This window comes from Rhodobacter calidifons, from assembly GCF_011174775.1.
Lineage (GTDB): Bacteria > Pseudomonadota > Alphaproteobacteria > Rhodobacterales > Rhodobacteraceae > Tabrizicola > Tabrizicola calidifons.
Genome location: NZ_JAANHS010000019.1, coordinates 1 through 47,894 on the forward strand (window position 1 = coordinate 1; position 47,894 = coordinate 47,894).

Below are 47,894 nucleotides of genomic sequence, written 5' to 3' on the forward strand. Positions count from 1 at the left end.
GCCCGCCGTGGCTGCATGATCAGGCCCTGACCTCTCCGAGGGTCGGCGCTCCTACACCACGTCGTGGGACACTATCGTAGCTTTCTGCTTCAAGCAGTGATGTGCGACTCTTCACCCGACGGTTTCACCTGTCCGGCAGGGTTGCGGAGAAACCGATACTTCGGCACATTCGCCGCAAGGTTGAGATCACAAGAAGGGCGGCAATCCTGATGGCGAGCAGCGTGAAGAAGGCCGTCAAGACGCTCAAGCTGCTGGGCAGACGCAAGCGCTGCCTGGGTCCGATCCACCGTTTCGACCGCCGGTCGGATGCGACGGGAAACGTGCAGCGCAGCGGGATCCGGGGCGGGATGCTGAAGACGAGCATCGACAGCTTTCTTGACGCGCCGGGCCTGAAGGACCGGATGATCGCCTCGGAACTGCGGGTGCGCCCGGACGAGGCGAAGCGCATCTATTTCAACTGGAACCTGCCCGCCTTCCTTTGGGAGGCGATCCTGACCTCGAAGACGCTTCAGGCGGCGATGACCGATTATCTGGGGCCAAGGGTCCGGCTGGACGACCTTTACGTCAAGTCGGTGATGGACGGGCTGAACGCCACGGCGGAAGGCTGGCACGACGACAATGTCGGCTACCGGGTCAAGGTGTTCATGGTCTTCGACACCGAGGGCAATCCGTCCGGCACGGTGGTTGTCCCGACCGAGCGTCCGCATCTTTATGACATCCGGATCAAGGACGAAATCTCGCGGTTCCTGTTCAAGCCGAAGACGGATGAGCGTGAAGGAGCGGTGCGGGTGGCCTATCAGCCGGGGGACTGCCTGGTCTTCGATACCAACATCCCGCACCGGGGGGATTATCACAGCGGCCAGGGCATCCGCTATTGCGTGGTGGCCGAGTTCATCCACCGCGACAAGGCCAACGCGCTGCGGGGACTTGCGCCCTGCGGGCCGGGGCAATCGCTGCACCGCATCCGGATTCCGGCGCTGTCGGGCGTGGATGTCCGCAATCACCCGCTGATCGACCCTGACATTCTTGAGGCCGACGGCGACGGGTGGCTTTGCGGCTACAGGTAGCTCCCGGAAGGGTCAGATTCCGATCGGCTCCAGCACCTGCGGCTCGATCACCTCGATCCCCGGCGGCAGGCCCGCCTTCAGCGCGCTGGCGTCCTGGGCGAGGATGCCGAAGGTCCGGTAGTGGCAGGGGATCACCCAGCGGAAGTTGAACCATTTCCGCGCGGCCCAGGCGGCGCGTTCCATGTCCATCGTGTAATGCCCGCCGCAGGACAGGATGCCGATGTCGGGCTGGTGGTATTCGGCCATCCAGGCCATGTCGGCCATGATGTCGGTATCGCCCGAGAGATAGATCGTGTGGCCTTCGCCGGCGATCATGAATCCTGCGGCAGACCCGGCGGGCAGAAGGCCCTTGCCGCCAAAGTCGATGCTGGCCGAATGCGAGGCGTTGACCATGGTGACCTTCGCTCCGCCAAGGGTCAGCGTGCCGCCCTTGCCGAAGCCCAGGGCGTCGCAGAGGTCGTTCGCGTTCATCCATTCCGAGAGTTCATGGATGCAATGCACCTTGATTCCCAGTTGCTTCGCCAGCCGCGCGGCGTCCGAGGCATGGTCGCCGTGGGCATGGGTCAGCAGGATGTGCGTGGCGCCCTGAACCGCCCGATCCTCCTGCCCGGCGGGGAACATCGGGTTGCCGGTCAGCCAGGGGTCCACAAGCAGCACTGCCTCTTCGATTTCGATGCGAAAGCCGGAATGGCCAAGCCAGGTGATCTGCATGGATGTGTCCTTCGTCTTGTCTGAATGGCCCGCTACCATCCCCGACTGACAGAAGGATGACAACATGTTCCAGCCCATCGACGCCTATTGCGAGCGGACCTCCGCGGCCTACTGGGCCGAGCCGGTGAATGCGCTGACCAATGCGGCCTTCCTGATCGCGGCCTTTGTCATGTGGCGGCGGACGCATGGGCTGCCCATGGCGCGGGCGATGTGCGTGGTGCTGGCGGTGATCGGGGTGGGGTCGTATCTGTTCCACACCCATGCCAACGGGCTGACGGCGGCCCTGGACGTGGGGCCGATCCTGATCTTCATCCTGGTCTACATCTTTGCCGCGACAAGGGATCTGATGGCCTTCGGGCCGTGGTGGGCGGCGGCGGCGGTGGTGGCCTTCTTCCCTTATGCCGCGCTCATGGTGCCGGTCCTTTCGAGCCTCATGCCCTTCCTTGGCTCATCCGCCGGCTATGCCCCGATCCCGGTCCTGATCCTCGCCTATGCGGCGGGGCTGCGGCGCCGCGCGCCCGCCACGGCGCGGGGCATGGCGCTGGGGGCGGCGATTCTGGTCGTCAGCCTGACCTTCCGCACGCTGGACGGGCCGCTGTGCGAGGCCTTGCCGCTGGGCACGCATTTCCTGTGGCATCTCCTGAACGGTCTGATGCTGGGCTGGATGATCGAGGTCTACCGCCGCCACATGCTTGCGAAGGCCCTGCCCCCCGGCTAAACGGAGCGAAACCGCAAGGGGGGCCCCATGGCCATTGACATCGACACCGCGCGCAAGGTGGCAAGGCTGGCGCGCATCCGGGTTGAGGACGCCGACCTGCCGAAGCTGGCAGAGCAGCTGTCCGGCATCCTGGGCTTCATGGAGCAGCTGAACGAGGTGGACGTGACCGGGGTGGAGCCGATGGTCAGCGTCACGCCGATGCGGCTGAAGCGGCGGGCGGATGTGGTGACGGATGGCAACATCCAGGCCCAGGTGCTGAAGAACGCGCCCGATGCGCGCGAGGGGTTCTTTGCCGTGCCGAAGGTGGTGGAATGAGCGCGAAAGTGACCGGTGCAAATTCGTGGACCATCGCGGCGGCGCGAGATGCCTTGCGCAAGGGCGAGATCAGCGCGGTCGATCTGACCATGTCCTGCCTCGCGGCGATCGACGCGGGCGACGCACTAAACGCCTTCGTCCACAAGACCCCCGAGATCGCGCTGGAGCAGGCGCGCGCGGCGGATGCCCGGCTGAAGGGGGGCGATGCCCCGGCGATGTGCGGGATTCCGCTGGGGATCAAGGACCTGTTCTGCACCAGGGGGGTGCCCAGCCAGGCCGCCTCGAACATCCTGCGGGGGTTCAGGCCGGAGTATGAGTCCACCGTGACCGCCAAGCTGTTCGAGGCGGGCGCGGTGATGCTGGGCAAGCTGAACATGGACGAATTCGCCATGGGCTCGTCGAACGAGACCTCGTGCTATGGCAACGCGGTGAACCCCTGGAAGGTGGACGACCGGCTGCTGACGCCGGGCGGATCCTCGGGTGGGTCGGCGGCGGCGGTGGCGGCAGACCTCTGCCTTGGCGCGACGGGGACGGATACCGGCGGGTCGATCCGGCAGCCTGCGGCCTTTACCGGCATTGTGGGGATCAAGCCGACCTATGGCCGCGTCAGCCGGTGGGGGATCGTGGCCTTCGCCTCCTCGCTGGATCAGGCGGGGCCGATGACCAAGACGGTCCGCGATGCGGCGATCATGCTGGGTGCGATGGCGGGCCACGACCCGAAGGATTCCACCAGCGCAGACATTCCGGTGCCGGATTTCGAGGCCGCGCTGACCGGCGACATCCGGGGCAAGGTGATCGGCATCCCCAAGGAATACCGGATGGACGGGATGCCGGGGGAGATCGAGGCTCTCTGGGCGCGCGGGATCGAGATGATGCGCGATGCCGGGGCGGAGGTGCGGGACATAAGCCTGCCGCACACGAAATACGCGCTGCCCGCCTACTATGTGATTGCCCCGGCCGAGGCGTCCTCGAACCTCGCCCGCTATGACGGGGTGCGCTATGGCCACCGGGCGAAGCTGGCGGCAGGCGACGGCATCACCGAGATGTACGAGAAGACCCGGGCCGAAGGCTTCGGCCCCGAGGTGCAGCGGCGGATCATGGTGGGGACCTATGTGCTGTCGGCGGGGTTCTACGACGCCTATTACAACCGCGCGCGCAAGGTCAGGGCGCTGATCAAGCGCGACTTCGAGACGGTGTTCGCGCAGGGCGTGGATGCGATCCTGACTCCGGCCACCCCGAGCGCGGCCTTCGGGCTGGGAGAGATGGCCGACGCCGACCCGGTGAAGATGTATCTCAACGACGTCTTCACGGTGACGGTGAACCTGGCCGGGTTGCCGGGGATCTCGGTTCCGGTCGGGCTGGACGGGCAGGGGTTGCCTTTGGGGTTGCAACTGATCGGGCGGCCCTGGGAGGAAGCAGACTTGCTGAATTACGCACATGTGTTGGAAAGCCGGGCCGGCTTTGTGGCCAAAGCCGGGAAATGGTGGTAAGGGGCGGCGAAAGACACCCATCGAGGCACTGATGAGCCGAACCTTCCGTCCTGCCGCTGGCGCCACATTTGCTGCACTGATCCTGTCGGCCTGCACACCGACGACCACCGATACGGGGTCGGGCGTCGGCTTTCAGGACTATAACAGCTATATCCGCGGTGCGTCCGCCGGTCCGGTCGGCGCGCCGGTCGTCGTTCCTCCGCCGGGGGGCGGGTTCGATCCGGCCGCCGCCGCCGCCGCCATCGACCGCGCGCAAGGGATCAGCCCGGTGACGCCGGTCGCACCCGTGGCGCCCGTCGCGTCGGCCCCGGTGGCACCGGTGGCCCAGGCGGCCCCGGTTGTCGCGTCTTCGACCGCAACGAACAGTTCGGCCCGCCCGCGCGGTGGACCGCCGGCCGGGATCAAGGTGGAATCGGGCGAGGTTGCCAGCCACACCGGGATTTCGGACGAACAGGATTTCAGCGCGGTGGCGTCGCGCGAGACCATCGAAAGCGACGCCGAACGGATCGCGCGGAACCGGGCCGAATATGTGGTCGTGCAGCCGAAGGACCTGCCGACCCGCCCGGGCGACACCGGCCCGAACATCGTGGAATTCGCCCTGGCCACCAAACATGCCCCGGGCGTGCAGATGTACCGGCGGTCGGGCCTTGGGGTCCGCGACAGCAATGCGGCCTGCGCCAAATATGCCTCTTCGGACAAGGCGCAGCAGGATTTCCTGGCCAAGGGCGGGCCGGAACGGGACCGGATGGGCCTTGATCCCGATGGCGACGGTTTCGCCTGCGCCTGGGATCCGCGCCCCTTCCGCACCGCCTTGCAGTGATCCTGACGCATCCGTCGCCGAATTTCGGGGACCGGCGGGGCAGGCGGGTCGAACTGGTGGTGCTGCACTACACCGCGATGTCCAGCTGTGCCGCGGCGCTGGAGCGGCTGTGCGATCCTGAGGCCGAGGTTTCCGCGCATTACCTGATCGACACGGACGGCACGGTGCTGTCGCTGGTCGATGAGGCGCATCGTGCCTGGCATGCCGGGGCGGGGGCCTGGGCCGGCGCAGAGGATGTGAACGCGCGCTCGATCGGGATCGAACTGGCCAATCCGGGCGACCGGCCCTTTCCCGAGCCGCAGATGCAGGCGCTTGAAGCACTTCTGGCCGATGTTCTGGCGCGGCACCGCCTGTCGCCGCAGGCGGTGATCGCGCACAGCGACATGGCGCCCGAGCGCAAGGGCGATCCCGGCCCGCGGTTCGACTGGCGGCGGCTGGCCTTGCAGGGTCTGTCGGTCTGGCCCGATCTGCCGGCGGCCCCCCCACCCCCTCCCTCCCCCACGCGGGGGGAGGAAGGCGCCCTGCCGGACATGGCGGGCTTTCTGGCCGACCTTGCCGCTTTCGGCTATCCGCAGGCGGCGCCGGAGGTGCTGCTGACGGCCTTTCGCCTGCGCTTTCGGCCCTGGGGCCGGGGGCCGCTGGCCGCATCGGATTGCGCCGTTGCAGCGAGCCTTGCGCGGATTGCGGTTGACGCAGGGCGCGACGGTGCCTAACTCGACCTTGCGCGGAGGGCTGGATGGCCGCGGCCCCGGATCATGTCCGGGGTCGAGGAAAGTCCGGACTCCCGTTGGCAAGGGTGCCGGGTAACGCCCGGCGGGGGCAACCCCAGGGAAAGCGCCACAGAGAAGAGACTGCTCTGCATGCAGGGCGATGGTGAAACGGTGGGGCAAGAGCCCACCGCGGGACTGGCAACAGGACCGGCACGGCAAGCCCCACCCGGAGCAATGCCAAATAGGGGCCTCGCGCGGGGGCTGGTCCCGGGTCAGGCCCGGGATACCGCCCGCAGGGATGCCAACGCCCGAGAGGCCCGGGTTGGCAGCTTGACCGCCGCGGTAACGCGGTTGGCAGAGGAATGGTCATCCACGGGTTTCGGCCCGGGACAGAATCCGGCTTACAGGCTCTCCGCGCAATTCGGCCACGGCGGCCGGTTTCGCGGTTGACTCTGCCGTCTGCTTGGCTAAAAGGCGGGCTTCAAGGATTTGACCGGGGGCCGCTGGATTCCCCGATGCAGAGGAAACAACCATGGCAAAGCCCGCCACCATCAAGATCCGCCTGAACTCGACCGCGGGCACGGGTCACTTCTATGTGACCAAGAAGAATGCCAAGACGATGACCGAGAAGATGGTCGTCAGGAAATATGACCCCGTGAAGCGGGAGCATGTCGAGTACAAGGAAGGCAAGATCAAGTAGGATCGCGCCGGACCGAAGGTTCGGGGGCCGTGTCCGCAGGGACGCGGCCCTTTTCTTTTGCGCAGACGCCCCCATGTCATGCGGCATGGCCCTCGACACCCTCAGCCTGCGCCGCGCCGTGCCCGCCGATCTGGCCGGGATCGATCGGCTTCTGGGCCGCAGCTACCCGCGGCTGCTGGCGCCGGACTATCCGCCTTCGACCCTGGTGCTGGCCGTGCCGCGCTTTGCCCGGGCGCAGCCGGCGCTTCTGGCCTCGGGCCGCTATTTCGTCGCCGAGGATCCGCAGGGCCGGATCCTCGCGGCAGGCGGCTGGTCGCGTCGCGATCCGGGCGGGGGGGCGCTGTCCGAGACGACCGGCCATGTGCGCCATGTCGCGACCGATCCCCAGGCGGTGCGACAGGGCCTCGGGCGAATGGTGATGGCGCGGGTGTTCGAGGATGCGAAGGCTGCTGGGGTGACCCGGCTGAACTGTCTTTCGACGCGGACGGCGGTGCCGTTCTACCGGGCGTTGGGCTTCCGGGCGGTGCAGCCGCTGGACCTGGTCTTGGGGCCGGGGATCACGTTCCCTCTGCTGCGGATGCTGCTGGACCTGCGGCAGAAATGAAAAGGGCCGGTCCTGCGACCGGCCCCTTCCGCACCTGGTGCCCGCGTTATTCCCGATTGCCCAGGAATTGCAGCAGGAACATGAACAGGTTGATGAAGTCCAGATACAGGGTCAGCGCGCCCATGATCGCGGACTTGCCCAGCCATTCCTGGTCCATCGCCACCGCATGCTGGATGTAGTCGTTCTTGATCCGCTGCGTGTCGAAGGCGGTCAGACCCGCAAAGATCAGCACGCCGATCACCGAGATCGCGAAGGCCAGCGCCGAAGAGGCGAGGAACAGGTTCACGATCATCGCGACGATCAGGCCGATCAGACCCATCATCAGGAAGGTGCCCATTCCGCTGAGGTCGCGCTTGGTGGTGTAGCCGTACAGCGACAGGCCCGCGAAGGAGATCGCGGTGATCAGGAAGGTCTGCGCGATCGAGACGCCGGTGAAGACCTGGAAGATCCAGGCCAGCGACAGACCCATCGCCGCCGCGAAGGCGTAGAAGAACAGCTGTGCCGCCGCCGCCGACATCCGGTTGACCAGCGCGCCGAAGGCAAAGACCATGATCAGCGGCAGGAACATCGCGATCCAGCCGAGAATGGTCATCGACCCGGTCGCGGGGTTGCGCAGGATCGAGAACAGCTGGTCCGACGAACCGACCGCCCAGGCCACGCCGGCCGTAACCAGCATGGCCACGGACATCAGCCCGTAAACCTTGTTCATGTGGGCGCGAAGCCCTTCGTCGATCTGCGCGCGGGCGCCGACGCCTACGCTGCGGATCGTGTCAACTTGAGCCATGTGAAGCCTCCGATGTTGTCCCTAAGGGCAACGCCGGGGGAACCGGCGCGACCTCGTGCGTCGAATATCGGTATCGCACCGGCGCATTTCAAGGATTTCCGGCCCGGTTCGGGCCGAAAACCGTCAACCTTTCAATCGCGCCAATGCAATGGCGCATCCCAGGCTGCGCGGCTTGCCTCGGCCTGGGCCTTGCTGCGGCTGAGACCGATGTCGCGCAGGAGATGGTCGTCCAGATGCGCCAGGGCGCGGCGCGAGCGCGCCAGCGCCAGGGCGCCGAACAGACGGCGCAGGAACGACTGGCGCCTTGTCGGCGCGGGGGCGGCGGGGCGGGTCAGGGCGGCAGAGCGCATGGCGGGGCCTTTCATCGTTGTTTGTGATGCACTGCGGCGATTGGATCAGGATGCTTGAACCATGCCAGATCCTGGGGCATCATGGAAACGAATGATCGTGACGCCTTTCATCAGGAACTGTGATATGCCGCGCAATCTCGACCTTGCTGCCCTGCGGTCCTTCGTCACCGTCGCCGATGTGGGCGGGGTGACGCGGGCGGCGGGCTATCTGAACCTGACGCAGTCGGCCGTCTCGATGCAGATCAAGCGGCTGGAGGAGTCGCTTGGGATGCAGCTGTTCCTGCGCGCGGCGCGCAAGCTGGCGCTGTCTCCCGAGGGCGAGCAGCTTCTGTCCTACGGGCGCCGGATGCTGGCGCTGAACGACGAGGCGCTGTCGCGTTTCAACGCCACGGCCTGCTGCGGCACGATCCGGCTGGGCGTGCCGCATGACATCGTCTATCCGGCGATTCCGGGCATCCTGAAGCGGATGGCTCAGACCTATCCGCGGGTGCAGGTGAATCTGGTGTCCTCCTTCACCCTGGCGATGAAGGAAGAGTTCGGCCGCGGCGGGTTCGACGTGATCGTGACCACCGAGGATGCGCCCGATCCGGTCGCCGAGGTGCTGGGTGCGCGGCCGCTGGTCTGGATCGGCGCGCCCCAGGGGTCGGCCTGGCAGCGGCGACCGCTGCGGCTGGGGTTCAAGGACGGATGCATCTTCCGCCCTACCGCCCAGGCGGCGCTGGACCGGGCGGGCATCTCCTGGGACCTGGCGACGGGGGGCGAAAGCGAACAGGCGGTCGAGGCGATGGTGGCCGCCGATCTGGCGATCTCGGCCCGGATGGTCGGCAACATTCCGGCCGACACCGAGGTGATCGAAGCCCAGAACCAGCTGCCGGCGCTGGGCGAGATGAAGCTGGCGCTGTACCGTTCGCCCGCTGCGACGGGCGAGGCGGTGGACATGCTGATGGCAGAGCTGCGGCTGGCCTACTGCTGCTGACCGACGCGGATCACGACCTTGCCGGTCGCCCGGCGTGTCCGCAACAGGTCGAGACCCTCGGGGAAGGCCGCGAAGGGCAGGACATGGCTGACATGCGGCCGCAGCAGCCCCTCGGCCCGCCAGCGCAGAAGCTCGGCCATGCTGGCGGCGGCGACGGCCGGGACATGAGCCTCCATCCCGCCATACCAGAAGCCCGAGACGGTAAGGTTCCTGACGAGAAGCAGGTTCGCCGGGATCTGCGGCACCTCGCCCGAGGCGAAGCCGATCGCGAGAAGCCGCCCCTCGGGCCGGCAGGCGCGCAGGGCCGCGTCGAAGGCGGGCCCGCCGACGGCATCATAGACCACATCTACGCCGCCCGCGGCCCGCAGCGCCTCTTTCAGCCCGGGCGCCTCGCTGTCGATCAGCAGATCCGCCCCGGCGGCGCGTGCGACCTCCAGCCGGTCCGCCCCGCGCGCCGAGGCGATCACCCGCGCGCCCAGCCGCTTGCCGATCTCGACCGCCGTCAGGCCCACGCCACCGGCCGCGCCGGTCACGAACAGGGTTTCGCCCGGGCGCAGCCGGGCGGTGTGGGTCAGGGCCAGATGCGAGGTGCCATAGGCGATGGGAAAGCCGGCGGCCTCTTCGAATCCCATCGCATCGGGCAGCGCAAAAAGCCGCGCCGCGGGCAGGGCGACGCGTTCGGCCAGCGCGCCCGCGGGGCAGGTGGACAGGACGCGGGTGCCGGGCGCAGGCGCCTCGGTGTCCGGACCCAGTGCCTCGACCACGCCCGAGAGTTCCATGCCCGGAATGTAGGGGAACGGATGGCGGACCTGGTACTTCCCCTGAATCGAGAGCATATCCGCAAAGTTGAGCCCGACTGCTTCGACGCGGACAACGACTTCGCCTTTAACGGGAACAGGGCTGGCAATCGACACAAGCTCTGGTGCGGCGCCGAGTTCGCTGACCTGCCACGCCTGCATGATTGGCTCCAATTCTAACGGTTGTTTCCACTACTTGCAGTGGACAGCTTTTAGCCCGGATACCGTTTCTTGCAATGCGATGATTGCGGGATTCGCATTTTGCGAGGAGATTTCAGGCTTCTTTGCGAAATGCAAAGCATTATGCGATACCACTTTAGGGCGAGTGATGATTCGGTCAAGCCGGCCCTGCGGGTCGGTAAGGACAACCGCACCGTGTGTTATACGCGTGTAGAATTGCACTTGTCCAAAAGGACAGGTTTTCGGGCGCCAGACGATTTTTTTCATCCAAGCAGCCGATGCGCCAAGTTTGGCACGAAAATTGCTTACAGTACTGCGAGGGGAATACACACTCGTTTTTTGGAGTACAGAATGAAGCATCCCGTAGACGCACATGTCGGCAAGCGCATCCGTCACCGCCGCTGGATGGTGGGCATGACGCAGCAGCAACTGGCTGACAAGGTCGGCATCAAATTTCAGCAGATCCAGAAGTATGAGACCGGCATGAACCGGGTCAGCGCCTCCCGGCTCTGGGACATTGCCGATGCGCTGGGCGTTTCGATCTCGTTCTTCTTCGAGGGACTCGCCGAGGGACAGGTCTCCGCGACCTATGCCCATGGCGACATGATGTCGGACAAGGAGGCGCTGGAACTGGTGCGTTCCTACTATGCCATCCCCGAGGCGCAGCGCCGCCGGCTGTTCGATCTGGCCCGGGTTCTCTCGGAAGCCGCCTGACTGCCTTGACCTTGTCCCCGCGCGCGGCTAGCGCCCGGGGGCGGGGCCAAGGCCCTTCAGGTCGGGGAGAGAAGGATGCGGGTATCACCTGCGCTTGCGGCGGACATCATTGCCACCGCGCATGAACTGGCGGATGTGGCGCGCGTCGCGACCTTGTCGCATTTCCGCACGCGCGCCCTTACCGCCGAAACCAAGGAAACCGACCGCTTCGATCCAGTGACCGCCGCCGACCGCCTGTCGGAAGAGCGGATGCGCGCGGTCCTTGCGCGGCGGCGGCCCGAGGATGGCATCCTGGGCGAGGAGTTCGGCAGCCTGGCCGGCTCCAGCGGCCTGACCTGGGTGCTGGATCCGATCGACGGCACGCGGGGCTATCTGTCAGGCACGCCCACCTGGGGCGTGCTGATCTCGGTCCGCGATGCCGAGGGTGTGCTGTTCGGCATCATCGACCAGCCGTATATCGGCGAGCGGTTCGAGGGCGGCCTGGGCCGCGCGCAGATGCGCGGGCCGCTGGGCGAGGCCGCCCTTGCCGTCCGCCCGCCGCGCCCGCTGTCCGAGGCCATCCTGTTCACCACCTTTCCCGAGATCGGCACGGAAGCCGAAGGTGCGGCATTCCGCCGGGTTGCCCCGCGCACAAAGCTGGTGCGCTACGGCATGGATTGCTATGCCTATGCGCTGATCGCGGCCGGGCAGATCGATCTGGTGATCGAGGCCGGGTTGCAGGCCTATGACGTGCAGGCCCCGATCGCGGTGATCGAGGCAGCGGGGGGCATCGTGACCGACTGGCAGGGTCGCCCGGCGCAGGAGGGTGGCCGGATCCTCGCGGCGTCCAGTCGAGAGCTGCATGCCGAGGCGATGGCGCTGCTGAACGGCTGAGACCCGGCGCCGGGTCGCGCCTTTCGGCTGCGGTTGAAACAGTTTCCGGAGCTGCGGATGGTTGCCGGCATCCCGGATCCGGGGCTATCCTGGGCGGGTGGTCGTGTCCTTCGCCCTTCTGACGATCCACCATGGTTTCCCCTGAAACCGAAGGGTGCGCGAAAGGTGCACCGATGGCCGATCTGCTGATCCGCACTGCCGATGTCGTGGTGACGATGGACCGACTGCGGTCCGAGCTGCCCGGGGCCGATGTGCGGATCCGGGGCGGCGTGATCGTCGAGGTCGGTCCGGGCCTGTCCGCCGCGGGCGCAGAGGTGATCGAGGCGCGAGGCTGCGTGGTGACGCCGGGCCTGGTGAACACGCACCATCACCTCTACCAGACCCTGACCCGCGCGGTGCCGGGCGGGCAGGATGCGCTTCTGTTCGGCTGGCTGAAGACGCTCTATCCGATCTGGGCGCGCTTCGGGCCGGAGGAGATGTTCGTCTCGGCCCAGGTCGGTCTGGCGGAACTGGCGCTGTCGGGCTGCACGCTGACCTCGGACCATCTGTATCTTTACCCCAACGGCGCGCGGCTGGACGACACCATCGCCGCGGCGGCCGCAGTGGGCCTGCGCTTTCATCCGACGCGCGGGGCGATGTCGATTGGCGAATCTGCCGGCGGTCTGCCGCCGGACAGTCTGGTCGAGCCCGAATCGGCGATCCTCGACGACATGATCCGGGTGGTGGACCGGTTCCACGATCCTCAACCCGGGGCGATGGTCCGGGTGGGGCTGGCGCCGTGCTCGCCCTTCTCGGTCAGCCGCGAGTTGATGCGGGAGGCGGCGCTGCTGGCGCGGGACAAGGGGGTGATGCTGCACACCCATCTGGCCGAGAACGACGAGGACATCGCCTATTCCCTGGCGCATTTCGGCTGTCGCCCGGGCCAGTATGCCGAGGAGCTGGGCTGGACCGGACCCGATGTCTGGCACGCGCATTGTGTCAAGCTGGATGGTTCGGAAATTGAACTTTTCGGCCGCAGTCTGACCGGCGTTGCCCATTGTCCATGTTCGAATTGCAGACTTGGATCGGGGATCGCCCCGGTCCGCGCCATGCGGGATGCGGGGGTGAAGGTGGGGCTCGGGGTCGATGGTTCGGCCTCGAACGACGCCGGAAACCTGGTGGCCGAGGCGCGCATGGCCATGCTGTTGCAGCGCGTGGCGCGGGGGGCCGATGCGATGGGCGCGCGGGAGGCGCTGGAGACCGCGACGCTGGGCGGCGCGCTGGTGCTGGGGCGCGATGATCTGGGGTCGGTCGAGGCGGGCAAGCGGGCGGATCTGGCGATCTGGGACAGGACGGGCATCGAGGGTGCGGGGGCCTGGGATCCGGTCGCGGGCCTCCTCCTCTGCGGTCCGACGCGGGTGCGCCATCTGATCGTCGAGGGGCGGCAGGTGGTTCGGGACGGGCAGCTGGTGACGCTGGACATGGCCGCCGTGCTGGAACGGCAGCGCGCGCTTGCAAGGCGGCTTGCGGGCTGACAGGCGCGGGTCTTCCGGTTGCGGGGTCCGCGCGATATGGTCGGGGCAAGGAGCTTCGCATGTCCCACGATTATGCTGCCCAGCGGCGCGAGACTTTTCAGACCTTCCGGATGTCGAAGGGGGTGAGCCTGCCGAAGACGGCGGTGGTGGAGTTCGCCTTCTTCGTCGAGGAACTGGATGCAAGCTGGCCCGCCTTCGAGCGCGCGCTGCGGCTGGCGGGGTTCCAGACGCGGCGGTTGAAGGATGGGGAGACGCTGATCGCCTCATACGGCCCGATGCCGGTCACCCCGGAGGCGATCTGGGAGCGGGAGCATGCGGCGACCGAGATCGCGCTGAAACATGACTTCTACCCCGACGGCTGGGAGCTGGCGGAATAGCGCACCGCGCGCGGCGCTTTTTCGGGGACAATGGAATCAAGGGGTTGGCCATGGGCGTTAGGGTGGCGTTTACCTTTTCGCCGGTCGAGCCCCCCACCCCCGACCCCTCCCCACGGAGGGGGAGGGGAGGCACCCCGGGGTGGGCGGCGGGCCTCATGTCCGGGCGGCTGTCCGGGTTGCGGCGGTTGTCATATCGAGCGCCTTCGGCGCGAAGACCCTTTGTCTCGGCCTTGCGCGTGAAGGACGCGCAAGACCTCGGAGAGCCTCCGGCGGGGATATTTGGAGCCAGGTGAAAGGGCTTTGGTCAGGTCAGGGGGCGCGGCGGTGGCCGTTCACCCAGACCTCGGCAATCGCGCGGTCGTCGCCCATCATGATCGTCGGGAACAGCTGCTGCCAGAGGTCTTCGGCGCGGCGGGTTGCCTGTTCGATGGCGGGGGTGGAGGCGAGGTCGATCACCACGAGATCGGCCTCCATCCCCGGGGCGAGGTTGCCGATGCGGTCCTCGGCATGCAGCGCGCGGGCGGAGCCTTGCGTGGCCAGCCACCAGAGCTGCGCGGGGTGCAGGGATTGGCCGCGCAGTTGCGCCACCTCGTAGGCGGCGGCCATGGTGGGGAGCATCGAGAAGTTCGAGCCGCCCCCGGTGTCGGTGGCAAGGCCGACGCGGAGGTGTTGCGCCAGGGTCATGTCGAAAAGGCCCGAGCCGATGAAGGTGTTCGAGGTCGGGCAGTGGATGAGGGAGGCCCCGGCCTCGATCAGGCGCGCGCGCTCACGCTCGGTCAGGTGGATGGCGTGGCCGTAAAGCGCGCCTTCACGGAGCAGACCCTGCGATTCGTAGGTGTCGAGGTAGTCGCGCGCCTGGGGGAAAAGGTCGCGGACCCAGGCGATCTCGTCGGTCTGTTCGCTGAGGTGGGTCTGCATCAGGCAGTCGGGGTATTCGCGCCAGAGGGCGCCGAGGGCCGCGAGTTGTTCCGGCGTGGAGGTGGGCGAGAAACGGGGGGTGATGACGTAGGACAGCCGGTCCACCCCATGCCATTTCCGGAGCAGCGCCTTGCTGTCGTCATAGGCCGACCGGGCGGTATCGCGCAGGCCTTCGGGCGCGTTGCGGTCCATGCAGGTCTTGCCGGCGAAAAGGCGCATCCCGCGCGCCCGGGCGGCGGTGAAGATTGCATCCACCGATGTGGGATGGATCGTGGCGTAGGTGCAGACGGTGGTGGTGCCGCGGGCAAGCACGAGGTCGAGGTAGCGGTTGGCGATCTCCATCGCATAGGCGGGATCGCTGAACCGCATTTCCTCGGGGAAGGTGTAGCTGTTCAGCCAGTCGATCAGCCGTTTGCCCCAGGAGGCGATGATCGCGGTCTGGGGGTAATGCACATGGGCGTCGATGAAGCCAGCCGAGATCAGCCTTTGCCCATGGTCGTGGACGCGGGCCTGCGGATAGCGGGGGCGGAGGAGGGCGGCTTCCCCCACATCGACGATCCGGCCGCCCTCCACCGCGACGGCGCCGTGGCCATGGTGCCGGGCCGCGCCCGGACCGTCGCGAAACGGGTCGCCGTCAAAGCGGATGACCTGACCGATCAGAAGATCCATGGACTTTATCCCCTTGTCTCGCCGCCAGACTAAGGGCATTCCGGTCCGGGGTAAATTTGCCCGGTGACCCCGTTTCGGTGAAACTGTTTTCGCCCGGGACGTGGCAATCGGACGGGGGGCGCATGGCGGAAGATCACGCAGAGACCGAAGAGGTGGCGCTGGATCAGGACCGGATCGATGCGGTGCTGGAGGCGGTGGAGGCGGGCAACAGCGAGGCGGTCGATGCCCTGCTGGAGCCCCTGCACGCCGCCGACATCGCCGACCTTCTGGAGCAGATCGGGCCGGGCGACCGGCGGGCGCTCTTGCGGCTCTGGTCGCACGAGATCGACGGCGAGATCCTGTCGGAGATCAGCGAGGACATCCGCGAGGAGGTGGTCGAGGCCCTGCCGCGCGAGGTGCTGGTCGAGGCGGTGCGCGACCTTGAGACCGACGATGTCGTCGATCTGCTGGAGGACCTGGAGCAGCCGCAGCAGGACATCATCCTGGAGGCGCTGGAGGATGCCGACCGGGTCGCCGTCGAACAGGCGATGGCCTACCCGGAATATTCCGCAGGCCGTCTGATGCAGCGCGAGGTGGTGGTTGCGCCGGAGCACTGGACCGTGGGCGAGACCATCGACTTTCTGCGCAAGGCCGACCATCTGCCGGACCAGTTCTATCATGTGATCCTGGTCGATCCCCGGATGAAGCCGGTGGGCTATGCCACGCTGGGGCGCATCCTGTCCTCGGGGCGCGAGGCGAAGCTGGCCGACATCACCGAGGACAGTTTCCGCACGGTTCAGGCGACCGATCCCGAGGCGGACGTGGCCTATATCTTCAACCAGTATCACCTGATTTCCTGCCCGGTGGTGGACGAGGCCGGGCGACTGGTGGGCGTCATCACGATCGACGACGCGATGAACGTGCTGGACGAGGAGCACGAGGAGGACATGCTGCGTCTGGCCGGTGTCGGCGACGAGGCCAGCGTGAACGACGGGTCGGTCGAGACGGCGAAGCAGCGCCTGCCCTGGCTGGTGGTGAACCTTGGCACCGCGTCGCTGTCGGCCATGGTCATCAGCCAGTTCGAGGCGACGATCGCCGCGCTGGTGGCGCTGGCGGCGCTGATGCCGATCGTCGCCTCGACCGGGGGGATTGCGGGGACGCAATCGCTGGCGGTGGCGGTGCGGGCGCTGGCGACGCGCGACCTGACGCAGGCGAATGCCGCGCGGGTGATCTGGCGCGAGCTGGGGGCGGGGATCCTGAACGGGCTGGGGCTGGCGCTGATCCTGGGGGTGGCGGGGTCGCTGATCTTCGGCGACTGGCATCTGGGGCTGGTGCTGGGAATGGCGATGATCGTGAACCAGATCGTCGCCGCGCTGGGGGGCGTGCTGGTGCCCCTGACGATGAACCGGCTGGGGATGGACCCGGCGCTGGCCTCGGGGACATTCGTCACCACGCTGACCGATGTGATGGGCTTCTTTGCCTTCCTCGGGCTGGCGACGGTGATCCTGTTATGAGCGATGTGAAGGCGATCGCGCGGGCCGAGGCCTTCGCGCGGCGGGCCGAGGCCCATGCCGCAGGGCAGGGGCAGGCGGCGGAGATCCTGGCGGATTACCTCTCGGCGCATCGGGGGCGGGTGCTGTCGGGCTACATGCCGATGCGGACCGAGATCGACCCGCTTCCCGCGATGGCCGCGCATCAGGGGCCGGTTGGGGTGCCGGTGATCGTGGCCAAGGCCGCGCCCTTGCGGTTCCGGGAGTGGTCGCCGGGGTGCAGGCTGGTCGAGGGTGCGTTCAAGGCGATGATCCCCGAGGAAGGCGCCTGGGTCGAACCCGAGGTGTTGATCGTGCCGCTTCTGGCCTGGGACCGGCGGGGCTATCGGCTGGGCTATGGCGGGGGGTTCTACGACCGGACGCTGGAGGGGCTGCGGGCGCGGGGGCCGGTGGTGGCGGTGGGGTTTGCGTTCTCGGCGCAAGAGGTCGAGGCCGTGCCGGTGGATGCCTTCGACCAGCGGCTGGATGCGGTTGTCACGGAAAAGGGCGTCACGGTTTTCGCGTGACGCCCCAAAATCCTTCGAAGGATTTTGCAAAAGTTTTCGAAAACTTTTGCGCCCTCAGTGCGCGATGTCTTCCTGGCGGACGAACATGTTGCTCCAGGCGCGGTCGATGAGCTCGGGGGTCATCTGATAGGGGATGTTCTCGAATTCGCAGACTGCGATCATCTGGTCGATCAGGAAGACCGGCTGGTAGTTCGCGTAGTTGTTCTGGATGGTCGGGAACTTGACCTTCATCAGATGCATGAGCGCCGTTTCGTCCAGCGGCATCTTCTTCTTGCGCGCGACCATGGCGAAGATCTTCAGGAAATTCTCCTGGCTCGGCCCGTCGATCTTGATCTTGAAGAAGATCCGCCGCAGGGCCGCGCCGTCGAAAATCTGGTTCGGGTGGTAGTTGGTCGAGAAGATCACCAGCGTGTCGAAGGGCACGGTGAATTTCTCGCCCGATTGCAGCGCAAGGATGTCGCGGCTTTCCTCCAAGGGCACGATCCAGCGGTTGACGATCTTCTGCGGCGGTTCGGCCTGGCGGCCGAGGTCGTCGACGATGAAGATGCCGCCCGTGGCCTTCAGCTGCAAGGGCGCCTGATAGGTGCGCGCGGTGGGGTTGTAGGCCAGGTCCAGCATGTCGAGGCTGAGTTCGCCCCCGGTGATCACCGAGGGACGCTCGCAATAGACATAGCGGTTGTCGAAGCGGTTCGAGGTGCGGCGCAGGCTGTTGGGGTCGTCCACCGCCATTTCGGCCGCCGAATGGACGATCGGGTCATAGACGCTGATGATCTGGCCGGAATATTCGATTGCGCGGGGCACATAGACCTTGTCGCCAAGGGCGGCGCGGATGCCGTGCGAGATCGAGGACTTGCCGTTCCCCGGCGGTCCGTAAAGCAGGATCGAGCGGCCCGAGGTCACGGCAGGGCCGAGGTTGTCGATCAGGTCGGGCGGCAGGATCAGGTGGCCCATGCCGGACATCAGCTGTTCGCGGGTCAGCCGGATGTCGCGCACCGACTGACGCTTGACCTGCACCGAATACTGGTCCAGCGGCACCGGCATCGCGCCGTAATATTCGGATTGCGACAGCGCGTCCAGGGCGCGGGCCTTGCCGGCATCGGTCAGCTCGTAGCCCATTTCGTTGCCGGCCGTGGCATGCAGCGTGCCCATCGCGGTCAGAAGCTTCTGGGCCCGTGCCATGTCCACCAGTTCCTGGGTCAGCGGCACCGGCAGGCAGATCAGCTTGGACAGGGCCGAGACCTGCGACTGGTTGGTGCGGAACATCGTCTTCAACAGGAGGTCCCGCATCGTGATGATGGACAGGCCAGTATCTGCCAGCGTGCGAGGAGAGGGCGGCGGTTGCACGCCCGACACCGGGGCCTCAGCGTTCATAGGGCAAGCTCCGTGGACAATCTAGCGCGGGTTCGCGCATTGAGTCGTAAACGTGACTTGTGTCAGCCCTGTGGCCAGATGGCGGCAAGAAGATAGAAGATGACCATGGACGACAGCGCCAGACCGAAGGGGAAATAGCGCCGCTTGGTCCAGCTTTCCCAGTCCGGCGTGGCGTTCCGCACCACCGGAAGGCTGCGCAGCAGCCGGTGGACGATCAGCGCGCCGATCATGCAGACGAAGATGATGAGGAGGATCTCGCCGATGTCGCCGCCGACGAAGATGCCGGCCATGGCAGCGGCGAACTTGGCGTCCCCGGCCCCGAAGGTTCCGGTCAGATACAGCAGGAAGCCGGCGACCAACACGATGGCCATGAGCGCGAAGCCCCAGGCCCAGACAGTCAGCGTCGGCGACACATACCAGCCCAGCAGCGGCCAGACTGCCGCCATGGCCAGCACAGAGGTGTTCGGGATCTTCATCCGCTTCATGTCCGACAGTGCCGCCCAGATCGCAATGGGCAGCACCGGAACGAGGAGGATCATCGCGCCGGTCGGAGAAAGCATCAGGTTTTCACATTCGCATCAAGGGCTTGCAGGCTGCGCACCGCGGCTTCGAAGTGCTGCGGATGGGTCTCGATCGCCTGGTTCAGCAGGCTTTTCCCGACCGAGACATCACCCTGCTTGATGGCGGCCAGCGCCATGGAATACAGAAGCTCGGCCCGTTCGACCTGGGTCATGCGGACGACCGGCAGATCGTACTTGCGCTGGGCCGCCCTGGCGAGCACCAGGTTGTTCTTGGCGGTGAACAGACCGGGATCGTAGGTCAGCGCCTCGGTGAACAGCTTCTCGGCCCCTCCCGCGTCGCCGCGGGTCAGCTTGGAGAAACCCCAGTTGTTCAGGACGCCGGCCGGCGTGGTGGTCAGGCCGGAGGCGATTTCATAGAAGCTGTCGGCCTTCTTCCAGTTCCGGTCACTGTCGGCGACCATGGCCTCCAGCCGGTAGCGGTCGAAGGTTTCGTGGGTGGGCGGGATCTGGTTCAGCTCGGCCTTGGCCTCGGCCCACTGGTTCGACCGGATCAGTGCATCGGCCAGCATCACGCGGTCGTCCGGGGTCGAATCCTTGTGTGCGACCGCCTTGCGCCAGACCTGCGCGGCCTCGGTCGGCTTCTGCGCGCGGGTGAGCGACCGGGCAAGACCGCGCATCAGGTCGATGCGGTCGGGGTTCTGCTGGAGGGTGCGGGTGAAGTAGCTGACCGCCTCGTTCGGGTCGGCCACCGTCATCATCACCTCGTTCAGGTTGGTCTCGTCGACGACGTTGACGTCCTTGAGAGCCCGCTGGACCTGTGCGTCAGAGTTCTTCTGACAGGCTGACAAGACGACTGCGCCGGACAGGCACAGCACTACGAAAGCCGGATGGCGCATCTTCAGCGTCCTTTTTGTTGACTGCCCGTAACCTGTTCGACGCGATGACGCCTAGAGATCGGAAAGGAGAACGTACTTGCCCTTCTCTTGCCGAACCAGACGGAACCCGCCCTTTTGTTCTTGTTGTTGAGGATCATACACGTTCGCCTCGCTTTGCGCGATAGCGAGCATCAGATTCTGACGGATCGAGTCCGTTTCGCCACTATCCAGCGCGAAGGCGCGCTGGAACAGGACGCGCGCCTCGCCGGTCTGGCCCTGTTCCATCTTCACCACGCCCAGGTTGTTCAGGGCCGGAACGAAGTTCGGATCAAGGTCCAGCGCGCGCTTCAGGGACTTTTCGGCCTGACCCAGCCGCCCGAGCGCCAGGTTGGCCGAGCCGATGGCGGACAGAACGTCCGCGTTGATGCCGACCTCTCCGGCGCCGCGCAGGTAGGCCTTCAGCGCAAGCTCGGGTTCGCCCGCCTCCATCAGGCGATGGCCGACGGTCATCCCGTCCACGCCTTCACCGCGCGCGTCCACGCCAAAGGGATTATTGCGCGAAACGCCACCGGCCGGCACGCAGCCGGCCAGAAGAAGCGCAGAACACAGCGTCAGAAGGACTGCTTCGCGCAAGTCAAATCCCGCTCGATCCTACAGGCCGCCCGCGAGTTGGGTCAGCATTGTCACCATTCCGTAGACGGAAGGCCCGATCAGAATGACCAGAAGCGGTGGAACTGTAAACAGCATTGTGCCGAGGGTCAGTTTCGTCGGCAACATGTTGGCCTTTTCTTCCGCGCGCATGATGCGCTTGTCGCGCATGTCGGCGGAATAGACGCGCAGCGCGTCGGCGATCGAGGTGCCGAAGGTTGCGGACTGGATGATCGTGGTCACGAAGGAGGCCACATCGGGCACGCCCACCCGTTCGGACATGTCCTTCAGGACCGCGATGCGTTCCTTGCCGGCCTTGATCTCTTGCGCGACCATTTCGAATTCTTCGGCGAGCGCCGGATAGCCCGCGCGGCTTTCCTTGCCGACGCGGATGATCGACTGGTCCAGCGACTGACCGGCCTCGACGCAGACCAGCATCAGGTCAAGCGCGTCGGGGAAGCCCTCGATGATCTCGGTCTGGCGCTGCTTGACGCGCTTGTTCACCCAGTAGCGCGGGATGTAGTAGCCGACGGCGCAGGGCAGGATGCTGTGCAACACGAGATCGACGCCCGACATGTCCTGCGACATCGACTTGATCAGCGCGACGATCAGGCCGCCGATCAGGAAGAGGATGGCCAGCAGGAACTGGATGGCGTGGAACATCCGGACCGCGTTCTTGCCGGTATAGCCCGCGCGCAGCATGGTCAGCTTGGCGGCCGAGAGTTCCTCTTTCTTCTGCGGTTCGAGGAAGTGGGCGAACTTTTCCAGCTTGTCCACCCGCTCGGTCTTGCGCAGCGCGCGCTTCTTGTCCTTGGGGGTGGTCTGACCCTGGTCCTTCAGCTCGCGGAAGCGGTCGCGCTGTCGTTTCATCACCACCGGCAGCGCCAGCAGGACAAGCAGGAAACCCAGAAGCCCGACCGCAAGCAACGGGGCCATCGGCCCGAAACGCTCGGTCATGCCGGTCATGAGGTTCGAAAGGAAGTCCATCGCCGAGACCTACACTTTGATGTTGGTCATCACCTTCATGTAGATGATGTTGATGATGAGGAAGGTGACGACGAAAAGCGCCGCCGGGATATAGGCCGAGGTGCCCTTGACCTCGTCATAGTAGTCGGGCTGCACCACGTTGATCATGATCAGCGCGACGATCGGAAAGCCCGACAGGAACATGCCGGACCATTTCGCCTCGGCGGTGATGGCGCGGACGCGGCGGAACAGCTTGAAGCGCGCGCGGACCACCTTGGACAGGCCTTCCAGGATCTCGGCCAGGTTGCCGCCCGACTGCTGCTGGATCGACACGGCAACGGCAAGGAAGCGCAGGTCCTGGCTGTCCATCCGTTCGGCAAAGGCCTTGAGCGATTCCGACACGTCGCGGCCATAGGCGGCCTCGTCGGCGATCACTCCGAATTCCGAGCCCAGCGGGTCGGGGATTTCCTTCGCCACGATGCCGATCGCGGTCGAGAAGGGGTGGCCGACGCGCAGGCTGCGGACCATCAGTTCGATGGAATCGGGCAGCTGTTCCTCCAGCAGGCTCATCCGTTTCTTCGCGGTGCTGTTGACCCAGTAGAAGACCCCGCCCACACCCATGGCCACGCCCAGCACCAGACGCAGGCCGAATTCGGCCGCGGTGAAGGCGGACAGCATCAGGAAGGCAAAGGCCGACAGGGCCGCCATGATCCCGATCAGCGCCTGGGGCGAGAAGGCGATGTTCGCCCGCTGCGCCTTCTTGGCCAGCATCGAATAGAGCGGGATGTTGCGCGCGTTCAGGTGCTGGTTCATCTCCTTGCGGAGCTGTTCCAGAACCTGTTCGCGGTTCGCGTTCTTTTCCAGAAGCGCAAGCCTGCGGCTGACGCGGCTGTTGAGGCTGACCGATTTTCCGAAGACAAGCAGATAGATGCCGTTGACGATCACGATGACCGCAACGAAGATCATCAGGTAGATCAGGGGGGCTGCACTGATTTGCATGGCGGTCAGACGATCGGTTCGTAGATGGAGGCGGGCAGGTCGAAGCCCCACTGCCGGAAGCGGTCGGAATAGGCCGAGCGGATGCCGGTCGCGTTGAAGCGGCCGATGATCTTGCCAGAAGGCTCCACCCCCAGGCGTTCAAAGCGGAAGACCTCCTGCATCGAGATGACCTCGCCTTCCATGCCGGTGATTTCGGTCACGGACGTCATGCGGCGGGTCCCGTCCTGCAGACGGCTGGCCTGCACGATCAGGTTGACGGCGCTGGCGATCTGGCTGCGCATCGCCTTGAGCGGCATCTCGATCCCGGCCATGGCGACCATGTTTTCCAGACGCGAGATCGCGTCGCGCGGGTTGTTGGCGTGGATCGTGGTCATCGATCCGTCGTGGCCGGTGTTCATGGCCTGCAACATGTCGATGACTTCCTCGCCCCGCGTTTCGCCGACGATGATGCGGTCGGGACGCATCCGCAGCGCGTTGCGCAGACAGTCGCGCTGGGTGACGGCGCCCTTGCCTTCGACGTTGGCGGGGCGGCTTTCCATCCGGCCGACGTGGACCTGCTGGAGCTGAAGTTCGGCCGTGTCCTCGATGGTCAGCACGCGTTCGTGGTTGTCGATGAAGGACGACAGCGCGTTCAGCGTGGTCGTCTTGCCCGAACCCGTCCCGCCCGAGACGATGATGTTCAGCCGGCAGGACACGGCGGCCTGAAGATAGGCGGCCATTTCCTCGGTGAAGGCGCCGAAGCGGACCAGATCGTCGATCTTCAGCTTGTCCTTCTTGAACTTGCGGATCGAGACCAGCGAGCCGTCCACCGCAATCGGCGGGATCATGCAGTTGAAACGGCTGCCGTCGGCCAGACGGGCGTCGCAATAGGGGTTCGATTCATCGACCCGGCGACCCACGGCGGACACGATCTTGTCGATGATGCGCAGAAGGTGGCGTTCGTCGCGGAAGGTGACATCGCTGAGTTGCAGCTTGCCCGCGCGTTCGACGAAGATGCGCTTCGGACCGTTGACGAGAATATCGCTGATCGTCTCGTCCTTCAGCAGCGGCTCCAGCGGGCCAAGGCCCATGACCTCGTCATAAAGTTCCTGCGTCAGGGCAAGGCGGTCTTCCTTGTTCAACGCGACGGACATGTCGTCCAGCGCCTCGTTGGTCAAGGCAGCGATCTCGCCGCGAAGCGATTGTTCGGTCGCCGATTCGATGGCCGAGAGGTTCAGATCCTCGAGCAGCCGCTTGTGGATTTCGACCTTGAGTTCGGTCAGACGCTCCTTGCGCTTCTTTTCCTTGTCGGCCGCGACGGCCTCGGCCGCGGCACGCTGCTGGATCACGGGTTGCTGGGGCGCGCGGTTGGCGAAGGGTGCCCTGTCGGCCCCCTGGGCAACGGGCGCCATGCCCCCGGTGGTCGGGGCGGAACCGGCGGGAGTATCTTTCTTGAACCGACTGAACACGGTACGTTCCCCCTAATCAGGCTTTTGCGGTTTCGGCAGCTTTGTTGAGATCATACAAGGACTTGGCAAGCTTTTGCAGTTCCTTGCGCAACGGGTTCTTGGTCGCGCTTTCGGCGATGGGCAGGCCGTGGTCGTTGGCCTGGGTCACCTGTTCGCCACCGTCGGGCAGCTGCACCTCGATGTCGATGTCCAGGCTTTCGGCCATACGCTTCACGCGGGCCTTGGCGGAGAGGTCGGTGAACTTCGGCGCGCGGTTCAGGACGTAGCGCACCTTGTCATGCGGCAGCGCCTCGGCCTTCAGCGCCCGGATGAAGCGCAGGATGTTCTGCGCCGAGCGCAGGTCAAGCTCCAGCAGCGCGAAGTAGACATGGGCCCGGGTCAGCACCGCCTCGGTCCAGGCGACCACCGTCGAGGGCATATCGACGATCACGAAGTCGAAGTTGGCCTGTGCCGTGTCCAGGATGCGGCCGATGTCCTCTGGCGTGATCATCTCGAGCGGCAGCATGTCGGCCGGAGCGGTGAAGACATGCAGCTTTTCGTTGAAGGTCAGCATCGACTTCATCAGCGCATCGGCGTCGATGGCGGCGGTGTCGGTGAGGATCTCGAGCACGGCCTCCTTGCGGGGCAGGTCGAGATAGGTGGCGACCGAGCCGAATTGCAGGTCGAGGTCGATGACGCAGACCCGCATGCCCTCGGCTTCCGGGATCAGGCACAGTTCCCAGGCGAGGTTGGCGGCGAAGGTCGTGGCCCCCACGCCGCCCGCCATGCCGTGCACCGGCAGGATGACGCCGTTGCGGTCGCCGCGGGCCTTGAACACCGGGTTGAAGGTGCCGGTTTCCGGATCATAGCCGTCGGGCAGGACCGGGGCGGGCTTGCGCAGGCGTTCGATGGCGTCGTGCAGCGCGCCCTCGGGCAGCGGGTAGGGGACGAAATCGTCGGCCCCCAGCTTCAGCATCTGGTGCAGCACCGAAGGGCTGACCTGGTTCGCGATCAGAAGAACCTTGATCTTCTTGGCCTTGGCCGCCTTGATGACATCGTTCATCTTCGACAGTTCGGATTCGTCCTCGCTGTCCACGGCAATGGCGACGAACTGCATGCCGGTGCTGTCCGGCTGCTTGAGGAAGACCAGCGCATCCTCGAAATTCAGATCGCCCCAGGCCTCGCCCAGTTCGGCTTCCATGTCGTCGATCAGAAGGTCGAATCGCTGCACGTCGCGCGAAATCGTGCAGGCGAGGATCGGTGCCGGATCGCTCTGAACGGTCGGTTTGCTCGTCATCTGGCGTCTTGTCCTTTCGGTGCCGGGCTTCTGCACATGAATTTCAGGCCGTTAGCTTTTCGGTTCTGGCGTATTCGACCTAAGGAACAAAGGACCCCGGTACTCATCCCATCCCGGCGACCTTGTTCAAGAATGGTGGCGATAATTGGGCTAAAAGGGCCTGTTTCTGGGATTATCACGATTCTGGAAACGAAGAGGCCGGGCACCTGGCCCGGCCTCCTTTCGATGGGTTCTGCGGCCCGTTACTGGCTGCTGCCCTGGCCCTGGGCATCGGCAACCTCGCCGCTATGCGGGCGCACGCCGCTCTGGACGTATTCGCGCCAGATGATCGCGGCATATTTGCCGTTCAGCACCAGAGGATGCGACTTCACGAAGCCCGAAACCTCGGTCACGGTGCGGCGGTTGCGCACTTCCGGCTGGTTGGTCCGCACGATCGGGCGCGTCTTGCCGTAGCTGACCACCGCTTCCAGCCGCGACCGGGAGATCCCCTGCGAGGTCAGGTAGGCGACGGCCGCCTGGGCGCGGCGCAGGCCGAGGCGCTGGTTGTAGCTGGCCGAACCGACAAGATCGGTATGGCCATAGACGCGGAAGCGGACTTCCGGGAACTGGCGGATGAAGTTCGCCTGCCGGCGCAGAATCTCTTTCGCCTCGGGGGTCAGCTCTGCGCTGTCGAAGGCGAAGTTGATCGTGTCGGGAACCTCGGCCGCAAAGCGCTCGGCCAGGGCGACGGTGTAGGACAGCTCTCCGGTCTGGAGCAGCGTGTTGTTCATCGTCGCATTGCCGAACTGGCCCTTGTCGACCTCCGAGCCAAGCTCGCGGTCCCAGGAGACCGAGGATTCGCCGCAGGCCGTCAGCGCCAGCAGGGCCGTCGCGGCCAGGAGTCTGGGAAGCATCGTGGTCATCGCCTTACTCCATCACATAGCCGTAGGACGAGCTGAAGTCCTGGCGGGCGACTTCGGCGGCAGCACCCCGTTTCGGGCCCTTCGCCACATCGCCGAACAGGAACAGTTCGCGTTCGGTCGGGATGCGCACCCGGTCGGTCGGCAGCGCCAGGGCGGCACCGGCCACCGGGGTGACAAGGTGCGGCGTGACGATGATGACCAGTTCGGTCTGCGACCGCTGGTATTCCGAGGACCGGAACAGGGCACCCAGGATCGGAATGTCGCCGATCCAGGGCAGCTGGGTGTTCAGGTCGCGGAAGTCGTCCTGCAACAGGCCCGCGATGGCAAAGCTTTCGCCGTCGCGCATCTCGACCGTGGTCGAGGTCTCGCGCCGCTTGAAGGCGTCGATCGAGAAGCCCGAGACCGAGATCCCGTTGGCCGGGTCGATCGACGAGACGGCCGCGCTGATCGAGAGGTTGATGATGTCCTGGTCGACGACCACCGGGGTGAAGTTGAGTTCCACACCGAAGGGTTTCCATTCGACTGTGACCGTGCTGTTGTCCTGCGCCACGGGGACGGGATATTCGCCACCGGCCAGGAACTTGGCATCCTGACCGGAGAGCGCGGTCAGGTTCGGTTCCGCAAGGGTGCGGACCATGCCCTTCGCTTCCAGCGCTTCCAGCAGGACCTCGAATTCGAGACCGCCGATGGACCCGCCGAAGGCGATGCCGCCCGCGGCATTCGGGCGCAGGGTGAGGGGGCCGCCAAGGCTGTTGCTGCCGCTGAGATAGGTGCCGGTCTCTCCGCGCAGGCGGCCGCGGTCGCCGATGCCGAGCGAGGAGGACAGGTTCTTCGAGATCGTCCGGTTCACCTCGGCGAAGCGGACCTTCAGCATGACCTGCTGCGTCCCGCCGACCACCATCAGGTTCGACACCCGGTCCGGCGCGTAGCGGTTCGCCAGATCAAGCGCCCGGTCCAGTTTCGCGGTCGAGGAGACCTGACCGGAAAGCACGATGCCGTCATTCGCGGTGCGAACCTCGATCTTCTCGCCCGGCAGGATCTGCTGCAACCGCTCCTTGAATTCGGCGATGTCGGGGGTGACATGCACATCGACGTTCGAGATCAGTTGCCCGTTCGGCGACAGAAGCGTGAGCGTGGTGCGCCCCGGCGCCTTGCCGAGGACGTAGATCGAGCGGTCCGACAGGGTCGAGATATCGGCGATGCCGGGGTTTGCGATCGAGAGCTCCGCGAAGGGAACATCACTTTCGACGACAACGGCCCGGTTCATCGGAACGTTGAGTGCGTTGGAAGCCTGGCCCTGCATCACGCGCAGGACTTCGGCGGAGACCGGCGTCAGCGCCGACGATGCGACACACGCACCAAGATAGCCTGCTACCAGGAGTCGTTTCATGTTCATGTGATCTGCCCTTTCGACCACGCCTCGTTTGGGTCTTGAACGCCCTTGTGTGCAGGCAGGATGACCCAGCCCCGGTTTTTTTGCAAGAATCAATGATTTGAGGGGTGACCTTGATGTGGATAAACTGCAACAGGTCGCAATGGATTGAAAAACGGAAAGGGCGCGGCCCCAGATCATGTGGCCGCGCCCCAGATTGCCGGAAGGTCGGAGGTCAGTTCGAGCAGGGGATCTCGATGTCGGTTTCGATCACCTGTCCGCCGCTGCGCTGCTTGGCGTAGCACTTCTTGACTTCGGGGACGACTTCAACGGGAGCCTCTTCCTGGCGTACGATGCCAAGCATGCTGTTGATGTCGGTTTCCACAGTTCCTTCAACGGTTTCGCTGGCGTCGCGGGCCAGCGACAGGGTCAGCTTGCCCGTGGCCTGGGCCTGGGCCAGACGGGCCACCTGTTCCGGCGTCGCGGCGACTGTGACCGTCTGCGCAACAGTGTCCGAGGAGACCTGGCCCTCGTTGATGGCTTTGTCCACCGCGATCACCAGCACCGCGCTTTCGATCTGACGGGTGATCCCGCCCTCGACGCCCGGGACGTTGCCGGTCCAGAGGATGTCGATGTAGTCGTCCGGCTTCACGAAATTGGAAATGCCCGAATTCGTGCCGACCTTGATCGCGAAGGCGCGCTTGCCCTTTTCCAGCTTCGACGTGAGGTTCGCCAGTTCGCCCGGTTCGGTGACGCGGCTGGCCAGGACCGGCTCGAAGGCTTCGGTCGAGCGCAGGATATAGCGCGGGCCCTTGGCGTTTTCGGGGAAGAGGGCGGCCTTGTCGCGGAAGATCGTGGCGGGCAGGCTCTTCTCGGGCCAGTAGATGGCGACGACATCCTTTTCCGCCAGCGGTTCGCCGTATTTCTTCGGCTTGGCGAAGACGAAGACCTCGACCAGCTTGCCGGCCTTGGCGTTGAACGCCTGTTCCTTGCGGAGCGCCCCTTCCAGTTCGGCCATGTAGCCCTGGATCATGTAAACCGCCACACCGGCCAGAGCCATGCCGACGATCAGGACCAACGCGAATACTGCTCTCATTTCCAACCTCTGTTTGCGGATGTCGGCCTCGGAAGGTGCAGAGGCGATCCGGCGCTGCTTTTAGTGCGTTCGGGGGTGCCCGGCAACGTGATGGGTGGGCGCCCCGATTCGAAGATCTTTCTCCTGTGGCCGCTGCCCCATGCTGTCGCGGGGCGAGTCACACTTGCTGCACCATGACCGTTGAATAAGGCGAAAATTTAGCATTGGTCGGGCACCAATGTCGCGCCGGCGGCTTTACTGTTTCCGGCCTGCCGAGAGTCACAGGTCAGCGCAATGGAAAGGCCGCGCCCGAGGAGGCGCGGCCCGAAAGGCGGGGGATGCTGTGGATCAGCAGGTCGCCGAGTTGTTGTTCTGCATGCAGGTTTGGGCTTTGCCGAGTTCGTCACCGATCGCTTCGGCCAGGTCCGAAACGGGCTGGCGGACGAACGAGAAGATCAGCAGGCCCAGGCCCACGACAGCGGCGGTCAGAACCACCCAGTCAACGGTCACGGCGCCGGCTTCGTCTTTCAGGAAGGCGGAGAACTTGGTCATGGTCTTGTCCCTTTCAAAGGCGTTCATCTGTGTCGCAACCGCTTCGTTCGTGGCGATCCCTGTGCCGCTTCCGACCGGTATGAGCCCATATGACCGATCAATCGTGGCAAGAGTTGGGAGTGCTTCGGTTATTTCTGGGTCAGGCCAAAAATTCACTGGTAATCTTTTAAGTAACTGACTAAAAATGATAATTTTTCATATGCCGGACATTCGCGGCCGGATTCCATTCAACCTTGAGGCGAATGTGCGACATCGGGCGCGCGCCGTGCCGGCGCAGCTGTCCGGGCGCCTTGTCTGCGCCGCGGGCGGGGGACGCCCGCGGGAACCCGCCCCCGGGGCCGATGCCGCGCGGCCACAAACGGAAACGACCGCACCCTTCGCAGGGCGCGGTCGTCCGAAGCTTCCGGGGGAAGCGAATTAGCAGTTGGCCCCGTTCGAGGTCATGCATTCACGGGCATCATCGAGTTCCTCACCGATCGCGGTGGCCAGCTCCGAAACGGCCGGGCGGACGGCCGAGAAGATCAGGAGGCCCAGGCCCACGACGGCGGCGGTCAGAACCACCCAGTCAACGGTCACGGCGCCGGCTTCGTCTTTCAGGAAAGCGGAAAACTTGGTCATTTGTCTTGGTCCTTTGCTAGGGTGCTCACTGTACATTCAACCGCTTCGAGTTGGCCGCATCCCGCGCCGTCGTCGTTCGGTATGGCCACATATAGCCCCGCAAAAATGGCAGCAGTTTGGACGACGACCGCAGAATCCCGATCCTCCGGAAAAAACCTGGCCGGCATGAGGTAAGGCACTGAAAGGGAACAGAAAGATTTTTAGCGCTTTGTTCATCTTTGCATGCCAGGCCGTGGTATTTCGGTCAATTCTGGCAGAATTGCCATGATTGGTCGGGAAAAGTTCTGGCCCCGTCCCCCCGAAGCTGCGACTCTGCCGGCAAAACAACGAGGCGAGCAGGCCCCGATCATGCAGAAGTCAGGTTTGAGGATCGCAGCGATTCTCTGTGCCGCCGTGCCCTTCGCGGCGCAGGCAGAGGACTACACCTTCAAGCGCGTGAAGGTGGGAGAGTCGCTGCCCGGCAAGCGGATCACCGTCCAGATCGACCCGGAGGAGCAGGCCCGATACCTTGCGGCCCTGCCCAAGGTCGATCCGAAGCCGGTCCGGCGCGAAGAAGAACGGAAGCCCGCCGACAGGACCGACCGAGAGCCCGGCCCGGCGCCGGCCTCGTCCTATGCCTGGTACTGGGAGAAGGTGCCGGCCGGCATCGGCGACCGGGCGGACCGCTTCCAGCTTGCCCTGGCCTCGCTGTCGCAGGGGCCGGGGGGCGCGATGGTCAGGGCGCCAAGGATGCAGCATTTGCAAGAGGTGTCAAAGCAGTACGGCAAGGACATCCTGCGTGCGACGCTGAACACCAAGGTGTCGCCGGCGCTGGTGCTGGCGGTGATCGGCATCGAAAGCGCGGGTCGGGCGGATGCGGTCAGCCATGCCGGGGCGGTGGGGCTGATGCAGTTGATCCCGGCCACGGCAGAACGCTTTGGCGTCACGGATGCCAAGGATCCGGTGCAGAACATCAAGGGCGGTGTCGCCTATCTGGACTGGCTGCTGAAGGAGTTCGACTACGACCCGGTGCTTGCACTGGCGGCCTACAATGCCGGCGAGGGAGCCGTGCGCAGCAACGGCGGCGTCCCGCCCTATGCCGAGACGCGCGACTATGTGCCCAAGGTGCTTGCCGCCTGGCAGGTGGCCCAGGGGCTGTGTGTCAGCCCGCCGATGCTGGTCACCGATCCCTGCATCTTCCGCACCGACCTGGCCGGTCTCTAGACGAAGACGTCGGCCCGGGCGGAGTGCTTCTTCCGGGTGGCGTTGCCGAAGGCGCCGCGGGGGCCGACCCTGAAGCCGTCCTTCCGCGCGGCTGCCACCAGCGCCAGCCCCGCGCCGGTGCCGCGCAGGCTGTCCGGGACGCCGGTATGGTCGGCGATGACGAGTGTGGGCGTTGTGACCGAATGGGTCGGTTCCGCCGCTTTCCCGCCCTGGCGGATCACGAAGCGACCTCTGGTCGCCCCGTGGTCGCGGGTGACGCTATGGTCAGCCGACAATCGTCGCCTCGGTCGCGGCGCGCAGGTCCGCCTCGGTCACGCCGGGGGCGAGTTCGACGATCTTCAGCCCGCCGGGCACCACGTCCAGCACGCCGAGATTGGTGATGATCCGGTCCACCACGCCCTTGCCCGTCAGCGGAAGCGTGCAGGATTTCAACACCTTGGACTCGCCGTGTTTCGAGGTGTGGTCCATCACCACCACCACGCGGCCCACGCCCGCCACCAGATCCATCGCGCCCCCCATGCCCTTGACCAGCTTGCCGGGGATCATCCAGTTCGCCAGATCGCCGGTTTCGCTGACTTCCATCCCGCCCAGGATCGCCATGGCGATCTTGCCGCCGCGGATCATCGCGAAGGAGGTCGCGCTGTCGAAATAGGCGGTCTGCGGCAGTTCGGTGATCGTCTGCTTGCCGGCGTTGATGAGGTCGGGGTCTTCCTCGCCCTCGTAGGGAAACGGCCCCATCCCCAGCATCCCGTTTTCCGATTGCAGGGTGACGTTCACGCCCTCGGGGATATAGTTCGCCACCAGCGTCGGGATGCCGATGCCAAGGTTCACATACATCCCGTCGCGCAATTCCTGCGCCGCGCGGGCGGCCATGCCGTTGCGGTCCCAGCCCTTGGTCTCGCTCATCATGCGTTCTCCCGCTTGCGGACGGTCCGCTGTTCGATGCGTTTCTCGTGCTTGCCGGTGATGATGCGGTGGACATAGATCCCCGGCAGGTGGATGTGGTCGGGGTCAAGGCTGCCCAGGGGCACGATCTCCTCGACCTCGGCCACGCAGACCTTGCCGCAGGTGGCGGCGGGGACGTTGAAATTTCGCGCGGTCTTGCGGAAGACGAGGTTCCCCGACGGGTCCGCCTTCCAGGCCTTGACGATCGACAGGTCCGCCACGATCCCGCGTTCCAGGATATAGGTCTTGCCGTCGAAGTCGTGATGTTCCTTGCCCTCGGCGATCACGGTGCCGACGCCCGTTGCGGTGTAGAAGCCCGGGATGCCCGCGCCGCCCGCCCGCATCCGCTCGGCGAGTGTCCCCTGCGGGTTGAATTCGACTTCGAGTTCGCCCGACAGATACTGGCGCATGAATTCGGCATTCTCGCCCACATAGGACGAGATCATCTTCTTCACCTGCCGCGTCTCCAGCAGGACGCCCAGGCCGAAGCCATCGACGCCCGCGTTGTTCGAGGCGACGGTGAGGTTCTTCGTGCCCGCATCGCGGATCGCGGCGATCAGGAGTTCGGGGATGCCGCAGAGGCCGAAGCCTCCGCTGGCGATCAGCATCCCGTCGTGCAGAAGCCCGTCGAGGGCCGCAGCGGCGCTTGGATAGACTTTGTTCATGGTGGTCTCCTCCCGGTTCCACGGACGGGAACATCGGACAGGGGCGATCCTGAGAGATTGCGCCGGGGGGTGCCATCCGTAAGAATACGTAGGCGACTACGTAGAGGGCGGGAATGCGCGACTATGAGCGGCTGGCCTTCCAGCACGGGCCGGATGCCACGCTGATCCTGGCGGATCGGGTGATCCTGCGCGCCTCGGCCCGGGTCGAGGCGGTGTTCGGCTGGACCCCGCGCGAGCTGGAGGGGCAGTCGATCCGCGTCCTCTATCCGACCGAGACGGATTACGAGCTGATCGGCGAACGCGCGCGGCGGGCGATGCAGGCCAGCGCGGTCTATCGGGACGAGCGTTTCATGCGCCGGAAGGACGGGCAGGTGATCTGGACCGAGGGCAAGGGCACCGCCCTTGACCCGTCCGACCCGCAGCGGCTGGCGGTCTGGACCTACCGGCCGCTGGAGGGCGAGGGCGGGGTAAAGGGGCAGCTCACGCCGACGGAAAAGCGGATCGCGCGCTATCTGGTGAACGGCTTCACCTCGAAAGAGATCGCCTTGGCACTGGGGTCATCGCCCCGGACGGTCGAGGTGCACCGGGCCAACATGATCCGCAAGGCGGGGGTCAGGAACAGTTTCGAGCTGGTGGGCTGGCTGCTGGCAGCGGGGGGAAGCTGAGGCGCGGGCTTTTCCTTGCGCGGCCGGGGGGCTAAGGTCCGCCCCGCTGCCCGCGTGGTGAAATGGTAGACACCGGGGACTTAAAATCCCCTGGCTGCAAGGCCGTGCCGGTTCGAGTCCGGCCGCGGGCACCAGAGGTTCAATTGAAAACGGCCCGGCTTGGCAGCCGGGCCGTTTTCTTGGCTATCAGACCGCTCAGGCGCGCAGGTCGAAGCGGTCGGCCTCCATCACCTTGGTCCACGCGGCGACGAAATCGTGCACGAATTTCTCGTGGGCGTCGTCCTGGGCATAGACCTCGGCATAGGCCCGCAGGATGGAGTTGGAGCCGAACACCAGATCCGCCCGCGTCGCCGTCCACTTCACGGCGCCGGTCTTGCGGTCGGTCAGTTCATACAGGTTCGTCCCCTTCGGCACCCATTTGCAGGCCATGTCGGTCAGGCCGGTGAAGAAGTCGGTGGTCAAGGCGCCCACGCGGTCGGTGAAGACCCCGTGGCGCGTCCCGCCATGGTTGGTGCCCAGGACCCGCATCCCGCCGACCAGAACGGTCATCTCGGGCGCGGTCAGGCCCATCAGCTGCGCGCGGTCGAGCATCAGCTCCTCCGCCGTCACCGCATAGTCCTTCTTCATCCAGTTGCGGAACCCGTCGGCCAGCGGCTCCAGCACGCTGAAGCTGTCGGCGTCGGTCTGTTCCGCCGTCGCGTCGCCGCGGCCCGGATGGAAGGGGACGGTCACGTCAACGCCCGCGGCCTTCGCGGCCTGCTCGACGCCGACGTTGCCCGCCAGCACGATCACATCGGCGACCGAGGCCCCGGCTTCCGCCGCGATGGGTTCCAGCACCGACAGGACGCGCGAAAGACGGGCGGGCTCGTTGCCCTCCCAGTCCTTCTGCGGCGCCAGACGGATGCGGGCCCCGTTCGCCCCGCCCCGGTTGTCCGAGCCGCGGAAGGTGCGGGCCGAATCCCAGGCGGTGGCCACCATGTCGCTGATCGACAGGCCCGAGGCAGCGATCTTCGCCTTCACGGCGTCCACGTTCCAGCCGGTCGGGCCCTGAGGCACCGGGTCCTGCCAGATCAGGTCTTCCTGCGGCACCCAGGGGCCCAGGTAGCGGACCTTCGGCCCCATGTCGCGGTGGGTCAGCTTGAACCAGGCGCGGGCGAAGGCGTCGCTGAAAGCCGCATGATCCCTGGCAAACCGCTCGGAGATCTCGCGGTAGATCGGGTCCATCTTCATCGCCATGTCGGCGTCGGTCATCATCGGCATGCGGCGGATCGTCGGGTCTTCCACATCGACCGGCATGTCCTCTGGCCTGATGTTGATCGGCTGCCACTGCCAGGCCCCGGCGGGCGATTTCACCAGTTCCCAGTCGTAGTTCAAGAGCAGGTGGAAATAGCCGCCGTCCCATTTCGTCGGATGGGTCGTCCAGGCGCCTTCCAGCCCCGAGGTGATCGTGTCGCGCCCGATCGAGCGGGCGGCGTGGACGTTCCAGCCAAGGCCCGCCTCTTCCAGCGGGGCAGCTTCCGGCTCGGGGCCGATCAGGGCCGGATTGTTGTTGCCATGCGCCTTGCCGACCGTGTGGCCGCCTGCGGTCAGGGCGACGGTTTCCTCGTCGTTCATCGCCATGCGGGCAAAGGTCTCGCGCACGTCCATCGCGGTCTTCAGCGGGTCGGGCTGGCCGTCAACCCCTTGCGGGTTCACATAGATCAGGCCCATGACCACGGCGGCCAGCGGGTTTTCCAGGCTGGTGCGGTCCTCCTTCGTCGGATAGCGCTGGTCGGTCAGCCATTCCTTTTCCGACCCCCACCAGGTGTCCTTTTCGGGATGCCAGATGTCCTCGCGCCCGAAGCCGAAGCCGAAGGTCTTCAGCCCCATCGATTCGTAGGCCACGGTCCCGGCCAGCACCATCAGGTCGGCCCAGGACAGGCGGTTGCCGTATTTTTTCTTGATCGGCCACAACAGGCGACGCGCCTTGTCGAGGTTGGCGTTGTCGGGCCAGGAGTTCAGCGGCGCAAAGCGGTGGTTGCCGGTGCCCGCCCCGCCGCGGCCATCGGCCATGCGGTAGGTCCCGGCGGCGTGCCAGGACATGCGGATGAAGAGGCCGCCGTAATGGCCCCAGTCGGCCGGCCACCAGTCCTGGCTGTCGGTCATCAGCGCGATCAGGTCACGCTTCAGCGCCTCGAAGTCCAGTTTCTTCACTTCCTCGCGGTAGTTGAAGCCCTTCAGGGGCTGCACCTTGGTGTCATGCTGGTGCAGGATGTCGAGGTTCAGCGACTTCGGCCACCAGTCCGTGACCGTCTGCGTCGTCGTGGTGATCGCGCCGTGCATGACCGGGCACTTGCCCGACCGTCCTATGTCATTGCCGTCCATCTTGCTCTCCTCGTCTGGCTTGCGGATGCCCTGCGGACAGGGGCGCCGCCCCTCCGATGCGGAAGGGCGACCGATTGTCCGACAGGGCGGTGACAGAGGCGTATCACGCCAAGTCGATAAACGGAATTTTCATTTTCCAATCGCTGCGATAAGCTGACCCTATGTCGCAACTCACCCTGAAACATCTCCGCTATTTCGAGGCGCTGGCCCGCCACCGCCATTTCGGCCGCGCGGCCGAGGCCTCGGCCATCTCGCAGCCGGCGCTGTCCTTGCAGGTCAAGGAACTGGAGGACATCCTCGGCGCGCCCCTGGTCGAACGCGGGCCCCGGCAGATCCGCCTGACGCCCCTGGGCGAGGATTTCGCACAGCGCGCCCGCGACGTCCTGCGCAGCGTCGATGAACTGGCCGCGCTGGCGCGCGCCTCGGGCGGGCCCTTGTCGGGGCGGCTGCGGCTGGGGGTGATCCCGACGGTGGCGCCCTATCTTTTGCCCCGGGTCATGCGGGATCTGTCGGGGCGGTTTCCGGGCCTCGACCTCCGCCCGCGCGAGGCGGTGACGCCCAAGCTCTTGCGCGACCTGCACGAGGGGCGGCTGGACCTCGCGCTTGTGGCGCTGCCCGTGTCCGAGCCGGCGCTGATCGAACATCCGCTTCTGGACGAGGAGTTCCTTCTGGTGCGCCACGAAAGCGCGCGGGACCTGCCGGTGCCGCCGCTGGTCGATCTGCCCGCGGCTCCGCTGCTCTTGCTGGAGGAGGGGCATTGTTTCCGCGACCAGGCGATTGCGGCCTGCAAGCTGCCGCAGGGTCCGACGGGCGAGCTGATGGAGGGCTCGTCCCTGTCCACGCTGGTGCAGATGGTGGGGGCAGGGATCGGGGTGACGCTGATCCCCGAGATGGCGGCGGCGGTGGAAAGCCGCTCGGCCCCGGTGGTGCTGCACCGGCTGAACGAGCCTCGGCCGGGCCGGACGATCGGGCTGGTCTGGCGGCGGTCGAATCCCTTGTCGGAGCGGTTCGTCGATCTGGCCGAAGGGTTGCGGGAGGCGTTGAGGTAAGCCTCCCCGGGCGCCATCGGCGTCGCGCCGTAGATCGGCGGCGTCAACGGCGACCGGGGCTTCAGCCGCCCCAGGTCCGTTCCAGCAGCCTCAGCCAGTTGCCATGGGCGATCTTGTCGATCAGCGCATCGCCCAGCCCCATGTCGCGCATCGCCTGGATCAGGACCGGCAGACCTTCGACACCGCCCATGTCCTGGGGCGTGGTCGCACCGTCATAATCGGAACCAAGACCCACGCAGTCCTCGCCCGCCAGCCGCAGCAGGTGCTCGATATGCCGCATGACCGGGTCGAGCGTCATCTCGGGGCTTTCCCGACCGTCGGGGCGCAGGAAGCAGGTGGCGAAGTTCAGGCCGACCATGCCGCCGCTCTCGCCGATGGCCCGCAGCTGGCGGTCCGACAGGTTGCGGCTGGAGGGGGTGACGGCATGGGCGTTGGAATGGGTGGCCACAAGCGGCGCGTCGGAAAGGCGCGCCACGTCCCAGAACCCGGCCTCGGTCATGTGCGACAGGTCCACCATGATGCGCAGCGCATTGCATTCGCGGACCAGCGCCTTCCCCAGATCGGTCAGCCCCGGCCCGGTGTCGCCGGTGGACGGAAAGCGGAACGGGACGCCGTGACCGAAGATCGTCGGGCGGCTCCACACCGGGCCGAGCGACCGCAGCCCCATCGCGTGAAAGAGGTGCAGCGCGTCGAGGTCGGGGCCGATGGGCTCGGCGCCCTCGAAATGCAGGACCCCGGCGACGACGCCCTCGGCCATCGCGGCACGGATCCCGGCGGCGCTGCGGCACCAGCGGAAGCGGCCTTCCGAGGCGCGCTCCATCCACAGGAGATGGCCGAGCATTTCCACCGCGACGGGTTGGGCCGTGCCGTGGTCGATCAGCGCGGGCAGCGGCAGGTCATAGGGCGGGTTGTCCATCAGCGTGTGATAGGCGGCGACGTCGGCGGTTTCGGGCGAGGGGATGTAGACCGCGAAGAAGCCCCCGGCAAAGCCATGGCTCAGCATCCGCGGCAGGTCCAGGTGCCCGGCCCCGTCGCCCTGCAACCAGAGCCGATCGCGCGCGGCACCGGCGGCGGCGATTTTCAGGACAAGGTCGTTGTGGCCGTCGAAGACGGGAACGGGGGCGGACATGACGGCTCCGGGCATGGGGCGGGGGCCCGCGCAGTCTTCCGCCATTCCCGCCGGGGACGCAAGCCGGGCCGTTTCGCCGCATGGCCCGTCCGCGCTGGGCCGTTGACGCGCGCCGCAAGTTGCGTCATTCCGGACACATGACGATCACGGGGATCCTTCGCCTGCACCGGATGGCGCTGTTCGCGCTGATGACGCTTGCGCTGGTTGCGACCGGCTTTGCGCACCGCATGCCCGTGCCGCAGGACGCGGCGCAGGACGAGGCGCTGGCCTATGCAATCGCCTCGGGGATCAGCCTTGGCGATATCTGCGGCGATGATTCGGGCGGCGCGGCGCATGGCGGGGCGGAGTGCCTCGCCTGCCACATCACCGGCGCGGCCGATCTGCCGACCGCGCTCCTGCCGCTGATCGACCTTGACCTCGCCTTCCACGCCGCCGTCATCGCCCCGCGCGAGACCCGCGCGCTGGCCCGGGCGCAAGGCGCGGCCCACCGCCCGCAAGGCCCGCCCGTCGCCTGACGGCGGCGCCCTTCTTCCCGATCCGACGCCGCCTTCCCGTGCCGCAGCGCAGGCCCCCCCCCGGGCCTGTCCATCCCCACGCGAACCGGAGGCAATCCCGTGTCCACCGAAACCCAAACCCCCAACCGGCTGTATTTCGCCGTCTGGCGCTGGCACTTCTATGCCGGGCTTTATGTCATCCCCTTCCTCCTGATGCTGGCCGTGACGGGCCTCATCATGCTCTGGGTCAGTTCCGTGACCGAGCTGAACGGAGAGCGCGCCCATGTCACCCCCGGCGCCGCCCCCCTGCCGCCAAGCGCCTTGCAGGCCGCCGCCGAAGCAGCCGTGCCGGGCGGCAAGGCAACCCAGTATATCGCCCCGATGGGCGCAGACCGGGTCGCGGCCTTAGCCGTCGCTGTCGGAGAGGACACCACAGGCGTCACGCTGAACCCCTATACCGCCGAGGTGGTCGAGACCTTCCCCTGGCGCGCGGGCTGGTATGACTTCGCCAGCGATATCCACGGCACGCTGCTGATCGGCGATCTGGGCGACTGGCTGATCGAGGCAGCGGCGAGCCTTGGGCTTCTGCTGATCGTCACCGGCCTCTATCTGCACTGGCCGCGCAACGGCGCGACCTGGCGTCAGGCGCTGAGCGTCGGCGGCAAGGGCCGCGGCTTCTGGAAATCGCTGCACGGGGCGGTCGGGCTTTGGGCCAGCCTGGTGCTGGTGGTCTTCCTGATCTCGGGCCTGTCCTGGGCCGGGCTTTGGGGGGCAAAGTTCGTGCAGGCCTGGAACACCTTCCCGGCCGAGAAATGGGACAGCGTGCCCCTGTCGGACGCCACCCATGCCAGCATGAACCACGGCGCCGAGAAGGAGGTGCCCTGGACGCTGGAACAGACCCCGCTGCCGGAAAGCGGGTCCCTGGCCGGGGTGACGGCGATCAGCGGGCCGGTCAACATCGACACGGTCGCGGCCTTCGCCGGAACGCTGGGTTTTGACCGCCGCTTCCAGCTGAACCTGCCCGGCGATGAGAAGGGCGTCTGGACCATCAGCCATGACAGCATGTCGAACGACGGGCCGGACCCCTCGGCCGACCGGACGATCCACATCGACCAGTATACCGGCAACGTGCTGGCCGATGTGCGCTATGCCGACTATTCGCCTTACGCGAAGATGATGGCCTGGGGGATTGCCTTCCACGAGGGCGACCTCGGGGTCTGGAATCTGGCGCTGAACACGGCCTTCTGCCTGTCGATCATCGTGCTGTCGGTTTCGGGCCTGGTGATGTGGCTGAAGCGCCGCCCCTCGGCCGCGCGGCTGGGTGCGCCGCCCCGGCCGGCCGACATCCCCTATGCCAAGGGCGCGCTTCTGATCACGCTGGCGCTGTCCTTGGCCTTCCCGATGCTGGGCCTGACGCTTCTGGCCGTCATCGTGCTGGACCTCGTGATCCTCTCTGCCGTCCCGCCGCTGAAGCGGCTGGTCAGCTGATGTTTCCCGTGGCCCGCATGGTGGGAGGCGTCCCACGTCCCGTTCGGGCCAACACCTGGCCCCCCTTGGCACTGGTCCAAGGGGGGCATTTTCCCGATCAATCTGTGAAAGGAGTCTCTCTCATGTCCCGTATCCTGGCCCTGCTGGCCGCCGTTTTCCTGTCGGGCCCCGCGCTGGCGCACGAGGTCACCGTGGGCGATCTACAGATCATCCACCCCTACATCCCGCAGCCTGCGGCCAGCGCCAAGGCGGCGGGCGGCTTCATGGCGATCGTGAACAACGGCTCCGAGCCCGACCGGCTGATCGGGGTCGAAAGCGACATCGCGATGAAGTCCGAAGTGCATGAAAGCAAGGTTGACGCGAACGGCGTCGGCACGATGGAGCATGTCGATTTCATCGAGATCCCGCCGGGCCAGACGGTCAATCTGGAACGCGGCGGCTATCACGTCATGTTCATGGGGCTGAAGGCCCCGCTGACCGAAGGCGAGATGCACAAGGCCGTGCTGATCTTCGAGCGTGCCGGCCGGGTCGAGGTCGAGTTCCAAGTCGACGCGCCGATGGGCGAGGGCCAGGGCCATGATCACTCGAAGATGGATCATTCCAAGATGGGCCACGGCACCGGCGGCTGAACGAAGCGGATTGCGGGGCGCAGGCGCCTCTGTCAGGACTGGAGCGGCCCGGGATGTTCCGGGCCGGTCCGAAAGGTTGCGGCATGGAGCATGATCCCGCCGACACTCCCGCGCGCCGGGGCGAAGTGGCGCTGAGTTTCGACCCGGCGCGGGTGGCCGACGACGCCCGGTTGCGCTTCATCGGTCGCCTGCGCAGCCCCTGGTCGCGCGGCAACTGCCCGAAGAACCTGCGCGAGGCGCGCGCGGCGGGCGGGGTGTTCCGGGTCGAGGTCGATCCGCCGTTTCGCGCCGGTCTGGACGGTCTGCAACCGGGGCAGCCGGTGATCCTGCTCTACTGGACCGGGGCGGCGCGGCGCGACATGATCGTGCTGCATCCCACCCACCGCGAGGCGCCGACCGGCGTCTTTGCCCTGCGTGCGCCGTCGCGTCCGAACCCGATCGCGGTGGGAGTGGTGCGGCTGCTGGCCCTGGACGCGGGCGCGGGCGTGCTGGAGGTCGATGCGCTGGACGCTTACGACGGCACGCCGCTTCTGGACATCAAGCCCTGGCTGCATTCGGTGGACATTCCACCTGCGCAGGGCTGAATGCGCCGCATTTACCGCCCCGTCGCGCTACGATAGATCGGTGCGCAGGGAACAGGGGCGGCGGACATGCAGGGCTTTCGGACGGAACCGGCGCGGGACAGCTATGATGTGGTCATCATCGGCGGGGCGATCATGGGGTCGTCCACCGCCTGGTGGCTGACGCAGATGGGCTTTCCGGGCCGGGTTCTGGTGGTGGAACGCGACCCCTCCTATGAAAGGGCCGCCACCGCGCTGAGCTTCTCCTGCATCCGCCAGCAGTTTTCCACCGAGCTGAACATCCGCATCTCGCAGTTCGGCGCCGAATTCGTGCAGTCCCTGCGCGCCCGGATGGGCGGGGACGACCGCATCCCTGCGCTGAAGATCCAGAACTTCGGCTACCTCTATCTCGCCGACACTCCGGCTTTCGCCGATGTCCTGCGCGCCAATCAGGCAGTGCAGGCGGCGGCGGGGGCGGGAACGCGGCTCTTGTCGGCGGAGGAGATCGCCGCCGAATACCCCTTCTACCGGCTGGACGACATCCTGCTGGGCAGCCTGAACACCCGGGACGAGGGCTATTTCGACGGCTACACCGTGTTCGACTGGTTCCGCCGCAAGGCGCGCGAGGCGGGGGTGGAGTATCTGGCCGACGAAGTCGCCGGGCTGGACCTGTCGGGCAATCGCGTGACGGGGGTCAGGCTTGCCTCGGGGCGGCGCATCGGCTGCGGCATGGTCGTCAATGCCGCGGGCACGCGCGGGGCCAGGGTCGCGGCGATGGCGGGGATCAGTATCCCGGTCGAGCCGCGCAAACGATACAACTGGGTGATCCAGGCGGAACGGCCGCTGGACCGGCCCCTGCCGCTGACCATCGACCCCACCGGCGTCTATGTGCGCGAGGTCGGCGGCGGGACCTACATGGCCGGCGGCCATGCCGATGTGGACCCGGCAGCCGATCCCGACGACTTCGCCATGGACCCCGACATCTGGCTGGACAAGATCTGGCCCGTCATCGCCACCCGCATCCCGGCCTTCGAGGCGGTGAAGGTCGTGAACGAATGGGCCGGGCAGTACGACTACAACCTGCTGGACCAGAACGCGATCACCGGGCCGCATCCCGAGATCGGCAATTTCCTGTTCCTGAACGGCTTTTCAGGCCACGGGCTGCAACAATCCCCCGCGATGGGGCGGGCGACGGCGGAATGGATCCTGCATGGCGGCTATCGCAGCCTGGACATGCGCCCCTTCCACTTCGACCGGATCGCCGCCGGTCAGGCCATGGTCGAGGCTGCGATCATCTGACGGGTCAGTCGGTCTGCAAAAGCGCCGTCGGCGACTGGACGGCGAAGATGTCCTTGGGTGCGAAGACGAAGACCAGAACACCCACATACACGGCAAGGAACAGGGCAACGGCGGCATAGTTTCCGGCAGGACGGCTTCGCCTGGGCAGAACTTGTGTCATCTCGGCTCTCCTTGACTGGGCAGACAGTCGGGCGGCGGGTCGGAACCGGGCCAGATGTGGCAGCGACTCGGTCTCGATGGTCAGAAGATACCACCTCTGCGTGTGGTTCTGATCCCCAAGTTTTCAAGCTCGGCAGAATTTTGTTCCTTGGTTTGCCGTAATCAGCGAAAAACCGCCCGTCAGGGGGCGGTTTCTGCGCTTGCAAACGAAATCTGTTCTGCCGTGCAGCGAAAGGTCAGCTGCGGATGCCGGAAAAGCGCGCCTGCCAGTCGGCGCGTTCCTCGTCGGTGATCTTGCGGAACAGGTTCTCGGGCACGGTGAACCCTTGGCCGGCAGGCAGGGTCCGCATCGCGGCGGGGATGTCGGTGGGCCAGGTCCAGTCGTCCGACCCCATGGCCTGCATCATCGTGGCGGCGGCATCGGGGATGAACGGCGCGGACAGGATCGCATAGACCCGGATCAGGTTCAGCGCCAGGCGGACGATGGCCTGGGCCTGCTCGGGGTCGGTCTTGACCACCGACCAGGGCGCAGCCGATTGCAGGTATTCGTTGCCGATGACCCAGATCGCCCGCAGCTCGGCGGCGGCCTTGCGGACCTCCATCTGTTCCATGAAGCGGGTGTAATCGGTGATCCGCGCGCCAAGATCGGCGATCAGCGCCGTCTCCAGCGGGCCGAAGCTGCCGCCCGCGGGGACTTCGTTGCCGAACTTCGACACCGCGAACTTGGTCACACGGCTGACGAGGTTGCCCAGCACATCGGCCAGATCCTTGTTCACCGAGGTCTGGAAGTTTTCCCAGGTGAACTCGCTGTCGCTGGATTCCGGGGCGTGGCTCAGCAGCCACCAGCGCCAGTAGTCGGCAGGCAGGATCGACAGCGCCTGATCCATGAACACACCGCGCCCCTGCGAGGTGGAAAACTGGCCGCCGTCATAGTTGAGGTAGTTGAAGGACTTGAGGTAATCGACCAGCTTCCACGGCTCGCCCGACCCCAGGATCGTTGCGGGGAAGGACAGGGTGTGGAAGGGCACGTTGTCCTTGCCCATGAACTGATAATAGGTCACGTCCGCAGCACCCTTGTCGGTGCGCCACCAGCGCTCCCACGCGGCATCGTCCAGACCCTGCGCATCGGCCCATTCGGCGGTGGCGGCGATGTATTCGATGGGCGCGTCGAACCAGACGTAGAAGACCTTGCCCTCCATCCCCGGCCAGGGTTCATCGCCCTTCTTGACCGGGATGCCCCAGTAGAGGTCACGGGTGATCCCCCGGTCCTGCAGCCCGTCGCCGTCGTTCAGCCATTTCTTGGCGATCGAGGTGGTCAGGATCGGCCAGTCGGTCTTCGAATCGATCCAGGCCTCCAGCTTGTCCTTCAGCGCGCGCTGTTTCAGGTAGAGGTGCTTCGTCTCCCGCACCTCGAGGTTCGTGCTGCCGCTGATGGATGACCGGGGGTTGATCAGATCGGTCGGGTCCAGCTGCTTCGTGCAGTTCTCGCACTGGTCTCCCCGCGCGGCCTCATAGCCGCAGTTCGGGCAGGTGCCGGTGATGTAGCGGTCGGGCAGAAAGCGGTTGTCGTCGATGGAAAAGACCTGCTTTTCCACCACTTCCGCGATCAGGCCGTTTTCGGCGAGTTTCCCGGCGAAATGCTGGGTCAGCCGGTGGTTCCGCTGGCTGGAGGACCGCCCGAAATGGTCGAAGGACAGCCGGAAGCCTTCGGCCAGCTTCTTCTGCACTTCGTGCATCTCGGCGCAGTACTCTTCCACCGGCTTGCCGGCCTTGGCGGCGGCGAGTTCGGCCGGCGTCCCGTGTTCGTCGGTGGCGCAGATGAACATCACCTCATGCCCCATCGCGCGGTTGAACCGGGCGAACAGGTCGGCGGGCAACTGGCTGCCCACGAGGTTGCCCAGATGCTTGATGCCGTTGATGTAGGGAATGGCCGAGGTGATGAGGATGCGTGCCATGTCTGCGCCTTGCCTGAGTCCGGCGCCTGCTTAGCCCAAGTGCGGGGAAAGGGCTAGCGGGCGCGGCCCCGGATCATCCGGGTCAGGGTGCCGTCGCCCTCCATCTCGCGCTTGAAGGCGCCCAGCATGTGGATGGTGACCAGCGCCATCAGGAGTTTCGTGAGGATGTCGTGCAGGCGGAACCAGAAGGCCTCGGCCTCTTCGGAGGCCTCGACCAGCGGCGGGACGGTCCAGCGGTCGGCGATCATCACGTCGATCCCGGTGGCGGAACTGCCCGCCCAGCCGGTCAGCGGAATGGCGATCAGCAGCGCGTAGATCGCCCAATGCGCGGCGCGGGCGGCCCAGAAGGCCGCGTTGCGGGGGCCCAGAGGCGGGGGTGGGGGGCTGAGGATGTGCCAGCCGATGCGGAGGAGGATCAGGGCGAGGATGCCGAAGCCGATGGTCTTGTGCAGGCCGTAGAGCCAGAGGTTGGCCAGCCCCGGCTCCATGTCGGCGATGCGCAGGCCGAGGGCAAGCTGGCCGATGACCAGCAGCATCATCGCCCAGTGGATCAGCCGGGTCACAAGGCCGAACTCCGAAGGGCCGTTCCGCAGCATGTCAGCCCTGGGCGTCGATGCGCGCGGTGATGAGGATGCGGACCTCATCCCCCACCATGTCGGACCAGCTGGTCGCGCCGAAATCGCTGCGGTTGACGCGGCCGGTCAGCTTCACGGTCAGATGGTCCAGCGCATCCGGCGCGCTGCCCCTGGGGCGGAAAAGTTGCGCCTTCAGCGTGACAGGCCGGGTCACGCCGCGGATGGTGAGGTTGCCCGTGACCTCGGCCGCGTCGCCTGCGCCCCTGACCGAAGTCGAGGTGAAGGTCATCCGGGGATACTGTTTCGCGGCAAGCACCTTGGGGCCCTTCAGCGCCTGCGCGGCAAAGGGAAAGCTGGCCGTCGCCCCGGTCACGTCCAGCGCCACGTCCACCGTGCAGTTCCTGACATTGGCGAAGTCGAGCCGCAGATCGGCCTTTGCCAGCGGGAACGCGCCGGTGATCTTGTCGGCACCGAAGTCGGTTTCGAACGCCACGGTCGAATTTGCGGCATCCATCCGGTAGGCGACGGTCCCGGCCAGGGCGGGCTGCACCAGGCCAAGGGCCAGAAGGGCGGCAAGGGCAAGGCGGCGCATGGCGGTCCCTCCCGTGCTTGTGGCAGGGTTGGCACCAGAGGCCTGCCCCGCCAAATCAAACTGCCGTGCGGCCCGTCGCGGCGCCGGGTCGCGCCGGTCAGACCTCGGCCAGGGGGCGGGGCTCCAGCCGCGCGCCCGAAGGGTCGCAGCGCAGGGACCAGCTGGCCGGAGGCTCCAGCCGCGCGCGCAGCCGGGTGAGGGTGAAGTTCTCCTCGTCCGACCACAGCAGGGCGCGGCTGGGGGCAGGGGCCAGATGCCAGCGGCTTTCGATCCCCTGCGCGCCGCCCTTTCCCGGCAGCAGGATCAGCCCCAGCGGCGCGGGCGCACCGTCGCGGCGGGCGGCCTCGGCCCCGGCCTCGGCGGCCAGATGCAGGCGGCGGGTCGGGGTCAGCGCGGGGGGCGCCAGCAGTTCGGCCACCACCAGGGGGGCGGCGCCGGAGCGCAGCGCCTCTTCCGCGGCCCACAGAAGCCCTTCGTCCCGGCCCGCCTGCACCAGGATCAGCCGCGCGGGATCGGCGAGGGGGGCAAGCCCCGCCGCATTCAGCCGTTCGGCCACCCAGCCGGGGCGGATCCAGACCACCGGCCCCTCGGTCCGCGCCATGATGCGCGCAGCCAGCATGATCCGCGAGGGCCCGCAGAACTCATGCACCCGGCCCCGGCGCAGGGACAGGTCGCCGAACAGCGGGCAAAGGTCGCGGACCGGATGGGCCGCCTTTTCCTGGATGGGCAGACTCATGCGGAAAAGCTAGAATGTTCCTGCAATGTTCTCAAGCCCGACCCTTTGCCCTGTCACACATCCGCCCTAGCCTTGCGGCAACAGAAGGAATCTCGCATGCAGAAGCTGACCCTCGGCAAGACCGGCCTGACCGTATCCGAACTCTGCCTCGGCACGATGACCTGGGGCACGCAGAACACCGAGGCCGAAGGGCACGCGCAGGCCGACATGGCGGTAGACCGGGGTGTGACCTTCTGGGACACGGCCGAGATGTATCCGGTGAACCCGGTGCGCGCCGAAACCGTGGGCCGGACGGAAGAGATCATCGGGTCCTGGCTGGCCAGCCGCGGCGGGCGTGACCGGCTGGTGATCGCGACCAAGGTTGCAGGCAAAGGCCAGATCATCCGCCCGGGAGAGCCCACCACCGGCGCCACGCTGCGCGCGGCCTGCGAGGCCAGCCTGCGGCGGCTGCGGACCGATTACATCGACCTTTACCAGCTGCACTGGCCGAACCGAGGCAGCTATCACTTCCGCCAGTCCTGGTCTTATGCGCCCAAAGGCATCGACAAGGTGGTGGAGACGGCGCAGATGACCGATTTCCTGACCACGGCCCAGGCGCTGGTGGCCGAGGGCAAGGTGCGCGCCTTCGGCCTGTCGAACGAAACCGTCTGGGGGGCGGCGCGCTGGCTGCACTTGGCCGACACGCTGGGCCTGCCGCGCATGGCCACGGTGCAGAACGAATATTCGCTGCTCTGCCGCCAGTTCGACACCGACTGGGCCGAACTGTCCATCGTCGAGGACATGCCGCTGCTGGCTTTCTCGCCCCTTGCCGCGGGGCTTCTGTCGGGGAAATACGCGGGCGACGTGATCCCCGAAGGCTCGCGCCGCAGCCTGAACCCCGACCTGTCGGGCCGGATCACGCCCCGGGTCTTTCCGGCAGTTGCGGCCTATCTGGGGATCGCGGCGCGGCACGGGCTCGACCCCTGCCAGATGGCCATCGCCTTCTGCCGGACGCGGCCCTTCCCCACGATCCCGATCATCGGGGCCACGACGCTGGAGCAGCTTCGGACCAACATCGGCGCGGCTTCGGTCACATTGTCGTCAGAGGTGCTGGACGAGATCGCGGAAACCCACCGGGCGCATCCCTGGCCCTACTGACGGGACTTGCGGTGCGGGGCGGTTCAAGGCAGGTGTTGGCGCGAACCGGAGAGACCGATGCCACGTCGCCTGTCCCTTGCCGTCCTGCTGCTGTGCGCCGCGCCGCTTCTGTCCGCCTGTCAGCTGACCGGGGCAAAGGGACCCGCTTCGGCCACCGATGCGGACGTGACCCCCAATGCGGTGATCGGAGACCCGATAGACGTCAAGCCACTGGATTCCCCGCCTGCGGCGGCGGCCAAGGCCCGGCCAGGCGCGGCGGACGCGGGCGCCGGGCGCGAGACGCCGGTTCCGGCGGCAGCTTCGTC

General features: G+C 66.3%; 53 protein-coding genes, 1 tRNA gene and 1 other RNA gene. 27 read left to right on the top strand and 28 right to left on the bottom strand.

What is annotated here, in order from left to right:
• Positions 1 to 209: 209 nt before the first annotated feature.
• Positions 210 to 1,067 (top strand): phytanoyl-CoA dioxygenase family protein, encoded by an 858-nt coding sequence (locus tag G8O29_RS16215; RefSeq protein WP_166404275.1) that lies wholly within the window; start codon positions 210 to 212, stop codon positions 1,065 to 1,067.
• 12 nt (positions 1,068 to 1,079) lie between these two features.
• Here G8O29_RS16215 and G8O29_RS16220 read toward each other — a convergent pair whose 3' ends face one another.
• Positions 1,080 to 1,778 (bottom strand): metal-dependent hydrolase, encoded by a 699-nt coding sequence (locus G8O29_RS16220; protein ID WP_166404276.1) that lies wholly within the window; start codon positions 1,776 to 1,778, stop codon positions 1,080 to 1,082.
• A gap of 64 nt (positions 1,779 to 1,842) precedes the next feature.
• Between G8O29_RS16220 and G8O29_RS16225 the strand changes: the two genes are divergently transcribed.
• From G8O29_RS16225 to G8O29_RS16260, 8 genes are all read left to right on the top strand, one after another.
• Positions 1,843 to 2,496, top strand: a complete 654-nt coding sequence (locus G8O29_RS16225; protein WP_166404277.1) for a ceramidase domain-containing protein — start codon at positions 1,843 to 1,845, stop codon at positions 2,494 to 2,496.
• A gap of 27 nt (positions 2,497 to 2,523) precedes the next feature.
• Positions 2,524 to 2,811, top strand: a complete 288-nt coding sequence (gene gatC / locus G8O29_RS16230; protein WP_166404278.1) for an Asp-tRNA(Asn)/Glu-tRNA(Gln) amidotransferase subunit GatC — start codon at positions 2,524 to 2,526, stop codon at positions 2,809 to 2,811.
• Positions 2,808 to 4,301 carry an Asp-tRNA(Asn)/Glu-tRNA(Gln) amidotransferase subunit GatA gene (gatA, locus tag G8O29_RS16235; RefSeq protein WP_166404279.1) on the top strand — a complete coding sequence of 498 codons (1,494 nt, stop codon included), beginning with the start codon at positions 2,808 to 2,810 and terminating at the stop codon, positions 4,299 to 4,301. The genes gatC and gatA overlap by 4 nt, the downstream gene beginning before the upstream one ends.
• Before the next feature lie 31 nt (positions 4,302 to 4,332).
• Positions 4,333 to 5,121, top strand: a complete 789-nt coding sequence (locus G8O29_RS16240) for a hypothetical protein (protein WP_166404280.1) — start codon at positions 4,333 to 4,335, stop codon at positions 5,119 to 5,121.
• On the top strand, positions 5,118 to 5,834 hold the full coding sequence (locus G8O29_RS16245; RefSeq protein WP_367890191.1) for an N-acetylmuramoyl-L-alanine amidase: 717 nt from the start codon (positions 5,118 to 5,120) through the stop codon (positions 5,832 to 5,834). The genes G8O29_RS16240 and G8O29_RS16245 overlap by 4 nt, the downstream gene beginning before the upstream one ends.
• A gap of 11 nt (positions 5,835 to 5,845) precedes the next feature.
• An RNA gene (gene rnpB / locus G8O29_RS16250) (RNase P RNA component class A) lies at positions 5,846 to 6,251 on the top strand.
• Between the two features lie 112 nt (positions 6,252 to 6,363).
• Positions 6,364 to 6,531 carry a 50S ribosomal protein L33 gene (gene rpmG / locus G8O29_RS16255; protein ID WP_166404281.1) on the top strand — a complete coding sequence of 56 codons (168 nt, stop codon included), beginning with the start codon at positions 6,364 to 6,366 and terminating at the stop codon, positions 6,529 to 6,531.
• 85 nt (positions 6,532 to 6,616) lie between these two features.
• Positions 6,617 to 7,135, top strand: coding sequence for a GNAT family N-acetyltransferase (locus G8O29_RS16260; RefSeq protein ID WP_166404282.1), 519 nt, complete (start codon positions 6,617 to 6,619; stop codon positions 7,133 to 7,135).
• 46 nt (positions 7,136 to 7,181) lie between these two features.
• On the opposite strand, the gene G8O29_RS16265 is transcribed toward G8O29_RS16260, so the two are convergent.
• Positions 7,182 to 7,919 (bottom strand): Bax inhibitor-1/YccA family protein, encoded by a 738-nt coding sequence (locus G8O29_RS16265; protein WP_166404283.1) that lies wholly within the window; start codon positions 7,917 to 7,919, stop codon positions 7,182 to 7,184.
• A gap of 131 nt (positions 7,920 to 8,050) precedes the next feature.
• Positions 8,051 to 8,269 (bottom strand): DUF1127 domain-containing protein, encoded by a 219-nt coding sequence (locus tag G8O29_RS16270; RefSeq protein ID WP_207623917.1) that lies wholly within the window; start codon positions 8,267 to 8,269, stop codon positions 8,051 to 8,053.
• 124 nt (positions 8,270 to 8,393) lie between these two features.
• Between G8O29_RS16270 and G8O29_RS16275 the strand changes: the two genes are divergently transcribed.
• Positions 8,394 to 9,245, top strand: coding sequence for a LysR family transcriptional regulator (locus tag G8O29_RS16275; RefSeq protein WP_166404285.1), 852 nt, complete (start codon positions 8,394 to 8,396; stop codon positions 9,243 to 9,245).
• On the opposite strand, the gene G8O29_RS16280 is transcribed toward G8O29_RS16275, so the two are convergent.
• Positions 9,233 to 10,204: an NADPH:quinone oxidoreductase family protein gene (locus G8O29_RS16280; RefSeq protein ID WP_166404286.1), complete on the bottom strand. Its 972-nt coding sequence runs from the start codon at positions 10,202 to 10,204 to the stop codon at positions 9,233 to 9,235. The genes G8O29_RS16275 and G8O29_RS16280 overlap by 13 nt on opposite strands.
• Positions 10,205 to 10,573: 369 nt before the next feature.
• On the opposite strand from G8O29_RS16280, the gene G8O29_RS16285 reads away from it, so the two are divergent.
• From G8O29_RS16285 to G8O29_RS16300, 4 genes are all read left to right on the top strand, one after another.
• The gene (locus G8O29_RS16285) at positions 10,574 to 10,936 is read left to right on the top strand and encodes a helix-turn-helix domain-containing protein (protein ID WP_166404287.1); all 363 of its coding nucleotides are present in this window, start codon (positions 10,574 to 10,576) and stop codon (positions 10,934 to 10,936) included.
• A gap of 75 nt (positions 10,937 to 11,011) precedes the next feature.
• A complete protein-coding gene (locus G8O29_RS16290; RefSeq protein WP_166404288.1) occupies positions 11,012 to 11,809 on the top strand; it encodes an inositol monophosphatase family protein in 798 nt (265 codons plus the stop codon).
• Between the two features lie 173 nt (positions 11,810 to 11,982).
• Entirely contained in the window at positions 11,983 to 13,323 is a 1,341-nt protein-coding gene (locus G8O29_RS16295) for an 8-oxoguanine deaminase (RefSeq protein WP_166404289.1), read from the top strand.
• A gap of 59 nt (positions 13,324 to 13,382) precedes the next feature.
• Positions 13,383 to 13,700 (top strand): ribonuclease E inhibitor RraB, encoded by a 318-nt coding sequence (locus G8O29_RS16300; RefSeq protein ID WP_166404290.1) that lies wholly within the window; start codon positions 13,383 to 13,385, stop codon positions 13,698 to 13,700.
• A 309-nt stretch (positions 13,701 to 14,009) separates the two neighbouring features.
• On the opposite strand, the gene guaD is transcribed toward G8O29_RS16300, so the two are convergent.
• A complete protein-coding gene (gene guaD / locus G8O29_RS16305; protein WP_207623919.1) occupies positions 14,010 to 15,287 on the bottom strand; it encodes a guanine deaminase in 1,278 nt (425 codons plus the stop codon).
• A 122-nt stretch (positions 15,288 to 15,409) separates the two neighbouring features.
• Between guaD and mgtE the strand changes: the two genes are divergently transcribed.
• Positions 15,410 to 16,780, top strand: coding sequence for a magnesium transporter (gene mgtE / locus G8O29_RS16310; RefSeq protein ID WP_166404291.1), 1,371 nt, complete (start codon positions 15,410 to 15,412; stop codon positions 16,778 to 16,780).
• Complete coding sequence (locus G8O29_RS16315) at positions 16,777 to 17,322, top strand: 5-formyltetrahydrofolate cyclo-ligase (protein WP_166404292.1); 546 nt, start codon at positions 16,777 to 16,779, stop codon at positions 17,320 to 17,322. The genes mgtE and G8O29_RS16315 overlap by 4 nt, the downstream gene beginning before the upstream one ends.
• A 54-nt stretch (positions 17,323 to 17,376) precedes the next feature.
• On the opposite strand, the gene G8O29_RS16320 is transcribed toward G8O29_RS16315, so the two are convergent.
• The 13 genes from G8O29_RS16320 to G8O29_RS16380 all read right to left on the bottom strand — a co-directional run bounded on the left by G8O29_RS16320 (position 17,377) and on the right by G8O29_RS16380 (position 29,945).
• The gene (locus G8O29_RS16320; RefSeq protein ID WP_166404293.1) at positions 17,377 to 18,693 is read right to left on the bottom strand and encodes a DUF8689 domain-containing protein; all 1,317 of its coding nucleotides are present in this window, start codon (positions 18,691 to 18,693) and stop codon (positions 17,377 to 17,379) included.
• Positions 18,694 to 18,755: 62 nt separating this feature from the next.
• On the bottom strand, positions 18,756 to 19,253 hold the full coding sequence (locus G8O29_RS16325) for an A24 family peptidase (RefSeq protein ID WP_166404294.1): 498 nt from the start codon (positions 19,251 to 19,253) through the stop codon (positions 18,756 to 18,758).
• Positions 19,253 to 20,110 carry a tetratricopeptide repeat protein gene (locus tag G8O29_RS16330; RefSeq protein ID WP_166404295.1) on the bottom strand — a complete coding sequence of 286 codons (858 nt, stop codon included), beginning with the start codon at positions 20,108 to 20,110 and terminating at the stop codon, positions 19,253 to 19,255. Before G8O29_RS16330 ends, G8O29_RS16325 begins: the two co-directional genes overlap by 1 nt.
• Positions 20,111 to 20,161: 51 nt before the next feature.
• Positions 20,162 to 20,722 (bottom strand): tetratricopeptide repeat protein, encoded by a 561-nt coding sequence (locus tag G8O29_RS16335; protein WP_437440814.1) that lies wholly within the window; start codon positions 20,720 to 20,722, stop codon positions 20,162 to 20,164.
• Between the two features lie 18 nt (positions 20,723 to 20,740).
• Complete coding sequence (locus G8O29_RS16340; RefSeq protein ID WP_166404296.1) at positions 20,741 to 21,724, bottom strand: type II secretion system F family protein; 984 nt, start codon at positions 21,722 to 21,724, stop codon at positions 20,741 to 20,743.
• Between the two features lie 9 nt (positions 21,725 to 21,733).
• Entirely contained in the window at positions 21,734 to 22,702 is a 969-nt protein-coding gene (locus tag G8O29_RS16345) for a type II secretion system F family protein (RefSeq protein ID WP_166404297.1), read from the bottom strand.
• A gap of 5 nt (positions 22,703 to 22,707) precedes the next feature.
• Positions 22,708 to 24,093, bottom strand: coding sequence for a TadA family conjugal transfer-associated ATPase (locus G8O29_RS16350; protein ID WP_166404298.1), 1,386 nt, complete (start codon positions 24,091 to 24,093; stop codon positions 22,708 to 22,710).
• A gap of 73 nt (positions 24,094 to 24,166) precedes the next feature.
• The gene (locus G8O29_RS16355) at positions 24,167 to 25,426 is read right to left on the bottom strand and encodes a CpaE/TadZ family protein (protein WP_166404299.1); all 1,260 of its coding nucleotides are present in this window, start codon (positions 25,424 to 25,426) and stop codon (positions 24,167 to 24,169) included.
• Between the two features lie 242 nt (positions 25,427 to 25,668).
• Positions 25,669 to 26,328, bottom strand: a complete 660-nt coding sequence (locus tag G8O29_RS16360; RefSeq protein ID WP_166404300.1) for an OmpA family protein — start codon at positions 26,326 to 26,328, stop codon at positions 25,669 to 25,671.
• A gap of 4 nt (positions 26,329 to 26,332) precedes the next feature.
• Positions 26,333 to 27,724, bottom strand: a complete 1,392-nt coding sequence (locus tag G8O29_RS16365; protein WP_166404301.1) for a type II and III secretion system protein family protein — start codon at positions 27,722 to 27,724, stop codon at positions 26,333 to 26,335.
• Between the two features lie 211 nt (positions 27,725 to 27,935).
• Positions 27,936 to 28,796 (bottom strand): Flp pilus assembly protein CpaB, encoded by an 861-nt coding sequence (cpaB, locus tag G8O29_RS16370; protein WP_166404302.1) that lies wholly within the window; start codon positions 28,794 to 28,796, stop codon positions 27,936 to 27,938.
• Between the two features lie 327 nt (positions 28,797 to 29,123).
• Entirely contained in the window at positions 29,124 to 29,327 is a 204-nt protein-coding gene (locus G8O29_RS16375; protein ID WP_166404303.1) for a hypothetical protein, read from the bottom strand.
• 417 nt (positions 29,328 to 29,744) lie between these two features.
• Positions 29,745 to 29,945: a hypothetical protein gene (locus tag G8O29_RS16380; protein WP_166404304.1), complete on the bottom strand. Its 201-nt coding sequence runs from the start codon at positions 29,943 to 29,945 to the stop codon at positions 29,745 to 29,747.
• A 348-nt stretch (positions 29,946 to 30,293) separates the two neighbouring features.
• Between G8O29_RS16380 and G8O29_RS16385 the strand changes: the two genes are divergently transcribed.
• Complete coding sequence (locus tag G8O29_RS16385; RefSeq protein WP_166404305.1) at positions 30,294 to 31,148, top strand: lytic transglycosylase domain-containing protein; 855 nt, start codon at positions 30,294 to 30,296, stop codon at positions 31,146 to 31,148.
• On the opposite strand, the gene G8O29_RS16390 is transcribed toward G8O29_RS16385, so the two are convergent.
• Genes G8O29_RS16390 through G8O29_RS16400 form a run of 3 tightly spaced genes read right to left on the bottom strand, consistent with a single transcriptional unit; the run spans position 31,145 to position 32,758 of the window.
• Entirely contained in the window at positions 31,145 to 31,423 is a 279-nt protein-coding gene (locus G8O29_RS16390) for an N-acetyltransferase (protein WP_166404306.1), read from the bottom strand. The two genes, G8O29_RS16385 and G8O29_RS16390, sit on opposite strands and share 4 nt — an antisense overlap.
• Positions 31,413 to 32,057 carry a CoA transferase subunit B gene (locus G8O29_RS16395; protein ID WP_207623921.1) on the bottom strand — a complete coding sequence of 215 codons (645 nt, stop codon included), beginning with the start codon at positions 32,055 to 32,057 and terminating at the stop codon, positions 31,413 to 31,415. The genes G8O29_RS16390 and G8O29_RS16395 overlap by 11 nt, the downstream gene beginning before the upstream one ends.
• The gene (locus tag G8O29_RS16400) at positions 32,054 to 32,758 is read right to left on the bottom strand and encodes a CoA transferase subunit A (protein ID WP_166404308.1); all 705 of its coding nucleotides are present in this window, start codon (positions 32,756 to 32,758) and stop codon (positions 32,054 to 32,056) included. The genes G8O29_RS16395 and G8O29_RS16400 overlap by 4 nt, the downstream gene beginning before the upstream one ends.
• A gap of 113 nt (positions 32,759 to 32,871) precedes the next feature.
• On the opposite strand from G8O29_RS16400, the gene G8O29_RS16405 reads away from it, so the two are divergent.
• Both G8O29_RS16405 and G8O29_RS16410 read left to right on the top strand, forming a co-directional pair.
• Positions 32,872 to 33,423 (top strand): LuxR family transcriptional regulator, encoded by a 552-nt coding sequence (locus G8O29_RS16405; RefSeq protein WP_166404309.1) that lies wholly within the window; start codon positions 32,872 to 32,874, stop codon positions 33,421 to 33,423.
• A gap of 48 nt (positions 33,424 to 33,471) precedes the next feature.
• A tRNA-Leu gene (locus G8O29_RS16410) sits at positions 33,472 to 33,557 on the top strand.
• A gap of 61 nt (positions 33,558 to 33,618) precedes the next feature.
• Here the strand turns inward: G8O29_RS16410 and katG are convergent.
• Complete coding sequence (katG, locus tag G8O29_RS16415; RefSeq protein WP_166404310.1) at positions 33,619 to 35,787, bottom strand: catalase/peroxidase HPI; 2,169 nt, start codon at positions 35,785 to 35,787, stop codon at positions 33,619 to 33,621.
• A gap of 161 nt (positions 35,788 to 35,948) precedes the next feature.
• Here katG and G8O29_RS16420 point away from each other — a divergent pair, with 161 nt between their 5' ends.
• Positions 35,949 to 36,836, top strand: coding sequence for a LysR substrate-binding domain-containing protein (locus tag G8O29_RS16420; RefSeq protein WP_166404311.1), 888 nt, complete (start codon positions 35,949 to 35,951; stop codon positions 36,834 to 36,836).
• A gap of 61 nt (positions 36,837 to 36,897) precedes the next feature.
• On the opposite strand, the gene G8O29_RS16425 is transcribed toward G8O29_RS16420, so the two are convergent.
• Positions 36,898 to 37,965 (bottom strand): dipeptidase, encoded by a 1,068-nt coding sequence (locus G8O29_RS16425; RefSeq protein ID WP_166404312.1) that lies wholly within the window; start codon positions 37,963 to 37,965, stop codon positions 36,898 to 36,900.
• A 137-nt stretch (positions 37,966 to 38,102) separates the two neighbouring features.
• Between G8O29_RS16425 and G8O29_RS16430 the strand changes: the two genes are divergently transcribed.
• The 5 genes from G8O29_RS16430 (at position 38,103) to G8O29_RS16450 (ending at position 42,435) form a co-directional block, all read left to right on the top strand.
• Entirely contained in the window at positions 38,103 to 38,480 is a 378-nt protein-coding gene (locus tag G8O29_RS16430) for a hypothetical protein (RefSeq protein WP_166404313.1), read from the top strand.
• A gap of 99 nt (positions 38,481 to 38,579) precedes the next feature.
• On the top strand, positions 38,580 to 39,947 hold the full coding sequence (locus G8O29_RS16435; RefSeq protein ID WP_166404314.1) for a PepSY-associated TM helix domain-containing protein: 1,368 nt from the start codon (positions 38,580 to 38,582) through the stop codon (positions 39,945 to 39,947).
• Positions 39,948 to 40,069: 122 nt separating this feature from the next.
• On the top strand, positions 40,070 to 40,576 hold the full coding sequence (locus G8O29_RS16440; RefSeq protein ID WP_166404315.1) for a copper chaperone PCu(A)C: 507 nt from the start codon (positions 40,070 to 40,072) through the stop codon (positions 40,574 to 40,576).
• An 83-nt stretch (positions 40,577 to 40,659) separates the two neighbouring features.
• A complete protein-coding gene (locus G8O29_RS16445; protein WP_149078876.1) occupies positions 40,660 to 41,160 on the top strand; it encodes an SAM-dependent methyltransferase in 501 nt (166 codons plus the stop codon).
• A gap of 66 nt (positions 41,161 to 41,226) precedes the next feature.
• On the top strand, positions 41,227 to 42,435 hold the full coding sequence (locus G8O29_RS16450) for an NAD(P)/FAD-dependent oxidoreductase (protein WP_166404316.1): 1,209 nt from the start codon (positions 41,227 to 41,229) through the stop codon (positions 42,433 to 42,435).
• A 4-nt stretch (positions 42,436 to 42,439) separates the two neighbouring features.
• On the opposite strand, the gene G8O29_RS16455 is transcribed toward G8O29_RS16450, so the two are convergent.
• The 5 genes from G8O29_RS16455 to G8O29_RS16475 all read right to left on the bottom strand — a co-directional run bounded on the left by G8O29_RS16455 (position 42,440) and on the right by G8O29_RS16475 (position 46,452).
• Complete coding sequence (locus G8O29_RS16455) at positions 42,440 to 42,595, bottom strand: hypothetical protein (protein WP_155523094.1); 156 nt, start codon at positions 42,593 to 42,595, stop codon at positions 42,440 to 42,442.
• A gap of 235 nt (positions 42,596 to 42,830) precedes the next feature.
• Complete coding sequence (metG, locus tag G8O29_RS16460) at positions 42,831 to 44,549, bottom strand: methionine--tRNA ligase (RefSeq protein WP_166404317.1); 1,719 nt, start codon at positions 44,547 to 44,549, stop codon at positions 42,831 to 42,833.
• 53 nt (positions 44,550 to 44,602) lie between these two features.
• On the bottom strand, positions 44,603 to 45,145 hold the full coding sequence (locus tag G8O29_RS16465; protein ID WP_166404318.1) for a cytochrome b: 543 nt from the start codon (positions 45,143 to 45,145) through the stop codon (positions 44,603 to 44,605).
• A 1-nt stretch (position 45,146) separates the two neighbouring features.
• A complete protein-coding gene (locus G8O29_RS16470) occupies positions 45,147 to 45,716 on the bottom strand; it encodes a YceI family protein (protein WP_166404319.1) in 570 nt (189 codons plus the stop codon).
• Between the two features lie 97 nt (positions 45,717 to 45,813).
• Positions 45,814 to 46,452 carry an ImuA family protein gene (locus G8O29_RS16475; protein ID WP_166404320.1) on the bottom strand — a complete coding sequence of 213 codons (639 nt, stop codon included), beginning with the start codon at positions 46,450 to 46,452 and terminating at the stop codon, positions 45,814 to 45,816.
• 96 nt (positions 46,453 to 46,548) lie between these two features.
• Between G8O29_RS16475 and G8O29_RS16480 the strand changes: the two genes are divergently transcribed.
• Positions 46,549 to 47,589 (top strand): aldo/keto reductase, encoded by a 1,041-nt coding sequence (locus G8O29_RS16480; protein ID WP_166404321.1) that lies wholly within the window; start codon positions 46,549 to 46,551, stop codon positions 47,587 to 47,589.
• Between the two features lie 57 nt (positions 47,590 to 47,646).
• Positions 47,647 to 47,894: hypothetical protein (locus G8O29_RS16485; protein ID WP_207623923.1), on the top strand; the 248-nt coding region annotated here is incomplete at its 3' end.

What these genes read in the sequence shown, in the direction of transcription:
- G8O29_RS16215 (WP_166404275.1), top strand. Translation starts at nt 210, where the DNA reads ATGGCGAGCAGCGTGAAGAAGGCCGTCAAGACGCTCAAGCTGCTGGGC.
- G8O29_RS16220 (WP_166404276.1), bottom strand. Translation starts at nt 1,778, where the DNA reads ATGCAGATCACCTGGCTTGGCCATTCCGGCTTTCGCATCGAAATCGAA.
- G8O29_RS16225 (WP_166404277.1), top strand. Translation starts at nt 1,843, where the DNA reads ATGTTCCAGCCCATCGACGCCTATTGCGAGCGGACCTCCGCGGCCTAC.
- gatC (WP_166404278.1), top strand. Translation starts at nt 2,524, where the DNA reads ATGGCCATTGACATCGACACCGCGCGCAAGGTGGCAAGGCTGGCGCGC.
- gatA (WP_166404279.1), top strand. Translation starts at nt 2,808, where the DNA reads ATGAGCGCGAAAGTGACCGGTGCAAATTCGTGGACCATCGCGGCGGCG.
- G8O29_RS16240 (WP_166404280.1), top strand. Translation starts at nt 4,333, where the DNA reads ATGAGCCGAACCTTCCGTCCTGCCGCTGGCGCCACATTTGCTGCACTG.
- rpmG (WP_166404281.1), top strand. Translation starts at nt 6,364, where the DNA reads ATGGCAAAGCCCGCCACCATCAAGATCCGCCTGAACTCGACCGCGGGC.
- G8O29_RS16260 (WP_166404282.1), top strand. Translation starts at nt 6,617, where the DNA reads ATGGCCCTCGACACCCTCAGCCTGCGCCGCGCCGTGCCCGCCGATCTG.
- G8O29_RS16265 (WP_166404283.1), bottom strand. Translation starts at nt 7,919, where the DNA reads ATGGCTCAAGTTGACACGATCCGCAGCGTAGGCGTCGGCGCCCGCGCG.
- G8O29_RS16270 (WP_207623917.1), bottom strand. Translation starts at nt 8,269, where the DNA reads ATGCGCTCTGCCGCCCTGACCCGCCCCGCCGCCCCCGCGCCGACAAGG.
- G8O29_RS16275 (WP_166404285.1), top strand. Translation starts at nt 8,394, where the DNA reads ATGCCGCGCAATCTCGACCTTGCTGCCCTGCGGTCCTTCGTCACCGTC.
- G8O29_RS16280 (WP_166404286.1), bottom strand. Translation starts at nt 10,204, where the DNA reads ATGCAGGCGTGGCAGGTCAGCGAACTCGGCGCCGCACCAGAGCTTGTG.
- G8O29_RS16285 (WP_166404287.1), top strand. Translation starts at nt 10,574, where the DNA reads ATGAAGCATCCCGTAGACGCACATGTCGGCAAGCGCATCCGTCACCGC.
- G8O29_RS16290 (WP_166404288.1), top strand. Translation starts at nt 11,012, where the DNA reads ATGCGGGTATCACCTGCGCTTGCGGCGGACATCATTGCCACCGCGCAT.
- G8O29_RS16295 (WP_166404289.1), top strand. Translation starts at nt 11,983, where the DNA reads ATGGCCGATCTGCTGATCCGCACTGCCGATGTCGTGGTGACGATGGAC.
- G8O29_RS16300 (WP_166404290.1), top strand. Translation starts at nt 13,383, where the DNA reads ATGTCCCACGATTATGCTGCCCAGCGGCGCGAGACTTTTCAGACCTTC.
- guaD (WP_207623919.1), bottom strand. Translation starts at nt 15,287, where the DNA reads ATGGATCTTCTGATCGGTCAGGTCATCCGCTTTGACGGCGACCCGTTT.
- mgtE (WP_166404291.1), top strand. Translation starts at nt 15,410, where the DNA reads ATGGCGGAAGATCACGCAGAGACCGAAGAGGTGGCGCTGGATCAGGAC.
- G8O29_RS16315 (WP_166404292.1), top strand. Translation starts at nt 16,777, where the DNA reads ATGAGCGATGTGAAGGCGATCGCGCGGGCCGAGGCCTTCGCGCGGCGG.
- G8O29_RS16320 (WP_166404293.1), bottom strand. Translation starts at nt 18,693, where the DNA reads ATGAACGCTGAGGCCCCGGTGTCGGGCGTGCAACCGCCGCCCTCTCCT.
- G8O29_RS16325 (WP_166404294.1), bottom strand. Translation starts at nt 19,253, where the DNA reads ATGCTTTCTCCGACCGGCGCGATGATCCTCCTCGTTCCGGTGCTGCCC.
- G8O29_RS16330 (WP_166404295.1), bottom strand. Translation starts at nt 20,110, where the DNA reads ATGCGCCATCCGGCTTTCGTAGTGCTGTGCCTGTCCGGCGCAGTCGTC.
- G8O29_RS16340 (WP_166404296.1), bottom strand. Translation starts at nt 21,724, where the DNA reads ATGGACTTCCTTTCGAACCTCATGACCGGCATGACCGAGCGTTTCGGG.
- G8O29_RS16345 (WP_166404297.1), bottom strand. Translation starts at nt 22,702, where the DNA reads ATGCAAATCAGTGCAGCCCCCCTGATCTACCTGATGATCTTCGTTGCG.
- G8O29_RS16350 (WP_166404298.1), bottom strand. Translation starts at nt 24,093, where the DNA reads ATGGCGCCCGTTGCCCAGGGGGCCGACAGGGCACCCTTCGCCAACCGC.
- G8O29_RS16355 (WP_166404299.1), bottom strand. Translation starts at nt 25,426, where the DNA reads ATGACGAGCAAACCGACCGTTCAGAGCGATCCGGCACCGATCCTCGCC.
- G8O29_RS16360 (WP_166404300.1), bottom strand. Translation starts at nt 26,328, where the DNA reads ATGACCACGATGCTTCCCAGACTCCTGGCCGCGACGGCCCTGCTGGCG.
- G8O29_RS16365 (WP_166404301.1), bottom strand. Translation starts at nt 27,724, where the DNA reads ATGAACATGAAACGACTCCTGGTAGCAGGCTATCTTGGTGCGTGTGTC.
- cpaB (WP_166404302.1), bottom strand. Translation starts at nt 28,796, where the DNA reads ATGAGAGCAGTATTCGCGTTGGTCCTGATCGTCGGCATGGCTCTGGCC.
- G8O29_RS16375 (WP_166404303.1), bottom strand. Translation starts at nt 29,327, where the DNA reads ATGACCAAGTTCTCCGCCTTCCTGAAAGACGAAGCCGGCGCCGTGACC.
- G8O29_RS16380 (WP_166404304.1), bottom strand. Translation starts at nt 29,945, where the DNA reads ATGACCAAGTTTTCCGCTTTCCTGAAAGACGAAGCCGGCGCCGTGACC.
- G8O29_RS16385 (WP_166404305.1), top strand. Translation starts at nt 30,294, where the DNA reads ATGCAGAAGTCAGGTTTGAGGATCGCAGCGATTCTCTGTGCCGCCGTG.
- G8O29_RS16395 (WP_207623921.1), bottom strand. Translation starts at nt 32,057, where the DNA reads ATGATGAGCGAGACCAAGGGCTGGGACCGCAACGGCATGGCCGCCCGC.
- G8O29_RS16400 (WP_166404308.1), bottom strand. Translation starts at nt 32,758, where the DNA reads ATGAACAAAGTCTATCCAAGCGCCGCTGCGGCCCTCGACGGGCTTCTG.
- G8O29_RS16405 (WP_166404309.1), top strand. Translation starts at nt 32,872, where the DNA reads ATGCGCGACTATGAGCGGCTGGCCTTCCAGCACGGGCCGGATGCCACG.
- katG (WP_166404310.1), bottom strand. Translation starts at nt 35,787, where the DNA reads ATGGACGGCAATGACATAGGACGGTCGGGCAAGTGCCCGGTCATGCAC.
- G8O29_RS16420 (WP_166404311.1), top strand. Translation starts at nt 35,949, where the DNA reads ATGTCGCAACTCACCCTGAAACATCTCCGCTATTTCGAGGCGCTGGCC.
- G8O29_RS16425 (WP_166404312.1), bottom strand. Translation starts at nt 37,965, where the DNA reads ATGTCCGCCCCCGTTCCCGTCTTCGACGGCCACAACGACCTTGTCCTG.
- G8O29_RS16430 (WP_166404313.1), top strand. Translation starts at nt 38,103, where the DNA reads ATGACGATCACGGGGATCCTTCGCCTGCACCGGATGGCGCTGTTCGCG.
- G8O29_RS16440 (WP_166404315.1), top strand. Translation starts at nt 40,070, where the DNA reads ATGTCCCGTATCCTGGCCCTGCTGGCCGCCGTTTTCCTGTCGGGCCCC.
- G8O29_RS16445 (WP_149078876.1), top strand. Translation starts at nt 40,660, where the DNA reads ATGGAGCATGATCCCGCCGACACTCCCGCGCGCCGGGGCGAAGTGGCG.
- G8O29_RS16450 (WP_166404316.1), top strand. Translation starts at nt 41,227, where the DNA reads ATGCAGGGCTTTCGGACGGAACCGGCGCGGGACAGCTATGATGTGGTC.
- G8O29_RS16455 (WP_155523094.1), bottom strand. Translation starts at nt 42,595, where the DNA reads ATGACACAAGTTCTGCCCAGGCGAAGCCGTCCTGCCGGAAACTATGCC.
- metG (WP_166404317.1), bottom strand. Translation starts at nt 44,549, where the DNA reads ATGGCACGCATCCTCATCACCTCGGCCATTCCCTACATCAACGGCATC.
- G8O29_RS16465 (WP_166404318.1), bottom strand. Translation starts at nt 45,145, where the DNA reads ATGCTGCGGAACGGCCCTTCGGAGTTCGGCCTTGTGACCCGGCTGATC.
- G8O29_RS16470 (WP_166404319.1), bottom strand. Translation starts at nt 45,716, where the DNA reads ATGCGCCGCCTTGCCCTTGCCGCCCTTCTGGCCCTTGGCCTGGTGCAG.
- G8O29_RS16475 (WP_166404320.1), bottom strand. Translation starts at nt 46,452, where the DNA reads ATGAGTCTGCCCATCCAGGAAAAGGCGGCCCATCCGGTCCGCGACCTT.
- G8O29_RS16480 (WP_166404321.1), top strand. Translation starts at nt 46,549, where the DNA reads ATGCAGAAGCTGACCCTCGGCAAGACCGGCCTGACCGTATCCGAACTC.